At 71.0% G+C, this 56063-nt stretch carries 54 protein-coding genes and 1 pseudogene (2 of these 55 only partly in view); 30 read left to right on the top strand and 25 right to left on the bottom strand.

Translation table 11 applies throughout. From position 1 onward, the window contains the following. The 3 genes from P2L57_RS08535 to P2L57_RS08545 form a co-directional block, all read right to left on the bottom strand. Positions 1–767 carry the start of a bifunctional 3'-5' exonuclease/DNA polymerase gene (locus P2L57_RS08535; protein WP_275810834.1) on the bottom strand. 919 nt of this gene lie to the left of the window's left edge, so only the first 767 of its 1686 coding nucleotides appear in the window; the start codon lies at positions 765–767; its stop codon lies off the left edge, out of view. Positions 768–940: 173 nt separating this feature from the next. After that, entirely contained in the window at positions 941–1219 is a 279-nt protein-coding gene (locus tag P2L57_RS08540; RefSeq protein ID WP_275810836.1) for a DUF4190 domain-containing protein, read from the bottom strand. A gap of 25 nt (positions 1220–1244) precedes the next feature. Next, positions 1245–1409 (bottom strand): hypothetical protein, encoded by a 165-nt coding sequence (locus P2L57_RS08545; RefSeq protein ID WP_275810838.1) that lies wholly within the window; start codon positions 1407–1409, stop codon positions 1245–1247. Positions 1410–1540: 131 nt separating this feature from the next. On the opposite strand from P2L57_RS08545, the gene P2L57_RS08550 reads away from it, so the two are divergent. Both P2L57_RS08550 and P2L57_RS08555 read left to right on the top strand, forming a co-directional pair. After that, positions 1541–2197, top strand: coding sequence for a TetR family transcriptional regulator (locus P2L57_RS08550; protein WP_275810840.1), 657 nt, complete (start codon positions 1541–1543; stop codon positions 2195–2197). Between the two features lie 70 nt (positions 2198–2267). Further along, positions 2268–3269 carry an LLM class flavin-dependent oxidoreductase gene (locus P2L57_RS08555; RefSeq protein ID WP_275811165.1) on the top strand — a complete coding sequence of 334 codons (1002 nt, stop codon included), beginning with the start codon at positions 2268–2270 and terminating at the stop codon, positions 3267–3269. An 81-nt stretch (positions 3270–3350) separates the two neighbouring features. On the opposite strand, the gene P2L57_RS08560 is transcribed toward P2L57_RS08555, so the two are convergent. Next, positions 3351–4286, bottom strand: coding sequence for an MBL fold metallo-hydrolase (locus P2L57_RS08560; RefSeq protein WP_275810842.1), 936 nt, complete (start codon positions 4284–4286; stop codon positions 3351–3353). Positions 4287–4499: 213 nt separating this feature from the next. On the opposite strand from P2L57_RS08560, the gene P2L57_RS08565 reads away from it, so the two are divergent. After that, positions 4500–5426, top strand: a complete 927-nt coding sequence (locus P2L57_RS08565; RefSeq protein ID WP_275810844.1) for an alpha/beta fold hydrolase — start codon at positions 4500–4502, stop codon at positions 5424–5426. Here the strand turns inward: P2L57_RS08565 and P2L57_RS08570 are convergent. Further along, the gene (locus P2L57_RS08570) at positions 5404–5553 is read right to left on the bottom strand and encodes a hypothetical protein (protein ID WP_275811190.1); all 150 of its coding nucleotides are present in this window, start codon (positions 5551–5553) and stop codon (positions 5404–5406) included. The two genes, P2L57_RS08565 and P2L57_RS08570, sit on opposite strands and share 23 nt — an antisense overlap. Positions 5554–5719: 166 nt before the next feature. Between P2L57_RS08570 and P2L57_RS08575 the strand changes: the two genes are divergently transcribed. The 6 genes from P2L57_RS08575 to P2L57_RS08600 all read left to right on the top strand — a co-directional run bounded on the left by P2L57_RS08575 (position 5720) and on the right by P2L57_RS08600 (position 13039). Beyond that, positions 5720–9955 carry an alpha-(1->3)-arabinofuranosyltransferase domain-containing protein gene (locus P2L57_RS08575; RefSeq protein ID WP_275810846.1) on the top strand — a complete coding sequence of 1412 codons (4236 nt, stop codon included), beginning with the start codon at positions 5720–5722 and terminating at the stop codon, positions 9953–9955. Beyond that, complete coding sequence (locus tag P2L57_RS08580) at positions 9952–10836, top strand: DMT family transporter (protein ID WP_275810849.1); 885 nt, start codon at positions 9952–9954, stop codon at positions 10834–10836. Before P2L57_RS08575 ends, P2L57_RS08580 begins: the two co-directional genes overlap by 4 nt. Positions 10837–10914: 78 nt before the next feature. Continuing rightward, on the top strand, positions 10915–11667 hold the full coding sequence (locus P2L57_RS08585; protein WP_275810851.1) for a DUF6879 family protein: 753 nt from the start codon (positions 10915–10917) through the stop codon (positions 11665–11667). Continuing rightward, the gene (locus P2L57_RS08590; protein ID WP_275810855.1) at positions 11664–12509 is read left to right on the top strand and encodes a helix-turn-helix domain-containing protein; all 846 of its coding nucleotides are present in this window, start codon (positions 11664–11666) and stop codon (positions 12507–12509) included. The genes P2L57_RS08585 and P2L57_RS08590 overlap by 4 nt, the downstream gene beginning before the upstream one ends. Before the next feature lie 87 nt (positions 12510–12596). Beyond that, a complete protein-coding gene (locus P2L57_RS08595) occupies positions 12597–12809 on the top strand; it encodes a hypothetical protein (RefSeq protein WP_275810858.1) in 213 nt (70 codons plus the stop codon). Next, complete coding sequence (locus tag P2L57_RS08600) at positions 12806–13039, top strand: DUF7848 domain-containing protein (RefSeq protein ID WP_275810861.1); 234 nt, start codon at positions 12806–12808, stop codon at positions 13037–13039. Before P2L57_RS08595 ends, P2L57_RS08600 begins: the two co-directional genes overlap by 4 nt. A gap of 21 nt (positions 13040–13060) precedes the next feature. Here P2L57_RS08600 and P2L57_RS08605 read toward each other — a convergent pair whose 3' ends face one another. Beyond that, on the bottom strand, positions 13061–14218 hold the full coding sequence (locus P2L57_RS08605; RefSeq protein ID WP_275810864.1) for a glycosyltransferase family 4 protein: 1158 nt from the start codon (positions 14216–14218) through the stop codon (positions 13061–13063). Positions 14219–14401: 183 nt separating this feature from the next. On the opposite strand from P2L57_RS08605, the gene P2L57_RS08610 reads away from it, so the two are divergent. The 5 genes from P2L57_RS08610 (at position 14402) to P2L57_RS40630 (ending at position 19282) form a co-directional block, all read left to right on the top strand. After that, entirely contained in the window at positions 14402–15112 is a 711-nt protein-coding gene (locus P2L57_RS08610) for a TetR/AcrR family transcriptional regulator (protein WP_275810867.1), read from the top strand. Between the two features lie 112 nt (positions 15113–15224). Next, complete coding sequence (gene pgfA, locus P2L57_RS08615) at positions 15225–16208, top strand: cell envelope lipid trafficking protein PgfA (RefSeq protein WP_275810870.1); 984 nt, start codon at positions 15225–15227, stop codon at positions 16206–16208. Continuing rightward, entirely contained in the window at positions 16205–16810 is a 606-nt protein-coding gene (locus tag P2L57_RS08620) for a class I SAM-dependent methyltransferase (protein ID WP_275810873.1), read from the top strand. The genes pgfA and P2L57_RS08620 overlap by 4 nt, the downstream gene beginning before the upstream one ends. Beyond that, the gene (locus tag P2L57_RS08625) at positions 16807–18219 is read left to right on the top strand and encodes a non-ribosomal peptide synthetase family protein (protein WP_275810876.1); all 1413 of its coding nucleotides are present in this window, start codon (positions 16807–16809) and stop codon (positions 18217–18219) included. The genes P2L57_RS08620 and P2L57_RS08625 overlap by 4 nt, the downstream gene beginning before the upstream one ends. Positions 18220–18247: 28 nt before the next feature. Beyond that, positions 18248–19282, top strand: a complete 1035-nt coding sequence (locus P2L57_RS40630) for a methyltransferase domain-containing protein (protein ID WP_372515655.1) — start codon at positions 18248–18250, stop codon at positions 19280–19282. On the opposite strand, the gene P2L57_RS08640 is transcribed toward P2L57_RS40630, so the two are convergent. Then, complete coding sequence (locus P2L57_RS08640) at positions 19257–20546, bottom strand: DUF5005 domain-containing protein (protein ID WP_275810879.1); 1290 nt, start codon at positions 20544–20546, stop codon at positions 19257–19259. The two genes, P2L57_RS40630 and P2L57_RS08640, sit on opposite strands and share 26 nt — an antisense overlap. A 357-nt stretch (positions 20547–20903) precedes the next feature. Here P2L57_RS08640 and P2L57_RS08645 point away from each other — a divergent pair, with 357 nt between their 5' ends. Next, on the top strand, positions 20904–21686 hold the full coding sequence (locus P2L57_RS08645; RefSeq protein WP_275810882.1) for an FkbM family methyltransferase: 783 nt from the start codon (positions 20904–20906) through the stop codon (positions 21684–21686). Between the two features lie 6 nt (positions 21687–21692). Here the strand turns inward: P2L57_RS08645 and P2L57_RS08650 are convergent, their stop codons facing one another. From P2L57_RS08650 to P2L57_RS08660, 3 genes are read right to left on the bottom strand one after another with little or no spacing between them, the layout of a single operon-like run. Next, complete coding sequence (locus tag P2L57_RS08650) at positions 21693–22439, bottom strand: succinate dehydrogenase/fumarate reductase iron-sulfur subunit (RefSeq protein ID WP_275810885.1); 747 nt, start codon at positions 22437–22439, stop codon at positions 21693–21695. Then, positions 22436–24382, bottom strand: a complete 1947-nt coding sequence (locus P2L57_RS08655; RefSeq protein ID WP_275810888.1) for a fumarate reductase/succinate dehydrogenase flavoprotein subunit — start codon at positions 24380–24382, stop codon at positions 22436–22438. Before P2L57_RS08655 ends, P2L57_RS08650 begins: the two co-directional genes overlap by 4 nt. Before the next feature lies 1 nt (position 24383). Continuing rightward, complete coding sequence (locus P2L57_RS08660; protein WP_275810891.1) at positions 24384–25088, bottom strand: succinate dehydrogenase; 705 nt, start codon at positions 25086–25088, stop codon at positions 24384–24386. Positions 25089–25184: 96 nt separating this feature from the next. On the opposite strand from P2L57_RS08660, the gene P2L57_RS08665 reads away from it, so the two are divergent. Together P2L57_RS08665 and P2L57_RS08670 are read left to right on the top strand one after the other, a co-directional pair. After that, a complete protein-coding gene (locus P2L57_RS08665) occupies positions 25185–26123 on the top strand; it encodes a LysR family transcriptional regulator (protein WP_275810894.1) in 939 nt (312 codons plus the stop codon). Positions 26124–26145: 22 nt separating this feature from the next. Next, complete coding sequence (locus P2L57_RS08670) at positions 26146–26757, top strand: GNAT family N-acetyltransferase (protein WP_275810897.1); 612 nt, start codon at positions 26146–26148, stop codon at positions 26755–26757. Positions 26758–26760: 3 nt separating this feature from the next. On the opposite strand, the gene P2L57_RS08675 is transcribed toward P2L57_RS08670, so the two are convergent. After that, a complete protein-coding gene (locus tag P2L57_RS08675) occupies positions 26761–27288 on the bottom strand; it encodes a hypothetical protein (RefSeq protein WP_275810900.1) in 528 nt (175 codons plus the stop codon). 311 nt (positions 27289–27599) lie between these two features. Between P2L57_RS08675 and P2L57_RS08680 the strand changes: the two genes are divergently transcribed. Beyond that, positions 27600–27776 (top strand): hypothetical protein, encoded by a 177-nt coding sequence (locus tag P2L57_RS08680; RefSeq protein ID WP_275810903.1) that lies wholly within the window; start codon positions 27600–27602, stop codon positions 27774–27776. Between the two features lie 110 nt (positions 27777–27886). Here the strand turns inward: P2L57_RS08680 and P2L57_RS08685 are convergent, their stop codons facing one another. The 6 genes from P2L57_RS08685 to P2L57_RS08710 all read right to left on the bottom strand — a co-directional run bounded on the left by P2L57_RS08685 (position 27887) and on the right by P2L57_RS08710 (position 31918). Continuing rightward, the gene (locus P2L57_RS08685) at positions 27887–28111 is read right to left on the bottom strand and encodes a hypothetical protein (RefSeq protein WP_275810906.1); all 225 of its coding nucleotides are present in this window, start codon (positions 28109–28111) and stop codon (positions 27887–27889) included. Continuing rightward, on the bottom strand, positions 28108–28569 hold the full coding sequence (locus P2L57_RS08690; protein ID WP_275810909.1) for a hypothetical protein: 462 nt from the start codon (positions 28567–28569) through the stop codon (positions 28108–28110). The genes P2L57_RS08685 and P2L57_RS08690 overlap by 4 nt, the downstream gene beginning before the upstream one ends. Before the next feature lie 126 nt (positions 28570–28695). Then, complete coding sequence (locus P2L57_RS08695; protein ID WP_275810912.1) at positions 28696–30207, bottom strand: sensor histidine kinase; 1512 nt, start codon at positions 30205–30207, stop codon at positions 28696–28698. After that, positions 30204–30884 carry a response regulator transcription factor gene (locus tag P2L57_RS08700; protein WP_275810915.1) on the bottom strand — a complete coding sequence of 227 codons (681 nt, stop codon included), beginning with the start codon at positions 30882–30884 and terminating at the stop codon, positions 30204–30206. Before P2L57_RS08700 ends, P2L57_RS08695 begins: the two co-directional genes overlap by 4 nt. Before the next feature lie 3 nt (positions 30885–30887). Next, complete coding sequence (locus P2L57_RS08705) at positions 30888–31073, bottom strand: DUF397 domain-containing protein (RefSeq protein ID WP_275810917.1); 186 nt, start codon at positions 31071–31073, stop codon at positions 30888–30890. Positions 31074–31075: 2 nt separating this feature from the next. Beyond that, the gene (locus P2L57_RS08710) at positions 31076–31918 is read right to left on the bottom strand and encodes a helix-turn-helix domain-containing protein (RefSeq protein WP_275810920.1); all 843 of its coding nucleotides are present in this window, start codon (positions 31916–31918) and stop codon (positions 31076–31078) included. Positions 31919–32182: 264 nt separating this feature from the next. On the opposite strand from P2L57_RS08710, the gene P2L57_RS08715 reads away from it, so the two are divergent. Further along, a complete protein-coding gene (locus P2L57_RS08715) occupies positions 32183–32860 on the top strand; it encodes a DUF3159 domain-containing protein (protein ID WP_275810923.1) in 678 nt (225 codons plus the stop codon). A 3-nt stretch (positions 32861–32863) separates the two neighbouring features. On the opposite strand, the gene P2L57_RS08720 is transcribed toward P2L57_RS08715, so the two are convergent. Next, the gene (locus tag P2L57_RS08720) at positions 32864–33880 is read right to left on the bottom strand and encodes an enoyl-CoA hydratase/isomerase family protein (RefSeq protein ID WP_275810926.1); all 1017 of its coding nucleotides are present in this window, start codon (positions 33878–33880) and stop codon (positions 32864–32866) included. Positions 33881–34142: 262 nt separating this feature from the next. On the opposite strand from P2L57_RS08720, the gene P2L57_RS08725 reads away from it, so the two are divergent. Beyond that, complete coding sequence (locus P2L57_RS08725) at positions 34143–35018, top strand: LLM class F420-dependent oxidoreductase (RefSeq protein WP_275811171.1); 876 nt, start codon at positions 34143–34145, stop codon at positions 35016–35018. 70 nt (positions 35019–35088) lie between these two features. Here P2L57_RS08725 and P2L57_RS40635 read toward each other — a convergent pair. The 3 genes and pseudogenes from P2L57_RS40635 to P2L57_RS08745 form a co-directional block, all read right to left on the bottom strand. Next, a pseudogene (locus P2L57_RS40635) lies at positions 35089–35514 on the bottom strand (hypothetical protein); the annotation flags it as partial. 115 nt (positions 35515–35629) lie between these two features. Next, on the bottom strand, positions 35630–36907 hold the full coding sequence (locus tag P2L57_RS08740) for a glycoside hydrolase 5 family protein (RefSeq protein WP_275810929.1): 1278 nt from the start codon (positions 36905–36907) through the stop codon (positions 35630–35632). Positions 36908–36948: 41 nt separating this feature from the next. Beyond that, positions 36949–37779 carry a carbohydrate ABC transporter permease gene (locus tag P2L57_RS08745; RefSeq protein WP_275810932.1) on the bottom strand — a complete coding sequence of 277 codons (831 nt, stop codon included), beginning with the start codon at positions 37777–37779 and terminating at the stop codon, positions 36949–36951. 268 nt (positions 37780–38047) lie between these two features. On the opposite strand from P2L57_RS08745, the gene P2L57_RS08750 reads away from it, so the two are divergent. Both P2L57_RS08750 and P2L57_RS08755 read left to right on the top strand, forming a co-directional pair. After that, entirely contained in the window at positions 38048–39073 is a 1026-nt protein-coding gene (locus P2L57_RS08750) for a LacI family DNA-binding transcriptional regulator (protein ID WP_275810935.1), read from the top strand. Positions 39074–39456: 383 nt separating this feature from the next. After that, positions 39457–39759 (top strand): hypothetical protein, encoded by a 303-nt coding sequence (locus P2L57_RS08755; protein WP_275810938.1) that lies wholly within the window; start codon positions 39457–39459, stop codon positions 39757–39759. Positions 39760–39844: 85 nt separating this feature from the next. Here the strand turns inward: P2L57_RS08755 and P2L57_RS08760 are convergent, their stop codons facing one another. Both P2L57_RS08760 and P2L57_RS08765 read right to left on the bottom strand, forming a co-directional pair. Then, entirely contained in the window at positions 39845–41035 is a 1191-nt protein-coding gene (locus tag P2L57_RS08760; protein ID WP_275810941.1) for a YncE family protein, read from the bottom strand. Continuing rightward, positions 41035–41820 carry a polysaccharide deacetylase family protein gene (locus P2L57_RS08765; RefSeq protein ID WP_275810944.1) on the bottom strand — a complete coding sequence of 262 codons (786 nt, stop codon included), beginning with the start codon at positions 41818–41820 and terminating at the stop codon, positions 41035–41037. Before P2L57_RS08765 ends, P2L57_RS08760 begins: the two co-directional genes overlap by 1 nt. A 788-nt stretch (positions 41821–42608) precedes the next feature. On the opposite strand from P2L57_RS08765, the gene P2L57_RS08770 reads away from it, so the two are divergent. From P2L57_RS08770 to P2L57_RS08780, 3 genes are all read left to right on the top strand, one after another. Further along, positions 42609–44618 (top strand): Xaa-Pro dipeptidyl-peptidase, encoded by a 2010-nt coding sequence (locus P2L57_RS08770; RefSeq protein WP_372515656.1) that lies wholly within the window; start codon positions 42609–42611, stop codon positions 44616–44618. A 403-nt stretch (positions 44619–45021) separates the two neighbouring features. After that, entirely contained in the window at positions 45022–46032 is a 1011-nt protein-coding gene (locus P2L57_RS08775) for an isopenicillin N synthase family dioxygenase (RefSeq protein WP_275810950.1), read from the top strand. Positions 46033–46130: 98 nt separating this feature from the next. After that, on the top strand, positions 46131–46787 hold the full coding sequence (locus P2L57_RS08780; protein ID WP_275810953.1) for an NAD(P)-dependent oxidoreductase: 657 nt from the start codon (positions 46131–46133) through the stop codon (positions 46785–46787). Between the two features lie 10 nt (positions 46788–46797). Here the strand turns inward: P2L57_RS08780 and P2L57_RS08785 are convergent, their stop codons facing one another. Next, complete coding sequence (locus P2L57_RS08785) at positions 46798–47298, bottom strand: VOC family protein (protein WP_275810956.1); 501 nt, start codon at positions 47296–47298, stop codon at positions 46798–46800. A 185-nt stretch (positions 47299–47483) separates the two neighbouring features. Here P2L57_RS08785 and P2L57_RS08790 point away from each other — a divergent pair, with 185 nt between their 5' ends. From P2L57_RS08790 to P2L57_RS08810, 5 genes are all read left to right on the top strand, one after another. Beyond that, positions 47484–49940 (top strand): Tex family protein, encoded by a 2457-nt coding sequence (locus tag P2L57_RS08790; RefSeq protein ID WP_372515657.1) that lies wholly within the window; start codon positions 47484–47486, stop codon positions 49938–49940. A 203-nt stretch (positions 49941–50143) separates the two neighbouring features. Next, positions 50144–51277, top strand: coding sequence for a CaiB/BaiF CoA transferase family protein (locus P2L57_RS08795; protein ID WP_275810959.1), 1134 nt, complete (start codon positions 50144–50146; stop codon positions 51275–51277). A gap of 60 nt (positions 51278–51337) precedes the next feature. Next, entirely contained in the window at positions 51338–52480 is a 1143-nt protein-coding gene (locus tag P2L57_RS08800) for an acyl-CoA dehydrogenase family protein (protein ID WP_275810962.1), read from the top strand. 37 nt (positions 52481–52517) lie between these two features. Then, positions 52518–53732 carry an acetyl-CoA C-acetyltransferase gene (locus P2L57_RS08805; RefSeq protein ID WP_275810965.1) on the top strand — a complete coding sequence of 405 codons (1215 nt, stop codon included), beginning with the start codon at positions 52518–52520 and terminating at the stop codon, positions 53730–53732. Positions 53733–53780: 48 nt separating this feature from the next. Continuing rightward, positions 53781–55952, top strand: a complete 2172-nt coding sequence (locus P2L57_RS08810) for a 3-hydroxyacyl-CoA dehydrogenase NAD-binding domain-containing protein (protein ID WP_275810968.1) — start codon at positions 53781–53783, stop codon at positions 55950–55952. Between the two features lie 58 nt (positions 55953–56010). Here P2L57_RS08810 and P2L57_RS08815 read toward each other — a convergent pair whose 3' ends face one another. Further along, positions 56011–56063, bottom strand: the 3' portion of a protein-coding gene (locus P2L57_RS08815) for a MerR family transcriptional regulator (RefSeq protein ID WP_275810971.1). It continues 652 nt past the right edge of the window; the window shows 53 of its 705 coding nt (coding positions 653–705); its start codon lies off the right edge, out of view — the gene reads right to left on this strand; its stop codon occupies positions 56011–56013.

Below are 56063 nucleotides of genomic sequence, written 5' to 3' on the forward strand. Positions count from 1 at the left end.
TTCAGCACATGGTTGCGGGTGGACGGCAGGCTCACCCCGGCGCGTGCGAAGGCGGACAGCACCTGGGCGGGCGAGTCCGGATTGACCGGGCGGCCGATCGCCTCCTGGAACCGCGCCGTCAACCGGTCGAGCTCCTGCGGCCGCGCCCCGCCCGAAGGACGCGGCCCCAGCAGATCGGTCAGCAGTGCGTCATGGACGGCCGCGCTCCAGGGCAGTCCGTCCCTGGCCATCTCCACCGCGGCCAGCGCCCCCGCCGACTCCGCCGCGCAGAGCAGCCGCATCCGCTCCGGCCGTTCCATCGCCGCGATCCGGCGCCGCTGCTCGGCGTGGACCGCCACCACGGCCGTCAACTGGTCCACATCGGGCGGGAGTTGATGGCGGTCGGCGGCGAACAGTGACGGTTGTCCATCGGCTGCGCCGTCGCGCGCGTCGTCCGGGACCGGCAGTCCGCGCAGTCGTGCCCACGCCGCCCCCAGGGAACGCGGCTGCCCGTGCCCGCCCTCGTATCCGAGCAGCAGCGCCTCGACGAGCTTGAGGTCGTGGCAGCGGCCCAGCCGCACCGGAACGCGGTCCAGAAGCCGCGGGTACAGATCGTCCGTGGCCGCCCACACCCATCGCGGCCGCAGCCGGGCCTCCCGTACGGCCACCGCCTCCGCGAGGTCGTCGACCGGCTCGGCCGCCGAGAGCGGCGTCCCGTCCGCGCCCAGCGCCTGCAGCCGTCCGCCCGCGCCGACCGGATCGGCGGCCACGGCGATCCACTCAGCCACGGCGGCGCGCCTTCGAGTCGGATTCGGCGGGGTCGTAGATGGTCACCGGTCGAGCCTAAACGTTTGTTCGATGCCGCGTCTCGCGCGGGAAAGGCCTGGTGTGTCGAAGTCTCCCAAGCGGTTGCGGTGTTGCCCCGGTGTCCGGCTGGGCCGGGTGTCCGCGGCTCGGCGGCTCAGAAGCCGGGGGTCCAGCTGATGCTCTGGTGGGTGGTGATCAAGGTCGCGAGGATGGCGATGTCGGCGATGCCGAGGAAGAGCCCCAGCAGTGCCCGGGCGCGCCGGCGGGTGCCGCGCACCAGGGCGACCGCGCCCAGGGTGATGGCGAGCGGTCCGAAGACGATGTTGAGGACGAAGGTGCCGAGCAGCCCCAGGATGAAGGAGGCGACGGCCGTGCCGTCAGCGTCCGAACGCCTGGCGGGTGCCGTGGTCCGGGCCGGGGCGACGGTGTCCATGGTGGTGGTTTCCCTTCGGGAGTGGTCAGTGGTTCCGGGCGCGGTTGGCGCGGCTGACGCGTTCGCGTACGTAGAACACGAGCAGCCAGCCGCCGATCGCCGCGGCGGCGGCGATGAACACCGGAGTCGGCGCGTAAGCGGCGGCGCCGAACAGGGTGCCGAGGGCGATGACGATCAGGGCGAGAGCCATGACGGGCCTTCTCCGTTAAGACGTGGGATCCGGTGAACCGAACAGTCAGTGAACAGTTGGGATGACAGTTGTTCACTGACATGATTACTGTACCCTGGCGGAAATGAGCGAACGACTGTTTACTGGATGATGTGAGTCACACTCTTGGGGCCGACCAGGCCCACAAACCTCTGGGCGCCAGGCAGGCCCAGAAACTGCGCACCCGTCAGGCCCTGCTCGACGCGGGACTGCGGCTGCTGGAACACCAGAGCCTGAGCAGCCTCGGACTGCGCGAGCTCACCCGCGAGATCGGTGTCGCACCCGCCGGGTTCTACCGGCACTTCCGCGATATGAGCGACCTGGGGGTCGCGCTCGTCGAGGAGTCCTTCGGCTCGCTGCGCGAGATGGTCCGCGCCATCCGGGGCGAGCGGGCCAAGTCGGAAGAGGTCATAGACGGCACCGTCGAGATGATCGCCCGGTACGTACGCGAACAGCGCCCGCACTTCCGCTTCATCGCGCGTGAGCGGTACGGCGGCGTACGGCAGGTGCGCGAGGCGATCGCCGGTGAACTCGGGCTGTTCGCCGAGGAACTGGCCAGCGACCTCGGCGCGCAGCCCGAGTCCGCGGGCTGGAGCCCGCAGGACGTCCGGATGCTCGCCGACCTCTACGTGGACCACATGGTGATGATCGCCACGGCGTTCCTCGACGCGTCGCCCGAACACCCGGAGTCGGAACGAGAGATCGCGAACATCGCGCGCCGGCAGATGCGGCTGATCCGGCTCGGCCGCTTGCACTGGCTGGACGGCTGAGCCCCCGGCCGGGCGTGGGGAATTCCGGGCGGCCGCGGACGTTGTGCTGTAGGTGACCTTGAAGAAGCCCATGGTCCGGCTGTCGGTGCTGGACCGCTCCCGGACCCGGCGGGGCCAGCACCCGTCCCAGGCGCTGCGCGACACCGTGGCGTTCGCGCGGCAGGCCGAGGCCCTGGGCTACCACCGCTTCTGGGTCTCCGAGCACCACGGCGTGCCCGGTGTCGCGGGGTCCGCGCCCACCGTGCTCGCCGCGGCGGTGGCGGCCGCCACCAGCCGGATCAGGGTGGGCACCGGCGGGGTCATGCTGCCCAACCACCAACCGATGGTCGTGGCCGAGCAGTTCGGGGTGCTCGCCTCGCTCTTCCCGGGCCGGATCGACATGGGCCTGGGCCGCTCGGTGGCGTTCACCGACGGGGTGCGACGGGCGCTGGGCCGGGACAAGGACGCGGCCGACCACTTCGCCGAGCAGTTGGCCGAGCTGCTCGGCTACTTCAGCGGTGAAAGCCCGGCACACCCGCAGGCGCACGCGCGCCCCGCGGAGGGACTGACCGTCCCCGCCTTCGTGCTGGCCATCGGAGCGGGGGCACGGGTGGCCGCCGAAGCCGGACTGCCGCTGGTGATCGCCGCCGCGCGCGGTGAGCAGCGGATGCTGGAGGCCATTGACGACTACCGGACCCGCTTCCGCCCGTCCGCGTGGGCGCCACGGCCGTATGTCATCGTCTCCGGGACGGTCGCGGTCGCCGAGACCGCCGACGCGGCTCGGGAGCTGCTGGTCCCCGAGGCATGGTCGAGCGCGTACGCCCGTACGCATGGCGAGTTCCCGCCGCTGGCGCCCGCCGAGGAGATCAGGGCGCTGGACATGACGAGCCGTGAACGGGCCGAGTTCGAGCGGGCGATGGACGGGCACATCTCCGGTACGGAGGAGGAAGTGGCAGTCGGCCTCGGTGCGTTGGTCGGACGCACCGAGGCCGACGAGTTCCTGGTGACGACGAGCAGCTACGACCGGGAGCAGATGCTCGACTCCTACCGGAGGCTGGCGGTGACAGGTCTCCTCCGCCGCGACGGCGAGTAGCCACGACGAAGCGGACCGGCCGGTCGAAGGGCTGCCGCAGCCCACCGGCACTGCTGGGCACCCCCTGCCGGACCGGTGTCATCACGCCAAACAGGCCAGCGGCTGACCGCCGTTGAAGGAGATCATCTCCCGCAGAATCGATGGCAGCGGCAACTCCACACCGCGCGGCTCGCCGCGCAACTCCGCATACGCCCGGTGCAGGTTGGCCACCAGTCGCTCGGGCTCCAGGAGCTCGGCGAACGCGCCGAGTTCGGCCTCCCGCGCCACCTCGAACGGCTCCCGCCCGGCGGCGAACCCCTCGACGGCCAGCTCGCGCACCCACCGCAGGTACTCCGCGTTGGCGTCGATGACCTCGGGACCGGAAACGGGACCGTGGCCGCTGACCACCACCTCCGCGTCCAGCTCCCGCAGCGCCCTCAGTACTTCCAGGGTCCCGTCCAGCGACCCCGCCAGGCAGAACGGCGTGCCCTGGGAGAACGTCAGATCACCGGTGAACAGCACCCGCTGCTCCGGAAGCCAGGCCACCACGTCCCCGGTGGTGTGCGCCGGGCCCAGATGGATCAACTCGACCCGCAGTTCGTCGACGTGGAGGGTCAGGCGGTCGGTGAACGTCACCTGCGGCGGCACCAGCCGTATGTCGCCCCAGTGCACGTCCGGCCATATCGACGGCAGGTTCAGCCCCTCACGCAGCATCGTCTCCCGGGTCCGCTCATGCGCGACGACGGTCAGGCCGGGGCCGAACACCGCGGCGCCGCCGTGGTGGTCGCCATGGTGGTGGGTGACCACCATGGTGCCGACCTGCGAGGGGGTGTGCTCGCCGATCGCCGAGCGCAGTCGGCGCGCGCTCGACTCGGTGGCCGTACAGTCGATCAGAGTGACCGCGTCCCGGCCGACCAGCACCCCGGCGTTGCTGACGCACCAGCCGCCGCGCGGCCGTACGTAAGCCAGGACGCCGTCGGCCAGCTCGACCAGCGCCTCCTTGTCCTGATGGCCCGCGCGCATCGCGTCGTGCTGCAAGGTTCCGCCTCCGGTGACTCGGTGAACCGGGACGACCGGACGGCACGCCCCAGCTGAGTCTACGAGGCGGTCCGAAGGGGGCGGCGGGAACCGTCCGGTTGCGAGGCGCCGCACCGTACAGAGGTCGGCGCCGCCGTCGTAGTTGACGGTCCGTCAGTAAGCTGCCACGCTTCCAGCGCTCCGACACCACCGTCCCCCCACGGGAGGCGCCCCGTGTCCCCAGTACGCTCCCCGGCCCTGCCGCTGCCACCGCCGAGCCGCCCGCCGGGCAGGTTCATCAGGGTGCGGGGGCGAGCGGTACACGTGGTGCTTTCCGGACCGCCGAACGCACCGGTGGTCCTGCTCAGTTCAGGGCTCGGCGGCTCATGGCTCGGCTGGCAGCCGGTACTGCCGCTGCTGCGCGGCCACTGCCGGCTGGTCAGCGTCGACCGGCCGGGCCTCGGCCGCAGCGCGCCCGCCCCCGAGCCGCCGACGCTCGCCGGTCGGACCCGGTGGACGGCGGAAGTACTGGACGCGCTGGGGGTCGGCGGTCCGGTGACCGTCGTGGGCCACTCGCTCGGCGGTCTGTACGCGGAGGCGTTCGCCCGCGTCCTCCCCGGCCGCACCTCGGCGGTGGTGCTGGTCGAGGCGGCCGCCGAGGCGGAGGTTGGTCCGCCGCTGCGCTGGCCGGGAGCCCGGGCGCGGATGGCGCACACCGCGGGGGAGGCGTTCCGCTGGGCCGGGCTCAGCCAGATCGTGGCGCCAGGGCTGCGGCGCCTCGGTGTACGGACGCAGTCGCTGCGCGGCCGCGACCAGGCCGATGTCGGCGACGCCTATCGCGGCGCCTACGGTGCGGGGCACTGCCTGACGGCGGCGCTGGTCGAGCGGGTGCTGTTCCGTGATCTCGTGGCCGAACTCGACGCGCTGCGCCACCGGTTCGCCTTTCCGCCGGTGCCGCTGCGGGTGGTCTCGGGTCCGTGCGGCGACCCGCGCCCGCACCGTGCGCTGGCCGCGATCAGCCCGTGCGGCACCCACACCGCGGTGGACGGCACCCGTCATCTGGTGCCGGTCGACCGCCCGGACGCCATCGCCGACGCGGTACGCGCGGTGCTCGCACCGGCGAGTCCGGGCGAACCCGTCAGCTTGACTCCCCGTACGTGATCAGCGGGACGTTGTGCTGCTTCGGCGGCGGGTCATTGGCGTGGACCACTCCGAAGGCGGCGGCGACCGCCAGTCCGGCGCCCGCGAGGGCCACGGCCAGTACCAGCCACACGGCGCGCATTCCCATCGCTGCCCCCTCCGACGGAACTGCGCACAGATTATTGACGATGTGTCAACAGAGCAATAGCGTGACGCGCCAGTCACGTGTGCCAGGGCCTGCCCGGCGAGGTCCGCCGGTCGGGCCGTAGGCCCTGCCCGGCCAGCAGCCGGGCCCGCGCCGGAAGGGGCCGGACGTGAACGTCGCCTCCGCCGAAACCCGTGTACCACCGTCGCCCGCCCGCCAGGGCCCAGCACGGCCCAGCTGGCGGCGCTGGCTCGCCGGCCGAGGTGGTGAACACCTGGGCGGCTACTGGGCGTTGGGCCTGTGGGCGGTCGCGTTCATCGGGATGCTGCTGCAGGCACCGGGGCGGGTGGTCTTCGACACCAAACTCGACATCGACCTCACCCCCGGCGCCTTCCTCGGCGGCCTGGCACACCTGTGGGACCCGCGGCAGGGATTCGGCGGCCTCCAGGACCAGGCCGTCGGCTACGCCTTCCCCATGGGGCCGTTCTACGCGACCTCCGAGGCCCTCGGCCTGCCGCCGTGGATCACCGAGCGACTGTGGATGTCGCTGATCGTCGCCGCCGCGTTCTGGGGTACGGTCCGGCTCACCGAGCGGCTGCGCGTCGGTACGGCCGGGACCAGGCTCGTCGCCGCGCTCGCCTACGCGTTGTGGCCGACCCTGACCGCACTGCTGGGCTCGACCTCCGCCGCCGTGCTGCCGCTCGCCCTGCTGCCCTGGGTACTGGTGCCGCTGGTCACCGGGGCCCGCACCGGCGGCTCGCCGCTGCTGTGCGCGGCCCGCTCGGCGTTCGCGGTGCTGTGCATGGGCGGGGTGAACGCGGTGTCGGTGCTGGCCGTACTGCCCGCCCCGCTGCTCTACCTGCTGACCAGGGCGCCCGGTGTGCGGCGCCGGACGCTGCTCGGCTGGTGGCTGGCGGGCGTGCTGCTGGTGACGGCGTGGTGGTGGCTGCCGCTGTTGCTGCTCGGAGGTTACGGCTTCGACTTCCTGCCGTACATCGAGACCCCGCACACCACCGCGAGCACGATGGCCGCGACCGAGGCGCTGCGCGGCACCGGCAACTGGCTCGACTACCTCAACTTCGGTTCCCCCGCCCTGCCTTCCGGCTGGGTGCTGGCGACCACCGGCTGGGCGGTCGCGGGCACCGCGTTCACCACGGCGCTGGGACTGGCCGGGCTGGCCCGGCGCGCGGTGCTCGCCCCCGAGGTGCGCTGGCTGCGGCTGACCGTCGCCGTCGGCGCGGCGGCCGCGATGGCGGTCTATCCCGGGCGGCTCGGCGGCCCGCTGCACGCGGCGCTGCAGTCCTTCCTCACCGGCCCGGGCGAGGCGTTCCACAGCGTCTACAAGTTCCAGCCGCTGATCGCGCTACCGCTGGTCGTCGGCATCGCCCATCTGCTGGCCGGTCCGCTGCCGCGCGTTGCGGCGTTGCGCGGTGCGCTCGCCGTACTGCTGGCCGCCGGTCTGCTGGGCGCGGCCCTCCCGTACCTCACCGGACGGCAACTGCAAAGCGGTTCGTTCAAGGCGGTGCCCGACTACTGGCGGCAGACCGCCACCTTCCTCGCCGGGCACGGCGGCGACGGGCGGGCACTGCTGGAACCCGCCGCGTCACACGGCGACTACACCTGGGGCACGACCACCGACGACGCCCTGCAGCCGTACGCCGCCTCCAACTGGGTGGAACGCACACTCATCCCCATGGGCGGCGCCGGATCCCAGCGCTATCTCGACGCGGCGGAGCAGACGATGGCCTCCGGCACCCAAGTGCCCGGCCTGGCCGCCTACTTGGCGCGCGGCGGGATCCGCTACGTCCTGGTACGGCACGACCTCGACCCGAACCAGTTCGAGTTCATCTCTCCCGCGCTCTACCACCGCACCCTGCAACTGTCCGGCTTCCACCAGGTCGCCGGTTTCGGCCCGGTGACGCCCGCGAGCCCCATCCGCAGCGGTACGCCGCTGCAGATCCAGGCCATCGACCAGGGCTATCGGGCGGTGGAGGTCTACGAGGCCGATGACCAGGCCCGGCAACCCGAGGACCCCGTCGCGGTAGTGCCCGCGGACGGTGCCCTACGGCTCAGCGGCGGTCCGGAATCGCTGCTGCAGACCTCGGGGGACGGGCTGCTCGACGGCCGTGCCGTCACCCTCACCGGTGACGGCACCAGCCCGGACGGCGGCCCGCTCGTGGTCACCGACGGACTGCGCCGCACCGACACCTCGTTCGGGCTGATCCGTGACAACGTCTCGTACACCTACACCCCGCACGGCACCAATCCGCCCGGCCGTACCGACGGCAGCGCGGGCACGCCGCCACGGCAACTGCGGCTGCCCTTCGCCGAGTCCGGGCATCAGACCACCGCCCAGCTGGCCGGTGCCGCCTCGGTGACCGCGTCCACGTACGGCTCCTGGCTGCTGCAGTCACCCCAGTACGACCCGGTGAACGCCTTCGACGGCGATCCGAGCACCGCATGGGTGGAGGGCAACGCCGCGACGCCGGTCGGCCAGTGGCTGAGCATCGACTTCGGCCGCTCCATCGACATGTCGACGGGCGTGGGCATACGTCTGCTCGCCGACAGCCCGTTCCGGCCTGTCGCCACCCGGCTCACCGTGACCACCGACCGCGGCTCGGCCACCGACGCGGTGCGGCCCGACGGCCGCGAGCAGCGACTTCGCGTGCCCGAGGGGCAGACCCGCACGCTGAAGATCACCATCGCGGCGGCCAACGGCGCGGTACCCGGCGGATTCGGCGCGGGCATCAGCGAGGTGTCGATACCCGGCGTGCAGATCACCCGCTACCTCAAGGTGCCGCACGACGCACCGACCAACGGCCCCGGCGGCGTGGTGTACTCCTTCCACCGGCAGACCACGGCGTCCGGATTCATCGGTTCCGGCAACCCCGAGCCGGTGCTGGCCCGCGCCTTCACTCTAGACATGGGCGAACCCTTCACCGCGACGCTGAGCGCGCGGCCGACCCCCGGCCCGCAACTGGACCAACTGCTGGACCAGTTGACGCCCAGTCGCGGCATGCGGGTCAGCGCCAGCCCGTCGCTGGGCGACCTTCCGCAGTTCCGCGCCGCGAACCTGGTCGACGGCTCGTACCTCAACGGCTGGATCGCCGCGCCGGGCACCACTCCCGTCGTCCATCTGAGTTGGCACGGCAAGCGCGGCCTCAAGGAGCTCTATCTGCAGGCCGCCGACGGGATTTCGGCACCGCCGCAGTCGGTACGGATCAGCAGTCCGGACGGGGCACGGCAGGCGCGGGTCGGAGCGGACGGCCATGTCGTCTTCCCGGAACTGCGCACCGACCGGGTGGACCTGACGTTCCCCGAAGTGAAGCGGATCACCGTCTACGACCAGATCACCGGCACCCGACTCGCCCTGCCGCTCGGCCTCGCCGAGATCCACTTCCCAGCGCTCGCCGATCTGCGGCACACGGCGCCGGACCCCAACACGGCCTTCACACTGCCGTGCGGTCGCGGCCCGGCGCTCACGGTCGACGGCCGTTCGTACGCCACGTCTGCGTCCGGCACCCTCGGCGATCTGCTGAACGGCCTACCGGTGAAGGTGTCGTTGTGCACGCCGGACGGGCAGCTGCCGCTGGCCTCGGGTACGCACCGTCTCTACGCGCCCGGCAGCGGTGTGCCGTTGGCCGTCACGGATGTGCGGCTGACCGGAGCGACGGCGGCGGCCGCACTGAGCACACCGGTGAGCCCAGCGGGGCGCCGGCTCAGCCGCCGCATCTGGGGCGACGAGGACCGATCGCTCACCGTCGGCCAGGGGCCGGCCAGTTACCTGGTGATCCACGAGAACCGCGCCCCCGGCTGGAGCGCGACCCTCGACGGGAAGCTCCTGGACGCGGTCACCCTCGACGGCTGGCAGCAGGCGTTCGTCCTGCCCGCGGGCGCGGGCGGCACGGTACGCATCCACTACGGACCCGCGGGGGCGTACCGGATCTCGCTGGGCGTGGGCGCGGTGCTCGCGCTGGTCGTGGTCGCGGCGGCCTGCGGGGCGTTCGGCCGACGCAGGGGTGCGGACCTTGCGGCTGCGGGTGAGCGACCCCAAGTCGGTTTCATCATCGGACCGTTGGTGGCCGTGGTGGCGCTGGGGCTGGTCGGCGGCCCGATGGCGCTCGCGGCGGTGGCGCTCGCGCTCCTGGCGTGGTGGTGGCCGACCGTCGCCCCGGTGGTGGCGGTGGCCGCGATGACGGCGGCGGGGGTGGTCGCGGCGGTCGCCGCGCAGAACGGTCTGTCGCCGGGACGCGGCGCGTTCGGCCCGTGGGCCCAGGCGCTCGCCCTGATCGCCCTGGCGGCGGCCCTCGCGCCACCGGGTGCGCGGCGCGAGGCCGAGGTTCCGCCAGCCGAGCCGCCCGAGGCCGAGGTTCCGCCCGCCGAGCCGCCCGAGGCCCTCGCGTGATCACCGGGCTGGCCGTCACCCTGCTCTCCGCCGTCTTCTACAACATCGGCCTGCTGGTCGAGAAGTCGGCACTGTCCGCGCTTCCGGCGCTCCGGGTGCGCCAACCCCTCGCGCTGCTGCGGACGCTGTTCGGCAGGCCCATGTGGCTCGCCGGGTTCGGGCTCATGCTGCTCGGGCTGGTCTGCCAGGTCGTGGGGATGGCGCTGCTGCCGATCACCGTCGCACAGCCCATGCTCGCGGTCGGCCCGGCGATCGTGGTGGCGGGTTCGGCGCTCGTGCTCAAGGAACCGCTCAGCCGGGCCGACTGGACCGCACTGGCGGTCATCGGCTGCTCTCTCGTCATGCTGGGCCTCAGCTACGACCCCGGCGCGGAACGGGTCGGCCACGGCGACCACCCGGGCGCGGTGCTGGCGGTGGCGCTGCTCTCGGGTGCGCTCTCCATCGCGATCTTCACCGCCGCGGGTCGCACCGGACGAGCGGTCGCCTACGGCGCCGCCGTCGGCCTGCTCAACGGCGTGGGTGGGCTACTGGGCAAGGCCTGCGCAGCGGTGGTCGCACGGGACGGCCAACACGCGCTCAGCGTTTTGCTGTTGACCCCGTACCCCTATCTGGTGTGCGTCTTCTCGATCGCCATGCTGTTCGCGTTGCAGATCGGCCTGCAACGCTCGCGTGCCGCGATCCTCGTCCCGGCCCAGGTCGTCGTGGGCAACGCCCATGTGATGATCACCGGCACACTGATCTTCGGCGAACACCTGCCCGCGAACCCGGTCCGCCTGGCCCTGCGGTTGACGGCACTGGCGGTGTCGTTGACGGTGTTGGCGGTACGGAACGGGGTGCCGGAGGGAAGACGGCGTCACCCTCAGGTGGCGACGGGAGAATAATCGCGAATCACGCCGGACAGCGGATCCGCTCGCGCCCCATCCTGGGGCTGACCTTTCCGACAACGAAGGGAAGCGCCCATGGCTCGGCGACTGCGGTTCATCGGGACGAACTCCGGCGATAACGGGTGCCCGACGCTGTACGAGGACATGCACACAGGGGAAGTGCTCGTCCAAGGGAGGAAGGTAACCAACCCCGAGGACATCACTCAGCTGCGCAACGTCGAAGAAGACGAGGGCCTCGTCGTGGTGCCGCGTCAACTGCTGTTGGACTTCGCCCCGAAGGAGGCAGAGCGGGCTCGGGAAATCATCCCGTGGGAACAGTTCGACAGCATGTTCAACACGTTCGAGCATACGGCGTGGCGTCTGGAGACCCGACGCCGCTACAAGTCGGACGAGCAATCGGAAACCTACCGCCGCTTCGTCCGGGGCGAAGATCCCGACTGGGACATGAACCACCCATGGCTTGTCGCCCGCCGCGAAGGCGCGGCGCAGGGCAAGCGGTTCGAGCGAGTCCGGATCGTGGACAACCCACCCACTGTGGGGCAGCGATACCTGCTCAACAACGCCCGCCGGAACATCCAGGCCGGAGAAGACATCCGGAACATGTGGCGGCAAGACGCGGAGAAACTGAGGCTTCCGGAGGAAGACTTCTGGCTCTTCGACTCCCGCGTAATGGCGGTTCTGCTCTTCGACGACGATGACGACTGCGACAAGGTGGAGCTGATCACGGATCCCCGCAGGGTCCTGCTCGCCTGTCAGGCACGTGACGCCGCTTGGCATCACGCAACGCCGAACAGGGAGTTCATCGCTCAGGTACCGTCCGATGTGTGAGCACTGACTTTCAGCACGCTCGAACGGCTCTCGGCGCGCGGCTGCGCGAGCTGCGCGTCGAGAGCGGCCTGACCGGACGCGAGTTGGCTGATGCTTTGGGCTGGCCGCAGTCCAAGGTCAGCAAGTTGGAGACCGGCAGACAGACCGCGACGGTTGACGATCTCCGTGCATGGGCTGAGGGGACTGGTTACCCGGAAGCCGCTGACGGGCTGGCCGCGCGGCTACGCGGACTGGAGTCGCGCACCCGCTCGTGGCGGCGGCAACTCGCGGCCGGACACCGGCCCGTGCAGGACGCCATCAACGCAGAGCATGAGCGCTCAACGGCGCTGCGCGGCTGGGTACCCATGCTGATCCCCGGAATTCTCCAAACCGCCGACTACGCACGCCGGGTGTTCTCGGCCTTCGCGGATCTGCACCAATGTCCCCGCGACTTGGACGCCGCGGTGCAAGGCCGCCTCAAGCGGCAGGAGGCGCTTTACCGGAGGGGCAAGCACTACCACATCCTCATGTGGGAGCCCGCTCTCCGGATGCAGCTGTGCCCGCCCGCTGTGCTCGTCGCCCAACTCGACCGCCTCAGCGGCGTGATCGGCCTGGACACCGTCTCCCTCGGCGTCGTCCCCTGCGATGCCCACCTGAAAATTCCGCCAGGAAACGACTTCTGGATCCACGACGAACGCCTGGTCGTAGTCGAAGACTGGCACGCCGAACTATGGCTGGACGACGCCCAGAACATCGCCCTCTACCTCAAGATCTGGGAAACCCTGAACAGCTCAGCCGTCTACGGAGCGGATGCCCAGCAGCTCATCACCCGCGCGCGGAGAGCCCTGGACGAATCGCCCTGAGAATCACGTGGAAGCCACCCGAACCGCACGCGAATAACCGAGAATCACGCCCCACAAGCCCAATCCCCTTTCCCTACCGTGCTGTTCATGACGGAACAGAACCAGCAACCCACCGAGGACACCTGCGCCGAATGCGGCCGTCTGGCCACCGAGCGGGCGAAGGCTGAAGCGGAACGCGACCGGAGTCGGCAGGCGGACGTGGCGGTGTTGACCCGTAGGCACATGGCGGCATGCCACGCGGGCGAATGGCTGCAATCCCGCCTCGCCGAGGTGAACGCGCGCAGCCGGGCCGCGCGGTGACCGTCAAGGCGGTGCTGCGCTACGCGCTGCACAAGATCACGCGGCACCCGGGCACCGATGTGACCTTCGAAGCGGAGTGCCTGCGCTGTGACTGGACGGCGGAGCCTGGCGACGACTCCGCACCGGTCGACATCGCCTGCATGAGCCATACGGGCCTCACCGGACACGACGGTTTCCGGCGCATCTGCACCTCGTTCGCCATCGTGGTTCGTGCCGACAACGCGGGCTGACCGTCGCAGGCGCGGGGCGCCTCACCCGCCGCCAAGCGGCTCCCGATGCAGCGCCTCCGCCACCACCCCCGTGAACCGGTCGACCGTCTCCGTCCACTCCAGGTCCAGTGCTCTGCGGCGGGCCGCGTGGCCCATGGCGTTGCGGCGGCGCGGGTCCAGGGCCAGGCTGGCCCAGGCCGACGCGAAGGCGCTCTCGGTCGCGGTCAGCAGGCCCGTGTGGCCGTGGGCCACCGAATCGCGTAGGCCGGGGACGTCGAAGCCCACCGCGGGGGTGCGGCGGATGGCCGCCTCGGTGATGACCAGTCCCCAGCCCTCGACGCGCGCGGGATGCAGCAACAGCCAGGCGTCGCACAGGAGTTGGTGCTTGCGGGACTCCGTCACACGTCCGGTGAACCGTACGCCCGGTCCGGCCAGCCGCTCCAGGCGGGCCCGCTCGGGGCCGTCGCCCGCGATGACCAGGGTGCCGCCGGTGACCGGGCGGACCCGCTCCCACAGTCGGATCAGCACGTCGATGCGTTTGTAGTCGGCGAGTCTGCCGAGAGCCAGGAAGAGCGGATCCGGTGCCTCCGGGGTGATCGCCGAAGCGTCCTCGACGCCGTTGGTGATGACCCGGATGCGGTCGGGGGCGACCCCGAGTTCGGTCAGTGCCAGTGCCGTTGAGGGGGAGACGGCGACGAAGAGGTTGCCGCGGTGGGCGCGCGGCATCAGCACCGCCTCGGCGTAGCGGCCCGCGGCGGCGATCGGCTGGGGGTAGCGGATGGGCCACAGCTCGCTGTGCACATGGTTGACCAGGCATACCGAAGGGGTGCCGCGCAGCCACAGCGGAGCGAGGTAGGGCAGCCCGTTGCAGACCTCGACCAGTAGATCGCAGCCGCGCAGACGGCGGCGGACGGCGACGGGTGCGCTGAGGAACTGGCTGTAGGCGCCGCCGTTTCTGATCACCTGGTACGGCCGGTCAGACCCCACCGGGCCGCCGCACAGCAGGGAGGCTCGGTGCCCCCGGTCGACCAGACCGCGAGCCAGCCGGTCGACGAGCAGCTCGGAGCCGCCCGCATGCGGGCTGGCCAGGTCGCGTCCGGCGAGGAAGGCGATGTGCAGCCGGTTGGGGATGGGGCGGGGGTCTCCGGCGGGTGGCACGGCGTACGGTGCCGGACGGGCGTGGGTGGGTCCGGTGGCCATGAGCGGCGGCCTTTCGTCGTGGGGGACGAGAGGTGCGGGCTGGCAGGGCGTGCGGGGGTCTCACCGTAGGCAGCTATTGACGGAACGTCAACAATTCGCGCTCTCCGCCTCGTTGACGGTCACGCCCTCGCTAGAATTGATCAACGCCGGGCATCCGGCGGTCGCACGGAGGGGGTCAGCGCCATGAAGTCCGCCAAAGGTGACAGCGACGGCCCGGCATCCGGGCGGCGGTCCCGGCAGCGCCTCGCCCCCGAAGACCGCAGGCGGGCACTCATCGAGACCGCGCTCGACCTGTTCGCGTCCCGGCCCTACGACGCGGTGTCGGCGGACGATCTGGCCCGCGCCGCCGGAGTCTCCAGGCCGCTGCTCTACCACTACTTCGGCAACAAGTACGGCCTGTTCCTGGCCGCCCTCCAGCAGTGCGCCGACCGCCTGGAGCGCGCCGTGCGCACCGCCGCCCGCGCCGCGCCCCAGGACTGGCTCGGTGCGGGGATCGCGGCGTATCTGCACCACATCCACGGGGACGCGCTCGGCTACACCGCGCTGCTCGGCCACGGTTCCGGCACCGCCACCCGCGAGGAGGAGGCCATCCTGGACGGGGTGCGGGAGCGGATCCTGGAGTTGATCGTCGGGGGCATGGCGCTGCCGGAGGCGCCCGCCCTGCTGCGCTCGGTGCTGCGCGGCTGGATCGGCCTGGTGGAGATGGTCTGCCGGGACTGGTTGCGCAGTGCGGACCGCCCCGCACCGGATGAACTGGCGGAGCTGCTACGGGAGTTGTTCGGCGCGGTTGTGCTGACCGCGGCCCGGCACGATCCGCGGCTGGCCGACGTGCTCAGCCGGGCACGCGGACTGGCGGGTGCCGGAGTCCAGGCTCCGGCGCCCGCCGCGCTGTGACCCGTGGACACCGCCCGGTCCGGTCCTGCGGAAGTTATTGACACTTTGTCAACGTCTCCCTAACGTTCCGTCAGCGCGAACCCGGTTCTCCGGTGCCGTCCAGGGAGACGCCATGCATGGTCGCCGTACCGCCGCGTTCCTCGCCCTGGGTCTCGGGGCCTTCCTCATCGTCCTCGGCCCGCTGCTGCGCTGGTACGTCCTGCCCAGTGTGCAACTCGCGGCGTACGACCAGGACTTCACCGACGTCAGCACCGGCACCGGCTACTACCTCGACCAGTCCACCGGTCGGCTGGCCTGGGGGCAGATCACGGTGGCCCGGCACACACTGGGCGACGCGGGAGCCGGACGGACGGTCGGCAAGGCGGTGTGGGACATCTCCACCCGGGTGGACACCCCGCGGACCAGCAAACTCGCGGACGCCCGGCAGGCGTTCAGCCTCAGTGTGCACCGCTGGGTCTTCGACCGGCACACCAACCGGTCGAACTCCTGCTGCGGCGGCGACACCGGGGCCGGTGCCGACGGCTACCTGAAGTACCCGTTCAACGCCGGACACCGGTCGTACCTGGTGTGGGACGGCACCGCGGGCAGAGCCTACCGCGCGGACTTCACCGGTATCCGCACGCTCTACGGCAGGAGCTTCAACCAGTACACGATGCGGGTACCGGCCACCCGGATCGGCACCATGCGGGTGCCGCCGTCGGTGGTGGGGCTGAAGCCCGGCGCGGATCCGGTGACCGCGGAGGAGTGGTACAGCAACCCGGAGGCGGTCAACCTCATCGACCCGCTCACCGGCGCGCCCGCCGGAGGATCCAGCCACCAGATCATCACCCTGCGACTGCCGGGCTCCACCAGGACCGCCGCGACCGCGCTCGATGTGGAGCTGCGCTCCACGCCCGGGACCGAGAAGGCACTGGTGGACGCGTACAAGGCCAAGCACGACGGCTTGGCGTTGCTGACCGGTCCGGTGCCGTACGTGCTGCTCGGTGTCGGCGCGGTCGGCGTGGCGGTCGGCGGCGTGCTGCTACGTCGGCCCAGGACCGTCGAGCGGGCGCCGGTGACCACCGGAGCGTTGCCGGTGGGGGGTGCGGCCCGGTGAGCGAGGCCACCGCCACCATGGCGCAGTTGCTGCGTGCGCTCGCCGTCATCGGTCGGGACCGCAGCGGATTCCACCGACTGCGGGCCCGCTACTGCGTCCAGCAGGTCGCCGCCGCATGCGAGTTGGGCGGCCGCACCGTGGTCGACGTGGGCGGCGGTGACGGCTGGTGTGCCGAGGAGTTCCGGGCAGCCGGGGCGAGTTGCGTGGTCGTCGATCCGTGTCCGGTGCCCTCGCGCACCGGTCCGGCCACGGTCGTCGGGGACGGCTACTGGCTGCCGCTGCTGGAAGGGTCGGCCGATGTCTGCTACTGCTCCGACGTTCTCGGGCACGTACCGGACCCGGTGGGTCTCCTGGACGAGCTGATCAGGGTGGTACGGCCGCACGGCACGGTCCATCTGGCGTTCACCAACTGGTGCTCGCCGCGCGGGCGGGCCCCCGCACCGGTACGGGTCGGCAGACTGCTGCGGCATGTCCGCAGCAGGCCGGACGTGGTGCTGGTGGAGGCCCGGCCGCGCTACGTCCCGCGCGGCCTCAAGGGCTTGTTGCGCGTTCCGCTGCTGCGCGGAGTCGCCGTGCAGGTGACCCTACGGAGGACCGGATGAACGGCTCGCAGGGGCGCCTGCGGCGCGGGGTCGGGGATCCTTTCGGGGGCTTCGCCCCCGAGTCCCCCTGCGGGGCGCGTACGGATCCCGGGGGGTTCGCTTCCCAGGCTCGGTCCGTCCGGCTGCCCTTCACCGCTGTCGACGAGACCGCCGATCTGCTGGAGCGGCGGGGTGAACCCAATGTGATCCTGCTGGAGTTGGCGGTCGGCGGTCGGCTGGACGAGGCCCGGCTGCGCACCGCCGTACGGGACGCGCTCGGTGCGCATCCGATGGCCAGGGCGCGCAAGGCCGCCGACGGCCTCTGGCACTGTCGCAGCAGTTGGGAGATCCCGGCGGCGCCCGATCTCGATCCGCTGACGGTGGCCGCACCCGGCGCGCTCCGCGCTGACGAGCGCCGACAGGCGATGGACACCGCGGTACCGCTCGGCGTGTCACCGCTACTGCGGATACGGCTGCTGCCGGGCGGCGGTGACGGGGACCGGCTGCTGGTCGTCACCCACCATGCGCTGTTCGACGCCATCTCCTGCCTCGGCCTGGTCACCTCGGTCATCCGCCGGTACAACGGCGCCCCCGATCCCGTTGCCGAAGTGGATCCCGCGCTGGCACGCACCCTCCCGCCGCCCGCACCGGCACCGGTCAGGGCGCAGCGCGCCCGGCCCGCCCGTCCGGTCCGCGTCGCCCGGGTGGGGACCGCAGGCGCGGAAGGGTACGGATGCGTGCTGCACGCCCTCGGCGCCTCGGCCACCGAGGCGCTGGCCACCGGTGCCCGCCGCCAGGGCGCGACCGTCAACGATCTGCTGATCACCGGGCTGGCGCTGGCACTTGCCCGATGGAACCGCGAACACGGTGGTCAGGTCACCCCGTTGCGCATCACCATGCCGATCAACGCCCGCCCCGCGGACAGCCGCTTCGAGGTCATCAGCAACCTCTCCCGGCTGACCTCCATCGACATCGCCGACGGCCGCGACCCGGCAGCACTGCTCGTCAGCGTCGCCCAGCAGACCCGGCTGGCCAAGCGGACCCAGGCCCCGGCAGGCGGCCCGGCCGCCCTCCTGCTGGGCGCGCCCCGACTGCCCTACGCGGTACGCAGGTCGCTGGTGCCCGTCGTACGGACCGTCGCCCGGCGGTACGCCGACACCACCATGCTCAGCAACCTGGGGCGACTGCCCGCGCTGCCGTCCTTCGACGGTGCGGGGCCGATCACCCATCTGTGGATGGCCGCACCGGCGCCCATGCCGCGCGGACTGTCGGTCTCGGCGCTGACCGTGGAAGACCGGCTGCACCTCGCCGTACGGCACCGGCGCGGCGTGCTGGACACCGCCGCGGCCACCGCCTTCACCGGGCGGCTCGTCGCCGCCTTCGCCGAGCTGGCCGAACTACCGGCCGCGCCAGAGCAGTTGCCCATCTGACCCGGAGCAGTCCAGAAGGAGACGTTTCGTGACCGACCCCGCACCGTCCCGACTGCGCCTCCTCTACGAGGACCCGACTGTTCCGATCGCCTCCGGCGCCGAGCGGGCCCGCCGCCAACTGCGCATGATCGAACCGACATTGGACCAGGCCCGCGAACCGCTGCGCATCCTCGACATCGGCTGCGGTGACGGCGAGGCCACCGCGGTGCTGGCCGCCCGCGCCCGCGGCCATACCGTCATCGGCGCCGACTGGTCCCGGCAGGCCCTGGACCGGGCCCGGCGGCACGGGTTGACCGTGGTGCGCGCCGGACTTGAGGAGCCGGGCCTGCCGTTTCCCGACGGCTCCCTGGACGTGGCCGTACTCAGTGAGGTCATCGAGCACCTGGTGGACACCGACGCGGCGTTGGAGGAGATCATCCGGGTGCTGCGCCCCGGTGGGTCGCTGTTGCTGTCCACCCCCAATCTCGCCGCGTGGTTCAATCGCGCACTGCTGCTCGGCGGCGTCCAGCCGGTTTTCACCGAGGTCAGCCTGCGCGGTATCTACGGCCGTCCCGGACGTGAAGTCGTCGGTCACCTACGGGTGTTCACGGCCAGGGCGTTGATGGGACTGCTTGACGCGCACGGTCTGGAGATCGTCTCGACCCGTGGCGCCTGCTACCACGACACCCCGGCACCGCTGCGGCCCCTCGACCGCTTCTTCAGGCTCTTTCCGTCGCTCGCCGCCGATCTGCTGGTGCACGCCCGCACCCCGCTCGGCTCGCACCCCGCGAAGCCGTCGGTACGGCCGCCCCTGCCCGATCCGGAGGACAGCATGCCGATCCGCAAGGAACTCCGCGAACTACTCGCCTGCCCGATCGACAAGGGGCCGCTGCTGTACGACGAGAGGTCCGACGCGCTGTACAACCCGAGACTGCGCCGCCGCTATCCGATCGTCGACGGGATCCCCTATCTTCTGGCCGACCAGGCCGAGACCGTCGGACCTGCGGAGCACCACCGCCTGGTCGGCCGGGCGGCCGGGCCAGCCGCCCCGGACGGCCTCAATGACGTGCCGGCCCGCTACTAGGCGGCGCGAGACGCAGACGTACGAACCGCGGCCGGTACAGGGCGACATCGCGGTTCACATTGGTGTCCACGGGCGCTGCCGGGGAGCCCAGCCAGTTCACGTCGTAGCCGACCAGCAGCCCGTCGCCGGTGGTGAACTCCGGGTGTGCCTGTGGGTTGTAGATCGCGGCGTTGCCCTGCGCCTCGCCGTCCTGCGGCAGCGGTGGGTCGAAGCCCGGGTCGGGACCGTGCCAGGGGCCCTGCGGCGAGCACGCCCAGTACGAGGTGAGCGCGGTCAGGCCGCTGGCCGCGGGGCCGCCCGCGTCCATGGTGAGCAGCACCCACGTACCGCCCAGGCGTACCACCGAGTACCCGGTGCCCACGCCCCGGCGTCCGCCGTTGCCGAGCACCGGCCTGGCGTGGGAGAGCAGCGGCTGCCAGCCGCCGCCGTCCCAGTACCGCCAGGCGGCGGCGTCCGCCAGCCGCCCCGACGGTATCCGGGCGAGATAGGCGCGCGAGGACGCCGCGCCGCGGCCCGGCCCGTCGTCGCTGCCGAAGACGTACGTCCAACTGCCTTGGCGTACCGCCGTGGTACCGAACAGCAACCGCTGTCCGGGCGCCGGGACGCTCCACTGGTCGGAGACCTTGGCGATGCCGGTGAGACGCAGGTCGGGCAGCGACAGTGTGGCCACCTCGGTGGCCAGCGGCACCCCGTAGAGCCACGGCGCGGGGGCGACGGCCCGATCCCACAGCAGCACCCGTACGACCTGCTCGGTGGCGCCCGGGGAACGCGGCTCCACGACCGCTTGCATGGGCCAACGCCAGATCTGCGGGTCGGCGTTGAGGTCGGGGAAGTACGAGCCGGGTTCCGCGAACGTACTGCCGAGCAGCGTCTGCCGCAGCCGACCGGTGCGGTCCATGACCAGCACCGCGTTGTGCACCCACGCGGGCATTCGCCCGCCCGAGGTGTCCCGCCACCAGTACGGCTGGCCCAGCGGGTTGGGCGGCGGGTGGACCCGGTCCAGGAAGGGATCGTCGGCCAGCCACAACGTGCGCCCGTCCGGCAGCCGGACCGAATGCGTGCCGTCCCCACCGGTCCACCCCACGGCGCGGGCGCCGTCGTCGCCGAACCGGCTGAACTCACCGGTCGTGGCGGTGTCCTCGCCCCAGGAGGAAATCCGCACCGCCGAGCAGCCGGCGACCTGCCGGGCTCCTCCGGAACATCCAGCGAGACCCAGGACCCCGACGAGAGACATCGCCACGATGGCGTTCCGCCATCGTGGCATGGCATGGTTCCGCGTCACGGCCGAGTTATTGACGTCCCGTCAACAGCCGAAACCCCAGAAGGCGAGAGGGAACGGAATCCGGGGGCTGTGCCCCCCGGACCCTCGTGGGGGCTGCGCCCTCGGATCCCCATCCGGGGGCCACGTTCGCAGCTGTGTGGGCTGTGTCCTACGGGCCGCGTCGGGCTGCGCCCCCGGACCCGGCGGGTTCTCAGCGTCCCTGGGTTGCGCCCCGCCCCCGCCTGCCGGAGCCTGCGCCCGGCACCCCCACCGAAGTTCGCCCCCCGCGGCGGACCGGGGACGCGCCCCCCGAACCCCCACCCCGGGGCGCGGCCCCCGGGGGACCGTTGAGGAGTGGTCATGACCCTGGCTGCCGTGCTGGCTCCGCGTCTGCCGTGTTGGGTGGTGGCGCGGGGGCTTGATGTGCTGTATCCGCGGCAGGAGCCGGAGTTGGCTCGGCTGGATGAGATCTGTCCGCCATGCGGCACGGCGCTGGACATCGGGGCCTGGTACGGGCCGTGGTCGCGGCGGCTGGCCCGGCGGGCGGATCGGGTGGTCGCGCTGGAGCCGGTGGCCGAGGTGTGCCGGGCGCTGCGCGAGACCGTGCCGGAGCGTGTGGACGTGATCAACGCGGCCGCCTCCGACCGCAGCGGCGACGCGGCGATCTGGCTGGCGGACCAGGACGGGCGCGAGGCGCGCGGGCTGACCTCGTTGGAACCCCGGCCGTCGGTGCACCGGCGTACCCGCCGGGTGCGCCTGGTCACCGTGGACGCGCTCGGTCTGTCCGACATCCGCTTCGTCAAGATCGACGTCGAGGGCCATGAGGTCGCCGTGCTGCGCGGTGCACGCAACACGCTCCGCCGCGACCGGCCCAATCTGTTCATCGAGACGGAAGCCCGGCTCCAGCCGGTTGAGCGCATCACCGGACTGCTGCGCGGCTGGGGCTATCGGGGCTGGGTGCTGCCGGGGCGCGACTGGGTGCCGCTCGACGCGTTCGACCTGTCGGCTCACCAGCGGGCGTGCGCCCATGTCGTGGCGCGCGGGCTGTTGCGGCGCAGCCTGCGACCCTACCCGCGCTACGTCAACTCCGTCCTGTTCACACCGGAGGAGGCCGCCTTTCCGTCCCGTGGGCCGTCCCTGTAGCCGCGCTCAGCGCGGTGCCCTGCGTGCCGCCCGCAGGAACTCCCGGTTCATCGTGGCGATCGACTGCAGCGGGATGCCCTTCGGGCAGGCCACCGCGCACTCGCCGGTGTTGGTGCAGCCGCCGAAGCCCTCGGCGTCCATGGTGCCGACCATGTCCAGCACCCGGCTCTCCCGCTCCGGAGCGCCCTGCGGCAGCACGTTCAGATGCACCACCTTCGCCGAAGTGAACAGCATCGCCGAGCCGTTGGGACAGGCCGCCACACACGCCCCGCAACCGATGCACTCGGCGTGCTCGAATGCGGTGTCGGCGACCGGCTTCGGCACCGGCGTGGCATGCGCCTCCGGGGCGCTGCCGGTCGGTGCGGTGACATAGCCGCCGGAGCCGATGATGCGGTCGAACGCGGACCGGTCGACGACCAGGTCCTTCACCACCGGGAAGGCCGCCGCGCGCCACGGCTCGATGTCGATGGTGTCGCCGTCCGAGAAGTGCCGCATGTGCAGCTGGCAGGTGGTGGTGCGCTCGGGGCCGTGCGCCTGGCCGTTGATGACCATCCCGCACGCGCCGCAGATGCCCTCGCGGCAGTCGTGGTCGAAGGCGACCGGTTCGTCGCCGTCCAGGATCAGCCGCTCGTTGAGCGTGTCGAGCATCTCCAGGAACGACATGTCCTCGCTGATGCCGTCGACCTCGTAGGCGGTCATGGTGCCGGGCTGTTCGGGGCCGCGCTGGCGCCAGATCCGCAGGGTGAGCCTCATGCGTAACTCCGCTGGGTGGGGTGGACGTACTCGAAGACCAGCTGCTCCTTGTGCAGCACGGGTGCGGCACCGGTGCCGCGGAACTCCCAGGCCGCCACGTACGAGAAGCGGTCGTCGTCACGGGCCGCCTCGCCGTCCGGCGTCTGGCTCTCCTCACGGAAGTGGCCGCCGCAGGACTCCTCGCGGTGCAGGGCGTCCAGGCACATCAGCTCGGCCAGCTCGAAGTAGTCGGCGATCCGGTTGGCCTTCTCCAGGGACTGGTTGAGCTCCTCGCCGCCGCCCGGCACCTTCACCCGGCGCCAGAACTCGTCCCGCAGTTCGGGAATGCGCTCCAGCGCCTTGCGCAGTCCGGTGGCGTTGCGTGCCATCCCGCAGTCGTCCCAAAGGAGTTCGCCGAGTTCGCGGTGGAAGGAGTCGGGGGTACGGTCGCCGTCGATGGACAGCAGCTTCTCCAGCCGCGCCGTGACACCTTCCACCGCCTCGGTCACCGACGGGTGTTGGGGATCCACCGTGTCGTGCGGATGGCGCGCCAGGTAGTCGTTGATGGTGGACGGCAGCACGAAATAGCCGTCGGCGAGCCCCTGCATCAGCGCGCTGGCGCCCAGCCGGTTGGCGCCGTGGTCGGAGAAGTTGGCCTCGCCGATGGCGAACAGGCCGGGAACGGTGGTCTGCAGGTCGTAGTCGACCCACAGCCCGCCCATGGTGTAGTGGATCGCCGGATAGATGCGCATCGGTACCTCGTACGGATCCTCCGCCGTGATGCGTTCGTACATCTCGAACAGGTTGCCGTACTTCTCGGCGACCTTGTCCCGGCCCATGCGCGCTATCGCGTCGGCGAAGTCCAGGTAGACGCCCTGCCCGCCCGGACCCACGCCGCGCCCCTCGTCGCACACGTTCTTCGCGGCCCGCGAGGCGATGTCGCGCGGCACGAGGTTGCCGAAGGAGGGGTAGATCCGTTCCAGGTAGTAGTCGCGCTCGTCCTCCGGAATCCGGCCCGGCGCCCGGGTGTCCCCCTTCGCCTTGGGCACCCAGATGCGCCCGTCGTTGCGCAGCGACTCGCTCATCAGCGTCAGTTTCGACTGGTGGTCGCCGGAGCGCGGAATGCACGTGGGGTGGATCTGGGTGAAGCACGGATTGGCGAAGTGCGCGCCGCGCCGGTGCGCTCGCCAAATGGCCGTGGCATTGGAGTTCTTGGCGTTGGTCGACAGATAGAAGACGTTTCCGTAGCCGCCCGACGCGAGCACCACCGCGTCCGCGAAGTGGGTGGAGATCTCACCGGTGACCAGATCGCGGGCGACGATGCCGCGCGCCCGCCCGTCGACCACGACGAGATCCAGCATCTCGGTACGGGCGTGCATCTCCACGTTCCCCGCGGCGATCTGCCGGGAGAGCGCCTGGTACGCGCCGAGCAGCAGCTGCTGGCCGGTCTGGCCGCGGGCGTAGAACGTACGCGAGACCTGCACACCGCCGAAGGAGCGGGTGTCCAGCAGTCCGCCGTACTCCCGGGCGAACGGCACGCCCTGCGCCACGCACTGGTCGATGATCTCCACCGAGACCTGCGCGAGGCGCCGGACGTTGGACTCGCGGGCGCGGAAGTCACCGCCCTTGACGGTGTCGTAGAAGAGGCGGTGGATGGAGTCGCCGTCGTTGCGGTAGTTCTTGGCCGCGTTGACACCGCCCTGGGCGGCGATCGAGTGGGCGCGGCGCGGCGAGTCCTGGTAGCAGAACTGCACGACGTGGTAGCCCTGTTCGGCCAGGGTGGCGCCCGCGGAGCCGCCCGCGAGGCCGGTGCCGACCACGATGACGGTGTGCTTGCGCCGGTTGGCCGGGTTGACCAGCTTCGCGGTGAAGCGGCGGCGGTCCCAGCGCTCCTCGATCGGCCCGGCGGGGGCCTTGGTGTCGGCGATCGGTTCGCCGGTCTGGTACGCGGTGTACGAGGTCATGTCAGCTCACCACTCCGGTCATCACCGAGACGGGCACCGCGACGAATCCCGCGGTCAGAACGAGGGCCAGCGCGTTGGCGGTGAACTTGAGCGCCGCGTCGCGGCGCGCGCTGTTGGCGCCGAGGGTCTGCGCCGCGCTCCACAAGCCGTGCCGGATGTGCAGCCCGAGGGCCAGCATCGCGACGATGTAGATGGCGTCGGCGTACCAGTTGCGGAAGTCCGCCACCACGTTCTGGTACGGATGGCCCGCCTCGCCGCGCGGGTTCACCGTCAGGGTGGTGAGGTCCAGCAGATGCCAGACGATGAACAGAGCCAGGATGATTCCGCCCCACCGCATGGTGCGGGTCGCGTAGCCGGCCCGTGGCCGCCGGTGCGCGTAGGCGGTGGGGCGGGCGCCGAGGTCACGGCGACTGAGCTGGTACGCGGCCACGCCGTGGAAGACCACCGCGGCGACCAGGACCACGCGCACGATCCACAGGAACCAGCTGTAGTGCAGCGCGGGCTCGCCGATCGTGCGCAGCCAGTACGCATAGCCGTTGAACTCCGTCGACCCGAAGAAGATCTTCAGGTTTCCCAGCATGTGCGCGACGAGGTAGAGCAGCATGATCACGCCGGTGACGGCCATCACGGTCTTCTTGCCGACGGTCGACCGCCACAGGGTTGCCAAGGTGGACGGCCGTCGGCCCGTCCGCGTCGCCAGTGCCATGACACCGACGGTAGGGAGTACCCCCTGCATCGGTCCAAGACATGGTCCGGCTGGAATCGATAGACCTTGCCTATCATGCGTCGTATCGTGGTATCCGTGCAGCTGCATCAACTCCAGTACTTCGCGGCCGTCGCGCAGACCCGCCACTTCACCCAGGCCGCCGCCCGGGTCCATGTCGCCCAGCCCTCGCTCTCCCAGCAGATCCGGGCGCTGGAACGGGAGTTGGGCGCCGAGCTCTTCCACCGCGCCCGCGGCCACATCACGCTCACCGACGCGGGCGAGGCGTTGCTGCCGCTGGCCCAGCGGATCCTCGCGGACGCCGAGACGGCGCGCCGCGAGGTGCAGGAGGTCGCACAGCTGCGCCGGGGCCGGGTCCGGCTGGGGGCCACACCCAGCCTGTGCGCCAGCCTGGTGCCGGACGTGCTGCGCGACTTCCACGACCGCTACCCGGGGGTGGACCTGGTGGTCCACGAGGACGGTTCTCAGGACCTGGTCCGGGTGCTGGCGGCCGGTGAACTCGACCTCGCCCTGATCATCACCCCGCTGCCCGGCCAGGCCCCGGCGCTGGCCGCGACCGAGTTGCTGCGCGAGGAACTGGTCGTGGTCTCCTCGCCGTCCTCACCCGCGCCCACCCGGGGCAGGCGGATCCGCATCGAGGACCTGCGCGATCAGCCGCTGGTGATGTTCCGACGAGGCTACGACCTGCGGGAGTTCACCACCTCGGCCTGCCGCGCTGCCGGCTTCGATCCGGTCTTCACCGTCGAGGGCGGTGAGATGGACGCCGTACTGGGCTTCGTACGCGCCGGACTGGGCCTCGCCGTGATCCCGGCGATGGTCGCCGCCCGGTCGGGGCTGCGGGTCACCGCGTTCGCCCCGCCCGGCCTGCAACGCACCATTGCGGTCGCGCACCGCAAGGACGTCGAACCACCGCGCGCCGCGCGGGAGTTGCGCAGCGTTCTGGGCGAGCATCTGCGCTCGGCGGCGCGGGAGCAGACGCTTCCGCCCAGCACCCGGCTGCTGGGCGGCAACCCGTGAGCACGTCTGGCACGATGCGTCGATGACCTCGATCAGCGAGCAGAGCAGGCCGCAGCCCATCGCCGATGTCGTCCCCGCCGGACGGATGAGCGGCAGTGAGCAACCGGTACTGCACATACCCGACAGCGGGTTCACACTGCGCGCATGGCGCTCCGCGGACGCTCCCGCGCTGGCCGCCGCCTGGCAGGATCCGGCGATCCGGCAGTGGAACCGGCCGCCCACCGGCGGTGTCGAACAGGCACGGGAGCGGATCGCCCGGTACGCGCGGCGCTGGCGTACCGAGGAAGCGGCGAGCTGGGCCATCGCCCGTACCGAGGACGACTCGATCCTGGGCTCGGTGGCTCTGGGCGACATGGACCTGCGGCACGGCATCGCCGAGTACATCTACTGGGTGCTGCCCGCCGCCCGCGGCGCCGGTGCCGCCCTGCGCGTCACCAGCCGGGTCGCCGAGTGGGCCTTCCACGACCTCGGGTTGCACCGTCTCGAACTCACCCACGGCGTGGCGAACACCGCCTCGTGCCGCGTCGCGGAGAAGGCCGGATTCCGGCTGGAGGGAACCAAGCGCAGCGCCGCCCTGCACGCCGACGGCTGGCATGACATGCATCTGCACGCCCGCGTCCAGGGCGACGTGTAGCGGTCAGGACGATCCGCTTCCGCGGCGGCGGCGCACCAGGACGAGCGCGCCGCTGGCCGCCAGGGCCAGCAGCGCGGCGCCGCCCGCGACCTGCGGGGCGTCCCATCCGCCGACACCGCCACCGGAACCGGCCCGCACGCCCTTCGTGGGCTTGGGACCTGTGCCGGCCCGGGCGCTGGCGGCAGGCTGCGCCGCGTCGGGTTGTGGTGCCCGCACGGTCATGGTGCTGGAGATGGTCAGCCCGCCGTAGCCGCACCGGATCGTCACCGGGTACCTGCCGGGCTTGGCGGTCGGGGGCGTGGTGAGGCCCGCCACCATGCGGTCGGCGCCCGCGGACAGGGCGACCTCGCCGAAGAGCGGCGACGACGCCGTGGCGCCCTTGGACATCTCGCACTTCCTGTCGTCGCTCATGTGCACCGTCTGCCCGGGGCTCGCAGGGTTGGGGCTCACACTGGCCAGGGCGGCGGGCGCGGTGAGCCCGACGGCGGCAACGGCGGTCAGCGCTACGGCGGCGGTTCGACCAGAGGACATGGGACTCTCCTGCGCCGGGCGGCGCGGTCTCCATGACCGCATTGGACGGACCCGGCCCATCAGGATGCAAACCCGTCTCCGCCTTGCGTGCGACGCGAGCCGATCGTCCCTGATCACCCGGATGCGGTACTTCCGTGGCTGGTCCGCGGGGCGTTCTCGCACGTCGCACGGTGTGTCCCGACGTGGTCGCGGAAGGCTGGAGGACTTGGTGGCCATGGCCCACACAGGTGAGGCCGCTGCCCGAAATGCGGCATTGGCTGGGCCATGGCAGGCTGAACTGACCCACCCCCTCATCACGCGGAGTGATTCTGATGGGTATGAAGGACGAGCTCAACCAGAAGGCCCAGCAGGCCAAGCGGAAGATCGAGCAGGAGGCCAAGCGGGCCCAGCAGGCCAAGGGCAAGTCCCGCGAACGCGCCCAGCAGGACAAGGAGCAGCGCCAGGGTTCCTTCGACGACATCCAGGACGAGCTCGACGACCGTCAGTAGGGCCGTCTGCCATGCGCGTCGGCCTGCACCACCGATGCGGTGGCGCAGGCCGACGTTCCAATCCGCCGCCCTGACAGCAGGGACCGTGTTGTCGCGATCCGCCCGAAGGGCTAGTTGCTCTGTGCGTCGTGGTCCGCCGCGTCGGCCGCGCTCTGTGCGCTGTCGACCTTCTGCTGCAGCTGCTTGAGCTGGTCGGTGGAGGACGACGACGTCGACGTGGCCGACGGCGTACCGCTCGCGGAGCCGCCCGCGGAGTGCGCGCACCCGGCCGTGGCCAGCACGGGCACGGCGATCGCCGCCGTCACCAGTACGGAAACACGTCGGCGGCGGCTCATGCGTTGTTCGAGGTCTTCGTCGGCTTGCCGTTGTCGTTGGCCTTGCACCAGGACGCGACGTCCTTCAGGTCGCTCTGCCGCTGCTTGAGGTTGACCAGCAGGGCCTGGCGCGCGCTGAGCCGGTCGCCGAGGAACTTGGCGATGGTCGCGTGGTTCTCCTTCTTGGCGTTGTCGATGCGCTGCTCCAGGAACGCGATCGAGCCCCGCGTGCCGGCTCCCGCCTCCAGCCGCTTGATCTCCCGGGCGATACGGCGGTCCAGCTTCGGCACCCGTCGGCACAGCGCCCGCGCGCCGTCCGTCTTCGGACCCTTCGGGTGGGCCTGTGGGGCGGCGCTGGCGGAGGCGGACGGGGCCGGGCTGGAGCCGTCCGCGTAGGCGGGTACGGCCATGGCCGCGAGTGAGCCGGTGAGGACGAGTCCCGCGACGGTCGCGGTCACCGTCGCCTTTCGACGCTGCATGATGACTCTCTCCACTTCATGGTGACGGTTCGGATGCGGCCCGCCGCCGCTGGGAGACGGCTGGCGGGCCGCTTGGGGTCGACCGTAGAAGCGGTTCTTGTGGTTTCTTTGTGGGGCGGGTGCCGGTCAGACCGCGGGACGTACCGAGCCGCTCAACCAGTCGCGGTGCGACGGCAGTTCGGGCAGCGCCGCCCCGGAGAGCGGCAGCCGCACCTCGAACCTGCTGCCGGGCTCGCCGCCCGGCCGGTCCGTGATGCGTACGGTGCCGCGGTGCAGATCGACCTGCTGGGCGACGAGCGTCAGCCCGAGTCCGGTGCCGGGGCTCTCCGGTCCGCGGGCGAAGCGTTGGAAGACCCGCCGCCGCGCCTCCTCGGGTACGCCCGGTCCGGCGTCGTCCACCGTCAGTACGGCCTCGTCGTCCTCGCGGCGCAGTGCCACCCGGATATCGGGATCACTGTCCGGCCGACGGCCGTGCACCACCGCGTTGTTCAGCAGGTTGTCGGCGATCATCCGCAGGCCCGGCTCCCAGCCGCGCATCCGCAGCGCGCCGTCGGTCCGTACCGTGATCCGCGCCTCGGGGTGTCGGCGCGCCGCGTCGGCCCCCGCTGCGTCGACCAATTCGCCGAGCTCCACCGGTGTGAACGCGTCCACCTCCACCAGATCGCCCTGCGCCAGGGCACGCAGTGTCACCAACAGCCCCTGCAACCGGGCGTGTTCATCGCGGAGATCCGCCAGCACCTCGGCACGTTCGTCCGGGGCGAGGTCCGGATGGGCGGACAGGATCTCCAGATTGGTCTGCATGCTCATCAGCGGCGTACGCAACTCGTGTGAGGCCGCCGCCGAGAACGACCGGGCGGTCGCCAGCGCCTCACCGGTGCGGGCCGCCTGCTCGTCGTAGCGGGTCAGGATCGTCTGGAGGGTACGGGCCAGCTCATCGACCTCCGTGACATATGACGGCCGGTGCTCAAGACGGGCCTCGCTGACCCGTGGATCGAGTCCGCTGGCCTGCCGCCGCAGCCTGCGCAGCGAGCGGGTCGCCCGCTGCGCGATCAGCAGCGCGACCAGCGCCGAGACCGGCGCCGCGATCAGCGCGGTGAGCAGGATCCGGCCGCGTACCGCGTCCACACCGTTCTGTGCCACCGACGCGGGGGAGAACACCCACAGTGCGTCCCCCGGCTGCCCGCCGGTGACCGGCAGTTGGAACGCGCGCCACGCCCGGCCGTTGTCCCGTACGGTGACCGGGTTCGGCGTCCGCGCGGGCAACGCGACGCTGTCATCCGGCTGCGGACCGCCCTCCGCGATCGGCGTGCCGTCCGGCCCGCCGACCACCCGCACTCCCACGTCCAACGCGTTCGCGAACAGCCGGTGTTCGCCCTTGCGCTCCTGCTGGTAGCGCCCGGCGCGGTCGACCCGGATCAGGTTGCGGGCCATCGGCAGCACGATGGCCGCCCGGTCCCTCAGATGTGAATCCTGCGCGGAGTGCACATCGATGGTCACCAGCCGCAGCAGCAGCGCCGCCGACGCCAGCACCAGCAGCGGTACGGTCACGCCCACCGCGATGGCGATCCGGGTGGACAGCCCCATTCCCGCGCGTCGCCCACCACCACCCGCAAAGGAGGAGCTTCGCTCCGCTGTCATGACGCGTCCCGCCGTAGTACGAACCCGACCCCGCGCACGGTGTGGATCAACCGGGGGCGTCCTTGTGCCTCCAGCTTCCGCCGCAGGTAACTGACGAAGGTGTCGACGGCATCGGTACGGACGTCGAAGTCGTATCCCCAGACCCGGTCCAGCAGTTGGTCCCGGCTGAGGACCACACCCGCGTTGCGCGCCAGCACTTCGAGGAGTTCGAACTCCCGCCGGGTGAGGCGGACCGGCGCGCCCTCGTACCGCACCTCGCGCGCGGCGGGATCGAGCACCAGATCCCCGACCCGGACGGTGTCGGTGGGCGACGGCGGGCGGCGGCGCAGCAGGGCCTGCAGCCGAAGCAGCAGCTCCTGGAGTGCGAACGGCTTGACCAGGTAGTCGTCGGCCCCGGCCTGCAGCCCGGCCACCCGGTCCTTGACCTCGTCCAGCGCGGACAGCATCAGGACGGGCGTGTCGTCTCCCATGGCGCGCAGTTGACGGCACACCTCGGTGCCGCCGATGCCCGGCATGGAGACATCCAGCACGATGACGTCGGCCGGGGCCGCCTGCAACTGTGCGAGGGCGGCCTCCCCGCTTTCCGCGAGGGTGACCGCGTACCCGCTCAGGCGCAGCCCGCGTCCGAGCGAGCGGAGGATCGCGGCGTCGTCATCGACGACCAGTACCCGGCCCACAGGTCAGCCTCCGGCCTTTATGCGGCGTATGAACGCGGACAGGTGGGTGCGGTTGGTGGTGACGATCGCGTCGGGTGCGTCACTTTCTCGCAGGTGTATTCGACCGGCGTAAATGCGCACCTCCACACAGTTGTTGCCCTCCGATCCGCCGGAGAACGAGGATCTTTGCCAGATTACTGAGGTGGACACGGCTAAAGTTCCCCTTCGATGCGGCGGATGAGGTCACGAGAGGCGCCCGGCATGAGGGCCGAGCTCTCGATCCTATCCAGCAGTTCGCGGAACTTCGTCAGCCGGGATTCCGCGTCCAGGAAATTGGAGCTGTCCATGGTGTCTATCTGTACCGTGTCCAGCTGTGAAACGCGGCCACCCGCGTAGAGCATGGAGTATCCGGCACCGGCGAAGCCCTCGACGTCGAACGGGATGATCCGCACGCTGACGTTGTCCCGCTCCGACAGCTCCAAGATGTGTGCGAGCTGTGCACGAGCCTCTACCGCCCCGCCCACCCTGAGCCGCAACGCGGCCTCGTGGATAACGGCGTTGAAGGTGCCCGTCGTTAGGACCGTTTTGCGACGCGCGCGGAATTCGACCCATGTGTCGAGCCGGTGTGCTGGCAGATTCGGGTTCACGTACGAGAAAGCGGCCCGCATGTGGCCCTCGGTCTGCAGGAGGCCAGGGATATGGATGACCTCCAGTGCGCGTAGGTAAGCCGCGTGGTGTTCCATCTCGGCGAGGTCGAGCGATACCGGGGAGAGCGTGCCCCGAAACTCCTCCCACCACCCCTTGCCGCGCTCATTGGCCATATCGACCAGCGCGTCGACGTACGGCAGGTTGTCGCATGCGTAGTGGCCGGCCAGCCGCCGGATCCGTTCCTCGCTGATGCCGCTGCGCCCGGACTCGACATGGCTCATCTGGATCGGATTGGAATTCAGGTAGGCGGCGGCGTCCCGCGCCGTGATCCCGGCGCGCTCGCGCATCTTGCGTAGCTCGGCACCCAGTCGTACCTGGCGCGCCGTGGGGTTGCTCCTGGGTGGCATGCGGCCCTTTCCTCGCGACTACCGAGCGACGCGAGCCACACGGCACGCGCTGCGGTGTTGGTGGCACCCTCAACGGCTCAAGTGCTCCGCACAGGACTGCCCCCTACTCTCTGTGCGGAGTCCGTAACGCAGAGGTGTCACCGCTGATAACTGCCGGACCCTGCCGGTGAGTTACGCCCGGCCGCGCAGGTCACACCATGGGGTTGTCCCGCTGACCTGGTGCGACGAGATGCGGGCGGTGGCGATGCGGCGGAGGATGAGTTCGTGAGCGCGGCACTGCGGCACCCGGGCGGGGTCCGGCTGCTGCCCGGACTGACCCGGTCGATGGCCAGGTCTGGGCGCTCCGAGCGGCCGGAGGCGGAGCGTGGCGTGCTGGCGCGGGGCAGCGTCTTCTTCGCCTTCGCCCCCTGGATCGTCTTCGACGTGGTCGCCGGGCCCAGCACCTGGAAGCTCGCGGCGGTGGCGGCGCTCATCTGCGCTGTCGTCCTGAACGTCCCGGACCTGATGCGGGGTGCCCCCAAGATCCTGGACGTGGTGGGAATCGTCTTCTTCCTGGTGATATCGGTGCTGGGATTGACCTTGCAGCGACATGACCTGATCTGGCTGGAGACCTATGCGCAGACGCTGGCCAGTGGAGCGATCGCGGTGGTGGCGCTGGGTTCGCTGGCCTTCGTACCGTTCACCGAGCAGTACGCCAGGGTGTCCGCGCCCCCGGAGGTCTGGGAATCCCCCGCCTTCAGACGCACCAACCGGCTGTTGACGGCGATGTGGGGGCTGGTCTTCGCGGTCATCGCGATCCTCGGGCTGGTCGCGCTGCACGTGCGCACCGGAACCGACTGGCTCAACTGGATCGTCCCGGTCGCCCTGCTGGCGGTCGCCGTACGGATCACGCGCTGGTACCCGCAATACGTTCGGCGCAAGACGCGTCCCCCTGGTGACTGACCGCTACTCCTCGAACCAGCCGCGTACGGTGTCCAGTTCGCTCAGATCCCAGGACGGCTTGCGGTCCTTGTCGACCAGTGCCGCTCGCACGCCCTCGGCGAAGTCTTGCGTGCCCGCCATCCGGCAGGCCGTACGCAGCTCCAGATCAAGGCAGTCCGCCAAGGACGCGTCCGGGTCCGCACCGCGCCGCAGCAGTTCGAACGTCACATGAAGACTGGACGGCGACGCATGCCGCAGTTCCGTCAGCGTCTCCTCCGCCCAGTCGCCGCCCTCGGCGGTCAGCCGCTCGAAGAGCTCGGTCAGGCTGTCGGCCGCGAAGCAGCGGTCGATGACCTCGCGGTCGCCGGCGAGTTCGGACGCGGGCGGCTCGGCGGCACGGTGTGCGAGCACCTCGGCGATCCCCTCGCCGCCCGCGGCGGTCAACTCCCGCTCCAGTGCGGCGAGATCGCTGGAGTGCACATAGTGCGTGGCCAGACCGCACTCGACCGCCGCCGCACCGGAGATCCGGCGCCCGGTCAGCCCGAGGTACCAGCCGATCCGGCCGCGCAACCGGGGCAGGAAGTAGCCGGCGCCGATGTCCGGGAAGAACCCGATCGCGGTCTCCGGCATCGCCAGCCCGGCCCGTTCCGTCACCACCCGCGCCGAGCCGTGCACCGAGATCCCCAGACCGCCGCCCAGCGCGTAACCGTCGATCAGTGCGACGTACGGCTTCGGGTAGGCGGCGACAGCGGCGTTGAGCCCGTACTCGGCGGAGAAGTACTCGTACACCGCCGCCTGGTCACCGCGCAGTCCGGCCTCGCGCACCGCCCTTATGTCGCCGCCCGAGCAGAACGCCTTGGGCGAGGTGCTGCGCACCACCACCGCGCGTACCGCGTCATCCTCGCGCCACATGTCGAGCGCGGCCCTCATCTGTTGGACCATGCGCAGGTCGAGCGCGTTGAGCGCGCTGGGCCGGTCCAGGATCAGCGTCCCGGTACCGCCGCTGACGGCCGTCTTCACGGTCTCCACGGGGACGTGCATGGTGCGGCCGCTCCTGTTCTTCACGGGGCCGGGCGGACGCGGATCACTGTACGGCTCGCCCGGCCCCGCTCCGTATCCGGTCTGCCGTCCGACCGGCCGTGCGCGGCGCCCCAACCGCTGAACGGGGTAACCGCGGCAGCCGCGGACTGGCGGTCCTCTGCGGCGTGGAGGGGATTTACGTCTAGCGTTTCCGTCAGCCGCCAATCGGACATTGCGCAAGTAAAGCGACGTAACGGGAGCGAGTATGCGGATCGGTTTGACAGTGACATCGTTCAGCTGGCCCGGCGGACCCGGGGCCATCGGCCCGACCGTCGCGCGCATCGCGCGCGACGCCGACGAGGCGGGACTGGCGAGCCTGTGGGTCATGGACCACTTCTGGCAGATCCCGATGAACGGGTCCGAGGACGAGCCGATGCTGGAGTCGTACACAACGCTGGCGTTCGCCGCCGCGCACACCCGGCGCATCCGGCTCGGCACGCTGGTCACCGCAGTGGTCTACCGGTACCCCGGGGTGCTGCTGAAGACCGTGACCACGCTTGACGTGCTGTCCGGGGGCCGTGCCTGGCTGGGCGTCGGTGCGGGGTGGAACGACGCGGAGGCGGCCGGGCTCGGCATTCCGTTCCCGCCGGTCGCGGAGCGGTTCGAGCGGCTGGAGGAGACGCTGCGGATCGTACGGCAGGCGTGGTCGGGCGAAACCCGGCCGATCCACGGGCGGCACTACACCCTTGAGCGGCCGCTCAACTCGCCCGCCCCGCTGACCAGCCCGCGTCCGCCGATCCTGGTGGGCGGCTCGGGCGAACGCAAGACGCTGCGGCTGGTGGCGAAGTACGCGGACGCCTGCAACCTCTTCGACACCCCGGAGATCACCCGCAAACTGGACGTCCTGCGCGAGCACTGCGAGCGCGAGGGACGGCCCTACGGCGAGATCGAGAAGACCGTGGCCGCCGTTCTGCCGCTCACCGGCCCCGGCGGCTCGGTCGACCAGGCCGCCGACCGCTGCGAGGAGTTGGCGACCCACGGCATCGAACACGTCATCCTCAACCTGCCCGGCGTCCACGACCCGCACGTGATGGAACGCGTGGCGGAACTCGTCGCCCGGGTGGGCAAGGTGATCCCGGCCGGGCGGTCGCTGGCCTAGGCGGGGGTGCGGCGCCGAACCCACCGCACCCCCACGTCACTCCTCGCCGCGCGCCAAGCGCAGTGTCATGAACCGGGTTCGCCGCCGCCTCCACATGCAGCGTGACCTGCTCCCCGACCGCCACCGGCGAACCGATCCGCACCCACTGGTTGCGCGGATTGAGGCCCTTCACCGGCGAGCCGTCCGGCCGGTAGACCAACCCCTCGCACTGGAAGCCCGGCATGTTCTCGTCGAAGCCCAGGTCCAGCAGCGCCTCCACGGTTCGCCCCGCCCACTCCTGCGGTACGGTCCCGTGGACCGTCAGCCAACTGGTGCCCCACGGCACGCGGTCGTGTTGGGCGGTGGGGGAGCGAACCGCCCGGCGAGCGGTACCGACGCGGTGTTGAACGGCAGATCGGGGTCGTACCGCGGATCCCACGCCTTGAGGCTGCGCCAGACCACCCCGGGCGGGGGCGTGCCGGAGGGCAGTGAGTCGGGGAACCAGTACGAGGCGCAGGGCTGGAGCGTGGCGTCGGCGGTGACCGCGGCGGCCGTGCCCGTCGGCAGGGCGAGCGCCGCCGTCGCCGCGGCCCCGGCCAGCAGGACCGTGCGGCGGGGTATCGGATGCCGGTTCATCGGTGTGCCCCCTTGGGGTGTGCGGTGTGGACGGTGTCCGGTGCGGTGACGACCTCGGTGATGCCGCGGGACGCCAAGTGGCCAGCGTCCTGTGCCAGTTCGGCCAGTACGGTGGTGGGGCGCGCGCCCTGAGCGGCCAGCCGCATCCATGCCTCGAAGAACTCCCCGCCCGGCGCGCACCCGGCCCGGGCGGGCTCGCCGTGCGCCTCGCCCACGTCGATCATCAGGGCGGTGGTGCGCGGCGGCGGCCGGTGCTCACGGCCGCGCCACTCCCGTACGATCCGGGCGATCGCCTGCCCCGCGGGCTTGACCTCGCGGTCGTTGGTGAGCAGACCCAGGCCGTACTCCAGCTCGGGGAAGTCGGCCAGCGCCCGGTCGACGTCGTGCGAGCACCACCAGGTCACGCCCCACACGTCCGGGCAGTCCAGCGCGCCCGCGACGGTGGCCTCGGTGAAGGCGGCGGCCTGCTCCGGCGGGATGTGCGGTGCGGGGGCGCCGACTTCCTGGAGCCAGACCGGACGGTCCGGGCGGTCGGCCCAGGCCTTGGAGAGCTCGATGAGGTAGGCGGCGTGCTGTTCGGTGGCGGTGCCGGTGGCGCCGTGCCGCTGTGCGGTCCCGTTGAAGACCCAGGAATGCACGGCGGTCATCGCGCCGAGCTGAGCCGAGTGCGCCGGGGTGAACGGATGGCCGTCGTGGTACCAGGCGGCGTCGTAGCTGGCGTGCAGATGACAGCGGCCGGGGGCGCCCTGCTCGCAGGCGGCGAGCATCCGCCGCAGCCAGTCGGCCGCCTGCCGGTGCGTCACCGGGTCGGGGTCCGGGTGCGGTGCGGCGGAGAACTGGTTGATCTCGTTGCCGACGGTCATCCCCAGGAAGTTGGGCCGGTCCGCGAGGGCCTCGGCCAGCGCGCGCAGATACCCGGCCTGACCCTCGGCCACCGACGGGTCGGTGAACAGATTGCGACGGTGCCAGGTCGTGGTCCACGACGGGATGAAGTCGAAGCTGGACAAGTGTCCTTGCAGCCCGTCGACATTGACGTCGAGTCCGCGCTCGGCCGCCGCGTCGACCAGCCGCACCAGCTGTTCCACGGCGCGCGGCCTGATCAGTGTGCGGTTGGGCTGGAAGACCGGCCACAGCGGGAAGACCCGGATGTGGTCGAGGCCGAGGGCCGCGATCGAGTCGAGGTCGGCGCGGACCTCGTCGAGGTCGAAGTCCAGCCAGTGGTGGAACCAGCCGTGCGTGGGCGTGTAGTTGACGCCGAAGCGCAGTGCGGTCATGCGGGGGGTTCCTCTTCGGTTCGTGTTGGTGGCGGTGGGTGTCAGCCCTTGACTGCTCCCTCGCCGACACCGCGGATGAAGTACCGCTGGAGGCAGGCGAACAACACGATCAGCGGTGCGACGGCGATGATCGTCCCGGCCGCGACCAGCCGCTGGTTGTTGGAGAACGTGCCGTGCAGATAGTTCAGGCCGACCGTGAGCGTGAACTTCGAGGAGTCGGAGAGCACGATCAGCGGCCAGAGGAAGTCATCCCACGACCCCATGAAGGAGAAGATCGCGACCACCGCCAGTGTGCCCTTGACCGAGGGCAGCGCGACGCGGGTGAACCGCTGCCAGACGTTCGCGCCGTCGATGATCGCGGCCTCCTCGGTCTCGTACGGCAGATGACCGAAGGTGTTCCGCATCAGCAGCACGTTCATCGCGCCGACACAGCCCGGCAGCACCACCGCGATCAGTGTGTTGTTCAGGTTGAACTGGCGCATCAGGGTGAACTGCGCGATGACGATGCTCTCCAGGGGCACCAGCAGCGCCAGGACGAAGGCGAGCGCGGCGGTCCCGCGGCCCCGGAAACGCAGCCGGGACAGCGCGTAGCCGGCGAGCGAGGCGCCGACCAGATTGGTCACCACGTTGGTCACGGCGACCGTGAGCGAGTTCAGCGCGTAGTCCCACACCGGGATGATGTCCGCAACGCCCGCGTAGTTGCCCAGCGTTGGATGCCGTGGCAGCAGACGTGGCGGAAACGTGTAGATGTCCTCGGTCCTGCCCTTGAGCGAGGTGGACAGCTGCCACAGGAACGGGCCGACGGTGATCACCAGCACCGCGAGCAGCAGTACGTAGCGCAGGGCGCGCCCCCAGATCCCGGATGGCCTCACCGCTCCTCCTCCCCGCGGCCGGCGCGGAGCACCAGCAGCATCAGCGCGAGCGTGATGACGAAGACGACGAATGGCGGTCACGAAGGTGCACCCGGCGAGCGGGCAGAGTCAATACTTCCGTCATGAACTAATGCGCTTTAGTATTTTCTCGCTCAAGCGCTTTAGTACCGTCCGGCCGACCGCACACCGACGAAGGTCCGCCGGACCGGACGCAGTTCGCAACGAGATCGAGAGGCCCGCCATGCGTCGACCTGCCCGACGACCCACGATGAAGGACATCGCACGCCGGGCGGGTGTCTCCGAGAGCGCGGTGTCGTTCGCGCTCAACGACCGGCCGGGTGTCTCACCGGCCACCCGGGACCGGGTACGGCGGGTCGCGGAGCAACTGGGCTGGCAGCCGAGCGCGGCGGCGCGCGCGCTGTCCGGTGAGGGCTCCGCCACCGTCGGTCTGGTACTGGCCCGGCCCGCGCGGACCCTCGGGGTGGAGTCGTTCTTCCTGCGGCTGGTCTCCAGCGTTCAGGAGGTCCTCGCCGAGCGCCGACTCGGCCTGTTGTTCCAGGTGGTTGAGGACGTGGCCGCCGAATGCGAGGTCTACCGCCGCTGGTGGGCCGAGCACCGGGTGGACGGTCTGCTCGTGGTCGACCCGCGCCACGACGACCCCCGGCCGGAACTACTGGACTCCCTCGGCCTGCCCGCGGTCATCATCGGCGGCCTGGAAACCGGGCCGACGGACACCGCGGTCGACTACGCCGCCATATCCCAACTGCGCACCGACGACGCCGGAGCCATGGCGTCCATCGTCGACCACCTGCACCAACTCGGCCACCGCCGCATCGTGCACATCGCGGGGCTGCCCGAACTCGCCCACACACAGCGGCGAACGCGCTCGCTGCGCACGGCGGCGGCAGCTCGCGGACTGACCGAGGTGAGCTCGGTCAGCACCGACTACTCCGACACCGAGGGCGCCGCGGCCACCCGCGCGGTACTGGCGTGGGGGCGTCCGCCCACCGCGATCGTCTACGACAATGACGTGATGGCGGTCGCCGGTCTGGCGGTCGCCGCCGAACGGGGACTGGCGGTGCCGGGTGATCTCGCCATCGTGGCCTGGGACGACTCGGTACTGTGCCGCAGCACGCACCCGGGCCTGACCGCCCTGGTCCGGGACACCAGCGCGTTCGGCCGCCAGGCCGCGGGAGCACTGCTCGCCCTGCTCGACGGCGGAGCGGCGGTACATGTCCTCGACGAACGCCCGCAATTGGCCCCCCGCGGCAGCACACTCGCCGAACCGCGCTAGCGCGCGTTCGGCGGCCTATTGGGCCGGGGTGCGTTCCGTTTCGCCGCCGGTCCGCGCCGTTGCGGTACGGCACGGCTCGCGGCTGTGCGGGGCCGGCACCGCCCAGGTTCGGGGCCGATGTCGTCGCTCACGGAAACCGCCTCCCGCCGATTCTCCCCTGCTTTCGCGCCCCGACGGCCGGACGAAAGTCCTCCGTGCGGCGGGTCGTAAGCCCCTGGCTCGCGTCGACTGACCCACATGACCGGAATTCCCCAATAAATGGCAAAATTCCGGAACCAACTACATACCCTTTGCTACCTGGATCGTTGGGCAGTGCCCCGAGCCTGATGTGTCGCATGTTCGCTGTCGGGGCTCGTTCTCAACGTTCTTGGAGGCAACACACCATGAAGTCCCTTACGTCGTCGTCGGCCGTTCGCGGCGCCTGGGTGCTGGTCGGTAGCGCTGCGGCCCTGCTGTTCGCGGCGGGCGGCGCCTCCGCTGCCTCGTCGGCGGGCAGCGCCGAGCACCACCACGGAAAGCACATCGCCAAGGGGCATGAGGCCCGGATCAGCCGCCACCACGACGGCCGTCACATCCGCCACGTTCGCCGTATGCACCTCCGCCGCCACACCACCCACCACACCGGTGTGATGCGGATGCGCCACGACAGGATTGCCGCCCACCGCGACACGCACATCAAGCGATGACACCCGGTCGGATACGGGCTGAGCCGAGCCGCGCGGCGCCTCACCTGGCACCGCGCGGCTTCGTGTGTCAACGCGTGGAAGCCGCTCAGCGGAAGATGCCGGTGTGGCCCAGCGAGTACCGGCCGGGCTGCGGATACACGCACAGGCCGTGTGGGCCGTGGCCGACCCGGATCCGGTCGATGAGCTTCCCGGTGCGGGTGTCGATCTTGTACACCTCGGAGTTGTAACGCCCGGACAACCACAGGGTGTTGCCGTCCGTCGAGACACCGCCCATGTCGGGACTGCCGCCGCCCGGCAGCCACCACTTCTGCACCAACTTGCCGGTGCTGAACTCCAGTACCGATATGGAACCCTCGCCGCGGTTGGAGACGTACAGGTACTTCGAGTCACGGCTGACGTAGGTGCCGTGGGCACCCTTGCCGGTCTTCAGCAGCGTGGGCTCGGCGAAGCTGTCGCCGTTGAGCACCCACACCCCGTCCGCGGTCATGTCCGCGATGTAGAAGGTCTTTCCGTCCGGCGAGATCTTCACGTCCTGCGGCATCGAGCCCTCGTAGGCCAGCCGCTGCTGGCCCACCACTTTCATCGCGGCGGTGTCGACCTTCAGGAGTTCGCCGGAGAACTCGCACGAGACGACGAAGTACCGGCCGTCCGGCGAGAAGTCGGCGTGGTTCACTCCGCCGCAGGAGACGGGTACGGCCTTGTCGACGGCCATGGTGTGCGCGTCCCGGAAGACCAGTTGCCGGTCCTGGGAAGCCATCACCACCGCGTGCTTGCCGTCCGGTGTGAAGTAGAGGTTGTACGGGTCGTGTACGTCGACCGGCTTGCCCACGTTGCCGGTCGCCGGATCGATCGGGGTGAGGGAGTTGCTCAGATCGTTGTTGACCCAGAGCGTCTTGAGGTCCCAGGAGGGGACGACGTGCTGCGGCTGGATGCCCACCGGGATCGTCCGGATCACCTTGTCGGTGGCCGGATCGATGATCGACACCGTGTTGGATATCGTGTTCGGTACGTAGATCAGGTTCGGGAAGTTACGCACGGCAGGGGAAAGTGCCCCCGGCCGGTCGGCCGCGTAGAGATCGTGTGGGTCAAGTGGCGGCGGCATGCCCGGCAGTCCGGCGTAGACGACGCCCATGGTGCCCGCACCGGTCGAAGTCGAACTCCGGGCGCGCGACGGGGTGCTGTGCCGTGTGGCGGAAGACGAGCAGCCAACGGCGACGAGCACGCACACGACCGCCAGCAGCGCCGTGTGGAACGGGGTACGGGGTATGGCACGCATCAGGTCAGCAACTCCGAGGTGGTCACCGCGCGCAGACCGCGCTGCTTGAGTCCGTCGAGGAGTGCGGGCAGCGCTTCGACCGTGCCCGCGTGCCCGAAGTGCAGGCTCACCACCGACCCGTGCCGCGCCTGGTCCAGAACGGTACGGCGTACCGCGTCGGCGCCGGGGTCGGTGTAGTCAAGGGAGTCCACGTCGTAGGACAGGACATGGCGGTATCCGGCTGCGCCGGCCAACCGCTGGACGAGCGGCGTCGCGTACTGGGTCTGCGACGGCCGGAACCAGCGGCCGATGTCACCGGTCAGCTTGCGTAGCCGGTCGGCGCATTGGGTGATCTCGGCCGACGCCTGGTCCGCGGGCATGGCCGAGATGCCACGATGGTTCTGGGTGTGGTTGCCCAGTTCATGGCCGCCGTCCAGTACTCGACGGGCCATCTGCGGGTAGGAGTCGAGCCAACTGCCGACCGCCAGTACGGTGACCCGGGCTCCTGCCCGCTCGGCCTCGCCCAACAGCGTTTCGGCCAGCTTCGGTTCGCCCTGGCCGTGGAAGGTGAGCGCCACCATCCCACGATCGCGGGGGCCGTGGGTGATCTGCCCCGGCAGTCCCGCGGGCAGCGGCGCTGGGCCGCCGCCCGAGACGGCCGGAGAACGCGAGACGGAGGCGCCGGAGGGCGCCGCCGACCGGGGGGATGACGAATTCGGCCCACTGCCCGCACATCCGGCGGTCAATGCACCGGCGGCCGCGGTCTGCATCGCGGCTCGCAGAACACTGCGGCGATCGATGGACATCACTGGAACCCTAGAGGCTCAACGGTGCGGAATGGGTGGATATTGGGGATACCCACCCATTGTGTGCACGCCCCTTCCCTGAGTGTTCACCCAATACCGCCTTCCGCGTGACACCCCGGCTGCGCCTGAGCTCGACCCGGGCGACGGTCATCGGGCCGCGCCCCGTTCGGGGCTGCCGCTTCCCGCAGGGGGCCTGCGCGCCGTCGCGGCGGCAAGCTGTGCCCGTTGCCCGAGCCGCGGATCTCGCTGGCTGATCGCGTGAGGTTGCGCCCGCTTCGGTGCGGCGGATCCCTGTCGCGGGTCTGCGTGCGTTCGCGGCGGCGCTCTCTCTCCACGCCGAGCGTCGCGGTCCGCCGGGGACTCGCGGTGGCTCGTGCCCCGCTGCGGCACCGCCGGTCCCCGGCGGGCCTGCGCGTCGCCGCGGCGGCAAGTTGTGTCCGCCGTCCGGGCCGCGGGTCTCGACGGCTGGTCGCGGTGGGCTCGTGCCCGCTGCGGCACCGCCGGTCCCCGCCGCGGGCCTGCGCGCCGTCGCGGCCGCACTCCCCTCCGCCGCCGTGGCGCGTAACCGCGACGGTGGTGACCGGCGGTCACGCGATCGCGCGGCCCCTCGAATTCCGTCGGCCTTCCGGGCAGGGGCCGTGTCGCGGGGGCTTTGGGGGCGCAGCCCCCGAAACCTCATAGCCACCGGGCCAGCAGCGGGCCCCGGGGACTCGGGGGGCGTACCCCCGGGGATTGGTGACCCCAAGCGGGAGGCGTCACCGCACAAGTTTTCGCAAAGACGGCCTGTCATGCCAATGACAGGCGGTACCGTCCGGCCCGTGCTGTCACTCGCGCGGAGATCCCGCATCCAGTCCATAACGGTCGTGGCGGTCATCGTCACCGCCCTGGTGGCCGTGTTCACCGCACCGGCCATGGCGCGCGGCGGCCATTCGCCCGGTGGCCGTCCCCGATCGGGCCCGACGCAGCCCGTCTACTCGTACGCCAACGCCGTACGGGAATCCGTCTGGGTCGACACCGGCCTCGACGGCGAAGGCAACGGCAAGCGGGACCGGGTGGCCGCCGACATCATCCGGCCCCGCGAACCCGCCACGGCCGGACGGAAGGTCCCGGTCATCATGGACGCCAGCCCGTACTACTCCTGCTGCGGGCGCGGCAACGAGAGCCAGGTCAAGACCTACGACAAGAACGGGAAGCCGGTCCAGTTCCCGCTCTACTACGACAACTACTTCGTACCGCGCGGCTATGCCGTCGTCCTGGTCGACCTGGCGGGCACCAACCGCTCCGACGGCTGTGTGGACGTCGGCGGCCAGTCCGACGTCACCTCCGCCAAGGCCGTCATCGACTGGCTGAACGGCCGCGCCAAGGGCTACAGCTCACGCACCGGAAACCAAACCGTACGGGCGAGTTGGGCCGACGGGTCCGTCGGCATGATCGGCAAGAGCTGGGACGGCACCATCGCCAACGGGGTGGCCGCCACCGGAGTCGACGGCCTGAAGACCGTGGTGCCGATCAGCGCCATCAGCTCCTGGTACGACTACTACTTCGCGCAGGGCGCGGCCCTCTACGACGGCGGCCCCGACGTCCTGGCCGGTGACGTCGAGAGCTCCTCGGCACAGGCGAACTGCACCGCCGAACAGCAGCGACTGCGTGACGGTGCCCCACGCGACGGCGACTGGACGACCGCCTGGCAGCAGCGCGACTACGTGCCCAGTGCCGCCAAGGTGAAGGCCAGCGTCTTCCTGGTGCACGGCATGGAGGACCTCAACGTCCGCACCAAGCACTTCGGCCAGTGGTGGGACGCGCTCGCCGCGCATGGCGTGCAGCGCAAGATCTGGCTCTCCCAGACCGGGCACGTCGACCCGTTCGACTACCGGCGATCCGCCTGGGTGGACACCCTGCACCAGTGGTTCGACCACTATCTGATGGGCGTCGACAACGGCATCGACCGAGCCCCCATGGCCGACATCGAGCGTACCCCGGACCACTGGACCACCGACTCCGTCTGGCCCGCCCCCGGCACCTCGGCCACCAGGGTCCAGCTGGATCCGGGCAGCACCGCCGGTCTGGGCACCCTCGGACCGCTGCCGCCCGCGGCCGGCAGCACCGAGACGTACACCGACGACCCGTCGCAGAGCGAGACCGACTGGTCGGCGCAGGTCGACCAGGCCACCAAGGACAAGGTCTCGTTCACCACCGGTGCGCTCAAGCACGACCTGCGGCTGTCCGGCAGCGGTACGGTGACGCTCACCGCGACCCCCTCCACCAGCAGTGCGCATCTGTCCGCCGTCCTGGTCGACCTCGGCCCGGCCACCATCCGGAACTACAACGGCAGCGGCGAGGGCATCACCACCCTCCAGACCAAGTCCTGCTGGGGCGAGAGCACTTCGGGCGACAGCGCCTGCTTCCACGACACCGCGGCGGACACAGGACACGTCGACTACACGGTGTTCAGCCGCGGCTGGGCCGACCTCGGCCACTACTCCCCGTCGCTGCACGGCGTTCCGCTCACCCCGGGCAAGCCCTACACGATCACGCTGCGGCTGGCCGCCAGTGACCATGTCGTCCCGGCCGGGCACCGGCTGGCGTTGATCGTCGCCGGTACGGACAACGGGCTGATCGTCGCGCCGGACACCACTCCGGCCATCAGCGTCGACCTCGCCCACTCCCGCGCAGACCTCCCGCTGGTCGGCGGATACCCGGCGCTGATCCGGGCGGTCGGCCCCGGCGCGGTGACACATCCGGCGGGCCGGACGCTGTCCGGGGTGCGGGGGGCTCCTCGGGCGGCGCGACTGCCGTAGTGCCCTGTCCACTCCGCGGGGGGTGCCGGCGTTCGGCACCGCCGGGCTCCCCGCGGGGGATCGCTCGTCGTTGCGGCGGAGAGTCGTTGCCGCCGCAACACATTGTTTCCGCCGCGGCGGCGGGCAGCCGCGACGACGGAGACCGGCGGTGCCGAACCCGCCGCAACCCGTGCCCCCAGGGATCCGCGAGGTATGCTGGCGCGCATGCTCGCGCTCGTACGCCGTCGCCACGTGGACTTCGTCCGCGTTACGAGCATGTCCTGTCGCCGCAGCGGCTGATCCCACCCTTCCTCTTCACCTTCAGCCCTTCTCCGGCTCCGCGATCCCGCCGTACCCCGGCCCGCTCGCGGCGTACCCGGCCACCGCCGGGGCGTGCCCGGACCTCACACTGCGGACACCACCCATGACGCATCAGCTTCCGGTCATCGACCTTTCCGCCGCCTCCCGCGGTCCCGCCGAGCGCGCCAGGCTGCACACCGAACTGCACTCGGCCGCCCATGACGTCGGCTTCTTCCAACTCGTCGGCCATGGCGTCACGCCCGCCGAGACCGCCGCACTGACCTCCGTGGTGCGGGCGTTCTTCGCCCTCCCGGACAGCGAGCGGTTCGCCATCTCCAACCTCAACTCGCCGCACTTCCGCGGCTATACGCGCATCGGTGACGAGCGCACCGGCGGCAGCCCCGACTGGCGCGACCAACTCGACATCGGCGCCGAGCGGAGCGCGCGCATACCCGGCCCGGACGAGCCCGCGTACTGGTGGCTGGAGGGTCCGAACCAGTGGCCCACCGCCCTGCCCGAGCTGCGCACCACCGCGCTGGGCTGGATCGATCGGCTGAGCACGGTCGCGGGCAGGCTGCTGAGGGAACTCCTCGCCGCCATCGGCGCCCCAGAGGACTTCTACGACGAGGCCTTCGCCGGTCACCCCCATCTGCATCTGAAGGTGGTGCGCTACCCGGGACGCGCCCCCGACGGCGCCGACCAGGGCGTCGGCGCGCACAAGGACTACGGGTTCCTCACCCTGCTGCTGCAGGACGACATCGGCGGTCTGCAGGTAGAGCGCGAGGACGGCGCGTTCCATGACGTGCCGCCGCTGTCCGGCGCGTTCGTGGTGAACCTCGGCGAACTGCTGGAGGTCGCCACCAACGGCTACCTGAAGGCCACCAACCACCGAGTGGTCAGCCCGGCCGCCGCCCGGGAGCGGTTCTCCGTGCCGTTCTTCTACAATCCGCGGCTGGACGCCCGCATCGAGCCGCTGCCGTTCCCGCACGCCGACCGCGCACCGGGAGCGACCCAGGACCCGGCCAATCCGCTGTTCGCCGAGTACGGCCGCAACGAGCTCAAGGGCTGGTTGCGCGCGCACCCCGGTGTCGCCCGCCGCCACCACGCCGCTCTGGTCGCCCCCGCGACGGCGTAACCCCGGCTCGCGCGGACGCCGGAACTGGGAGACCTTGGGTACTGGATCGAATACGGACAGTGCCCGCGGCGCGGCGGGACGGCGGAGGAGAAAGCGATATGTCGATCATCGCCCTGTTCGGAGCCACCGGCACCATCGGCGGCCGGATACTGCGCGAGGCGCTCAGCCGCGGGCACGAGATAACCGCCGTCGTCCGCGACCCCGGCAAGCTCGCGCTGGAACATCCCCGACTCGCGGTCACCAAGGGTGATGTGCTGGACCCGACGACGGTGGCCGCGGCGGCCAAGGGCAAGGACGCGGTGGTGAGTGCGGTCGGCGGTGGCAGCGGCAACGGTCCGGGCCATATCGCCACCATCAGGCCCGCCGCCGAGTCGCTGGTCGGCGGACTGCGCACGCTCGGCACACAGGCGCCGCGGCTGATCGCGGTCGGCGGCGCCGGTTCACTGCGCAGGCCGGACGGCACGCTGGTCTGGGACGAGCCCGGGATACCCGCGTTCCTGCTGCAGATCATGCACGCGCACGGCGAGGCGCTGGACTTCTACCGCACCGTGCGCGATGTGCCGTGGACGAACATCAGTCCCGCCGGGCAGATCGAACCCGGCGAGCGCACCGGCTCCTACCGCACCGCCCTCGATGACCTGGTGGTCGACGACAACGGCGACAGCCGTATCTCCGCGGAGGACTTCGCGGTCGCCGTTGTCGACGAGATCGAGAATCCCGAGCACATCGGCGAGCGGTTCGCCGTCGGCTACTGAGCGCCCCGCATCAGGTGGCGGAGCCCGCCGCGGCGCCGGTCCTCAGATCCGGACCCCAGCGGTCAAGGGCCGCCCGCAGGTCAAGCGGACGCAGCCGGTCGGGCTCCTCGGCGCCCGGCCAGTCCTCGCGCGGCACCCGCCACATGATCTCGAACTCGTTGCCGTCCGGGTCCTTGGCGTACAGCGACTTGGAGACCAGGTGGTCCGTCGCGCCGACCAGCGAGCCGCGCTCGGTCAACTTGGCCGCGATCTCGGCGAGTTCGCCGAGCGTGCCGACCTCCCAGGCCAGGTGGTACAGGCCGACATGGCCCTGCTCGGGACCGGGCGCGTTCGCGCCGATGGCGAACAGGCCGAGGTCGTGGTCGTTGAGGGTGTCCTGGGCGCTGAGGAAGGCGGCGCGGCCGGGGATCTCGGTGTCGACCTTGAATCCGAAGACATCGGTGTAGAACTCCACGGCCCGGGTGGTGTCGCGGACGTAGAGCACCGCGTGGTTGAGGCGTCGTACGGGCATGGTGTGCTCCTGGAGGTGCGGGACCGGGCGGGGTGCCGGACCGGTCATCTCCACCGTACGACACGGAAGCTTGAATGTTCAAGAAAATCTTGGGCGGCGCGACGGAGCCCCTGCGCGACAAGGCCGGTACCGCCCCGGCACAATGCACAGCAAAGCTCAGCGAGGCAGAGGAAGCGGAACGGATAGTGACGACAACGTCTATCGGGTCCACCGGCGAGAACGCCACCGGCTCCACCGAGTCCATCGGACGCACGATCGCCGAGGAGCTGGGGGTACGCGAAGGGCAGGTCAAGGCGGCCGTCGACCTGCTGGACGGCGGGGCGACCGTGCCGTTCATCGCGCGCTACCGCAAGGAGGCGACCGGCGCCCTCGATGACGCGCAGCTGCGCACCCTGGAGGAGCGGCTGCGCTACCTGCGGGAGTTGGAGGAGCGCCGCGCCGCCATCCTGGAATCGATCGAGGCACAGGGCAAGCTGGACCACGCGCTCAAGGCGCAGATCCTGGCCGCCGACTCCAAGGCGCGGCTGGAGGACATCTATCTGCCCTACAAGCCCAAGCGGCGCACCAAGGCGCAGATCGCCCGCGAGGCAGGTCTTGAACCGCTGGCCGATCGGCTGCTCGCCGACCCGACCCTCGAACCGCGGGCCACCGCCGCGGAGTTCGTCAACGAGACGGTCGCCGATGCGGCCGCGGCGCTGGACGGCGCCCGCTCGATCCTGGCGGAGCGGTTCGGCGAGGACGCCGACCTGATCGGCGACCTGCGCGAGCGCATGTGGTCGCGGGGGCGGGTCAGCTCCCGTGTCCGGGAGGGCAAAGGCGACAGCAAAGAGGGGCCGGGCGCCAAGTTCGCCGACTACTTCGACTTCGCCGAGCCCTTCGAGAAGCTGCCATCGCACCGCATCCTGGCGATGTTCCGCGGTGAGAAGGAGGAGGTCCTCGACCTCACCCTGGAGCCGGAGGAGCCGCAGGACGGCCCGTCGACCTTCGAGCGGGCCATCGCAGCCCGGTTCGAGATCGCGGACCGCGGCCGCCCGGCCGACGCCTGGCTGCTGGAGACGGTCCGCTGGGCCTGGCGCACCCGCGTCCTGGTCCATCTCGGGATCGACCTGCGTACCCGGCTGCGCACCGCCGCGGAGGACGAGGCGGTCCGGGTCTTCGCCGCCAACCTGCGGGATCTGCTGCTCGCCGCCCCCGCCGGGGCGCGGGCCACGATGGGTCTCGACCCCGGTTTCCGTACCGGTGTGAAGGTCGCCGTCACCGACCCGACCGGCAAGGTCGTCGCCACGGAAACGATCTACCCGCATGTGCCGCAGCGCCGCTGGGACGAGTCGCTGACCACCCTTGCCAAGCTCTGCGCCGCCCACAAGGTCGACCTGGTCGCCATCGGCAACGGCACCGCCTCCCGGGAGACCGACAAGCTCGCCGCCGAACTGATCAAGGCGCACCCGGAGTTGAAGCTCACCAAGGTCGTGGTCTCCGAGGCGGGGGCCTCGGTCTACTCCGCCTCCGCCTACGCCTCCCAGGAACTGCCCGAGCTGGACGTGTCGTTGCGCGGGGCGGTCTCCATCGCCCGGCGGCTGCAGGACCCGCTCGCCGAACTCGTCAAGATCGACCCCAAGTCGATCGGCGTCGGCCAGTACCAGCACGACCTCGCGGAGACGAAGCTGTCCCGCTCGCTGGACGCGGTGGTCGAGGACTGCGTCAACGGTGTCGGAGTCGACCTCAACACCGCCTCCGCGCCGCTGCTGCGCCGGGTGTCCGGCATCACGGCGACCCTCGCCGACAACATCGTCCAACACCGCGACGACAACGGCCCGTTCCGTACCCGCAAGGCGCTCAAAGACGTGGCCAGGCTCGGCCCGAAGGCGTTCGAGCAGTGTGCGGGCTTCCTGCGGATCACCGACGGCGACGACCCGTTGGACGCCTCCGCGGTGCACCCGGAGGCGTACCCGGTGGTGCGCCGCATCGCCTCGGCGGCGGGCGGCGACATCAAGGCGCTGATCGGCGACAGCGGGAAGCTGCGGGAACTGCGGCCGCGGGACTTCGCGGACGAGACCTTCGGTGTGCCGACCGTCACCGACATCCTCGGCGAACTGGAGAAGCCGGGCCGTGACCCGCGCCCGGCGTTCAAGACCGCCACGTACAAGGAGGGCGTCGAGGAGATCAAGGACCTCACGCCGGGGATGCTGCTCGAAGGCGTGGTCACCAACGTCGCCGCCTTCGGTGCCTTCGTCGACATCGGCGTCCACCAGGACGGCCTGGTGCACGTGTCCGCGATGTCCAAGACGTTCGTCAAGGATCCGCGTGATGTCGTCAAGCCCGGCGACGTGGTGCGGGTGAAGGTCCTCGACGTGGACATCCCGCGCAAGCGCATCGGGCTGACGCTGCGGCTGGACGACGAGGCGGGCGCGCCGCGCGGTGAGCGCGAGCCGCGCGAGCCGCGCGAGCAGCGCGGCGGCGGGGGCAAGGGCGGCACCGGCGGTGCGGGCAAGGGCGGTGCGAAGCGGGCGGCGCCGCCCCGGCAGAACCGCGGCCAGAACAGGGGGGACTCGGGTGGTGGCGGTGGCGGCGCGCTCGCCGACGCCCTGCGCCGGGCCGGTCTGGTGAGCGGCGACGGCGGCCCGGGCCGCGGCCGCCGATAGCCGACGACAGGGGCCGGGATGCCAAGGCATCCCGGCCCCTTTTTGGTTGTGGGTTCGGGGGTGAGGCCGCCCCGAAGGCCTGCCGACCCCAGCGGGAGGCGGCCGGTACGAAACCCTTGCGCGCGGTGCCGCAGGTTCCTAACATCGCTGATGTTACATCAGTACTGTCAAAGTGATGGCTGTCGCGGCAGGGGAGCCGGTCCATGGACGAGCCGAGGAATCCCGGTCCGCTGGCCGGAGTCCGGGTTGTGGAGTTGGCCGGAATCGGCCCCGGCCCGTTCGCCGCGATGCTGCTCGCGGACCTCGGCGCCGATGTCGTCCGCGTCGACCGGCCCGGCGGCGCGGCCCTGGGCGTCGACCCCGCACACGACATCACCAACCGCAACAAGCGCTCCGTGGTCGTGGACCTGAAGTCGCCGGCAGGACCCGGTCTCGTCCTCGGCCTGGCGCAGCGCGCCGACATCCTCATCGAGGGCTACCGGCCCGGTGTCGCCGAGCGGTTGGGCGTGGGACCCGAGGAGTGCCTTTCCCGTAACCCCCGCCTGGTCTACGGGCGGATGACCGGCTGGGGCCAGCAGGGACCGCTCGCCAACAGCGCCGGACACGACATCGGCTACATCGCCACCGCCGGGACCCTCGGCATGATCGGCCCCGCCGACGGCCCGCCCGCCGTTCCGGCGAACCTGCTCGGCGACTACGCGGGCGGCTCCCTCTACCTGGTGGTGGGCGTACTCGCCGCCCTGCAGCACGCCCGGTCGTCCGGCACCGGGCAGGTGGTGGACGCCGCCATCGTGGACGGCACCGCGCACCTGGGCGCGATGATCTGGGGGATGCTCGGCGCGGGCGCCTGGCAGGACCGGCGCGGGGCCAATCTGCTGGACGGCGGCTGCCCGTTCTACGGTGTCTACCAGACCTCGGACGGCGGCTACATGGCGGTCGGTGCGTTGGAACGGTCGTTCTATGCGGAGTTCATCTCGCTGCTGGAACTCGACGAGGACGCGCCGGACCGCGACGACCTGTCCCGCTGGGACGAGTTGCGGAACCGTATCGCCGCCCGCTTCAAGACCCGTACCCGGCAGCAGTGGACCGAGGTCTTCGAGGGCCGGGACGCCTGTGTGTCCCCCGTACTCTCGCTGCGCGAGGCGGCGCGGCACCCGCATCTGACGGCTCGTGGCACCTTCACCGAGGACGTCGACGGGCTTACGCAGCCCGCTCCGGCGCCGCGGTTCTCCGCCACCCCCGGCTCGCTGCGCCGCCCGCCCGCACTGCCCGGCGCGCATACCGCTGACGTGGCCCGCGACTGGGACCTGCCCGCGCTCGACACCGGGCGCACATGACCGTGATGGCACGCACCGGGCAGCCCCGTTTCCGCGAGCGAACACAAGAAGGGGAGCAGAATGCAGCGAGAGTTGTTCACCGCGGAGCACCAGGCGTTCCGCGAGACGGTGCGGGCCTTCCTGGCCAAGGAGGTCGTACCGCACCACGCGCGCTGGGAACAGGACGGCGTGGTCGACCGCGGCGCCTGGCTGGCCGCCGGACGACAGGGGCTGCTCGGCCTCGCCGTACCCGAGGAGTACGGGGGCGGCGGCACCGATGACTTCCGCTACGCCGTCGTGCTCGCCGAGGAGTTCACCCGAGCCGGGGCCTGCGGGCTCGCCATCGGCCTGCACAACGACATCGTCGGCCCGTATTTCACCTCGCTCGGCACCGACGAGCAGAAGCGCCGCTGGCTGCCCGGGTTCTGCGGCGGCGAGACGATCAGCGCCATCGCCATGACGGAACCCGGCGCGGGCTCCGATCTGCAGGCGATCCGCACCACCGCCACCGACCAGGGCGACCACTGGCTGCTGAACGGCGCCAAGACCTTCATCTCCAACGGCATCCTGGCCGACCTGGTCATCGTGGTCGCCAGGACGACCCCGCAGGGCGGCGCCAAGGGACTGAGCCTGCTGGTCGTGGAGCGCGGAATGCCGGGCTTCGAGCGCGGCCGCAACCTCGACAAGATCGGCCAGAAGGCCCAGGACACCGCCGAGTTGTTCTTCTCGGACGTACAGGTCCCCAAGGAGAACCTGCTCGGCACCGAGAACGGCGCGTTCGTCCACCTGATGACCAACCTGGCCCAGGAGCGCCTGGCCATCGCGGTCGCCGCCATCGCGGCCGCCGAGCACCTCCTGGAGCTGACCAGCAGCTACGTCAAGGAGCGTGCGGCGTTCGGCCGCCCGCTCGCCAAACTCCAGCACGTGCGCTTCGAGATCGCCGAGATGGCCACCGAATGCGCGGTCACCCGCACCTTCATCGACCGCTGCGTCACCGAACACAACCGCGGCGGACTCGACGCGGTCCACGCCTCGATGGCCAAGTGGTGGGCCACCGAACTGCAGAAGCGGGTCGCCGACCGCTGTCTGCAACTGCACGGCGGCTACGGCTACATGTCGGAGTTCCCGGTCGCCAAGGCCTTCATCGACGGCCGTATCCAGACGATCTACGGCGGCACCACCGAGATCATGAAGGAGATCATCGGCCGCGCACTGCTGTCCTGACCTTCTTCTGACGTTCCATCACCCATGGAGAGAAACGTTGAGTACCGAAGCGTACGTGTACGACGCGATCCGCACCCCGCGCGGACGTGGCAAGGCCAATGGGGCGCTGCACGGCACCAAGCCGGTCGACCTGGTGGTCGGGCTGATTGACGAACTGCGCCGCCGCTTCCCCGATCTGGACCCGGCCGCCATCGACGACATCGTGCTCGGTGTCGTCACCCCGATCGGTGACCAGGGCTCCGACATCGCCAAGATCGCGGCGATTGCCGCCGGTCTGCCGGACACCGTGGCGGGCCTTCAGGAGAACCGCTTCTGCGCCTCCGGTCTCGAAGCCGTCAACCTGGCCGCCGCAAAGGTGCGTTCCGGCTGGGAGGACCTGGTCCTGGCGGGCGGCGTCGAGTCGATGTCGCGGGTGCCGATGGGATCCGACGGCGGCGCCTGGGCCATGGACCCGATGACCAGCTTCGAGACCAACTTCGTCCCGCAGGGCATCGGCGCCGACCTCATCGCCACCATCGGGGGCTTCACCCGCGGCGATGTGGACGCCTTCGCGGCCGAGTCGCAGGCCCGCGCCGCCGAGGCCTGGAAGTCCGGGCACTTCGAGCGGTCCGTGGTCCCGGTACGCGACCGCAACGGCCTGGTGGTCCTCGACCGCGACGAGCACATCCGCCCGGGCACCACGGTGGACACCCTGGCGTCCCTCAAGCCCTCCTTCGCCGTCATCGGCGAGGCCGGCGGCTTCGACGCGGTGGCCCTGCAGAAGTACCACTGGGTCGAGAAGATCGACCACGTCCACCACGCGGGCAACTCCTCCGGCATCGTGGACGGCGCCGCGCTGGTCGCCATCGGCAACCGCGAGGTCGGCGAGCGCTACGGGCTCGCACCCCGCGCCCGCATCATCTCGGCCGCGGTCTGCGGGGCGGACCCCACCATCATGCTCACCGGCCCGGCCCCGGCCGCGCGCAAGGCACTCGCCAAGGCGGGCCTGAGCATCGGCGACATCGACCTGGTCGAGATCAACGAGGCCTTCGCCGCGGTGGTGTTGCGCTTCGCCAGGGACATGGGGCTGAGCCTGGACCGGATCAACGTCAACGGTGGTGCGATCGCCATGGGCCACCCCCTCGGCGCCACCGGCGCGATGATCCTGGGCACGCTCATCGACGAGTTGGAGCGGCGCGACCAGCGGTACGGGCTGGCCACCCTCTGCGTGGGCGGCGGCATGGGCATCGCCACCGTGATCGAACGCCTCTAGCACCGCGCGCGACCCGGCCCGCACCGCAACCCCCATGGAGACCTTGAGATGACCGAGCGCACCACCATCCGCTGGGAGCAGGACGCCGACGGCGTCGTCACCCTCGTCCTGGACGACCCCGCCCAGTCCGCCAACACCATGAACGCCGCCTTCGGCGACTCGCTGGAAGCCGTCGTGGAACGCCTGGAGAGCGAACGCGAGCAGTTCCGCGGCGTCATCGTCACCTCCGCCAAGAAGACCTTCTTCGCCGGCGGCGACCTGCGCGACCTGATCCGCGCCACCCCCGACCGGGCCGCCGAGGTCTTCGCGGCGGGCATGCGGATCAAGCGGCTGCTGCGCCGCCTGGAGACGCTCGGCAAGCCGGTGGTCGCGGCGATCAACGGCGCTGCGCTCGGCGGCGGTTACGAGATCGCGCTGGCCTGCCACCGCAGGGTCGCCCTTGACGCGCCCGGCTCGAAGATCGGGCTACCCGAGGTCACCCTCGGCCTGCTGCCCGGCGGTGGTGGCGTCGTGCGCACGGTGCGGCTGCTGGGCATCGCCGACGCACTGCTGAAGGTGCTGGTGCAGGGCACCCAGTACAGCCCGCGGCGCGCCCTGGAGGCCGGGCTGATCCACGAGGTCGCCGAGAGCCCCGAGGACATGCTGGCCCGCGCCCGTGCGTTCATCGACGCGAACCCCGAGGCCCGGCAGCCCTGGGACGCCGACCGCTACAAGATTCCCGGCGGAACGCCCGCCAACCCGAAGTTCGCCGCCAACCTCCCCGCGTTCCCGGCCAATCTGAAGAAGCAGCTCAACGGCGCTCCCTACCCCGCGCCGCGCAACATCCTGGCCGCCGCAGTCGAGGGCGCCCAGGTGAACTTCGAGACCGCACAGGTCATCGAGGCGCGCTACTTCACCGAGTTGGCCTGCGGCCGGATCGCCAAGAACATGATCCAGGCCTTCTTCTTCGACATGCAGGCCGTCAACTCGGGCGCGTCCCGCCCGGACGGCATCGCGCCGCGTACGGTCCGCAAGGCCGTCGTGCTCGGTGCCGGGATGATGGGCGCGGGCATCGCCTACGCCTGCGCGCGGGCCGGAATCGACGTGGTGCTCAAGGACGTCTCAACGGAGGCCGCCGAACGCGGAAGGGCCTACTCCGTGGGGCTGTTGGACAAGGCGGTGGGCAAGGGCCGGATCACGGCTCAGGAGCGCGAGGAGGTGCTCGCCCGGATCACGCCGACCGCCGACGCCGCGGACGCCGCGGGCTGCGACGCGGTGATCGAGGCGGTCTTCGAGGACCCGGCGGTCAAGCACAAGGTGTTCCAGGAGATCCAGCAGGTCGTCGCGCCCGACGCACTGCTGTGCTCCAACACCTCCACGCTGCCGATCACCGTGCTCGCCGAGGGCGTTCAGCGTCCGCGGGACTTCATCGGACTGCACTTCTTCTCACCGGTCGACAAGATGCCGCTGGTCGAGATCATCAAGGGCGAGCGGACCGGCGACGAGGCGCTGGCCCGCGCCTTCGACCTGGTCCGGCAGATCCGCAAGACCCCGATCGTGGTCAACGACTCGCGCGGGTTCTTCACCTCACGGGTCATCGGGCAGTTCATCAACGAGGGCGTGGCGATGGTCGGCGAGGGCGTCGACCCCTCGTCGGTGGAGCAGGCTGCGGCGCAGGCCGGATACCCGGCCAAGGTTCTGTCGCTGATGGACGAGTTGACGCTGACGTTGCCGCGCAAGATCCGCAACGAGTCCCGGCAGGCGGTCGAGGAGGCGGGCGGCACCTGGCAGCCGCACCCCGCCGAGGCGGTCATCGACCGGATGGTGGACGAGTTCGGCCGCCCGGGGCGCAGTGGCGGAGCGGGCTTCTACGAGTACCCGGACGGCCGGCGAGCCGGCCTGTGGCCGGGGCTGCGTGAGCACTTCGGCAAACCGGGGTCCGAGATCCCGTTCGACGACATCAGGGAACGGATGCTGTTCTCCGAGGCGTTGGACTCGGTGCGCTGCCTTGAGGAGAGCGTGCTCACCTCGGTCGCCGACGCCAACATCGGTTCCATCCTGGGCATCGGGTTCCCCGCCTGGACCGGCGGCGTGCTGCAGTACATCAACGGGTACGAGGGCGGGCTGCCAGGGTTCGTGGCCCGCGCCCGGGAGTTGCAGACGGCGTACGGGGAGCGGTTCGCACCGCCGAAGCTGCTGCTGGACAAGGCCGAACGCGGCGAGGTCTTCACAGACGCGTAGCGTCTGTTCGGCGGATTCCCGGTTTGGGTGGCGGTGGGTTCGGCACCGCCACCCGAAATCAGTCACCGGAGCGGTGCGCGTACAACGCGCGCAACTCCTCGCGCAAGGACC

It is taken from the genome of Streptantibioticus ferralitis (assembly GCF_029223525.1).
Lineage (GTDB): Bacteria > Actinomycetota > Actinomycetes > Streptomycetales > Streptomycetaceae > Streptantibioticus_A > Streptantibioticus_A ferralitis.

What these genes read in the sequence shown, in the direction of transcription:
- P2L57_RS08540 (WP_275810836.1), bottom strand. Translation starts at nt 1,219, where the DNA reads ATGGACACCGTCGCCCCGGCCCGGACCACGGCACCCGCCAGGCGTTCG.
- P2L57_RS08545 (WP_275810838.1), bottom strand. Translation starts at nt 1,409, where the DNA reads ATGGCTCTCGCCCTGATCGTCATCGCCCTCGGCACCCTGTTCGGCGCC.
- P2L57_RS08555 (WP_275811165.1), top strand. Translation starts at nt 2,268, where the DNA reads ATGGTCCGGCTGTCGGTGCTGGACCGCTCCCGGACCCGGCGGGGCCAG.
- P2L57_RS08570 (WP_275811190.1), bottom strand. Translation starts at nt 5,553, where the DNA reads ATGGGAATGCGCGCCGTGTGGCTGGTACTGGCCGTGGCCCTCGCGGGC.
- P2L57_RS08585 (WP_275810851.1), top strand. Translation starts at nt 10,915, where the DNA reads ATGGCTCGGCGACTGCGGTTCATCGGGACGAACTCCGGCGATAACGGG.
- P2L57_RS08595 (WP_275810858.1), top strand. Translation starts at nt 12,597, where the DNA reads ATGACGGAACAGAACCAGCAACCCACCGAGGACACCTGCGCCGAATGC.
- P2L57_RS08605 (WP_275810864.1), bottom strand. Translation starts at nt 14,218, where the DNA reads ATGGCCACCGGACCCACCCACGCCCGTCCGGCACCGTACGCCGTGCCA.
- P2L57_RS08610 (WP_275810867.1), top strand. Translation starts at nt 14,402, where the DNA reads ATGAAGTCCGCCAAAGGTGACAGCGACGGCCCGGCATCCGGGCGGCGG.
- pgfA (WP_275810870.1), top strand. Translation starts at nt 15,225, where the DNA reads ATGCATGGTCGCCGTACCGCCGCGTTCCTCGCCCTGGGTCTCGGGGCC.
- P2L57_RS08625 (WP_275810876.1), top strand. Translation starts at nt 16,807, where the DNA reads ATGAACGGCTCGCAGGGGCGCCTGCGGCGCGGGGTCGGGGATCCTTTC.
- P2L57_RS08640 (WP_275810879.1), bottom strand. Translation starts at nt 20,546, where the DNA reads ATGCCACGATGGCGGAACGCCATCGTGGCGATGTCTCTCGTCGGGGTC.
- P2L57_RS08645 (WP_275810882.1), top strand. Translation starts at nt 20,904, where the DNA reads ATGACCCTGGCTGCCGTGCTGGCTCCGCGTCTGCCGTGTTGGGTGGTG.
- P2L57_RS08650 (WP_275810885.1), bottom strand. Translation starts at nt 22,439, where the DNA reads ATGAGGCTCACCCTGCGGATCTGGCGCCAGCGCGGCCCCGAACAGCCC.
- P2L57_RS08655 (WP_275810888.1), bottom strand. Translation starts at nt 24,382, where the DNA reads ATGACCTCGTACACCGCGTACCAGACCGGCGAACCGATCGCCGACACC.
- P2L57_RS08660 (WP_275810891.1), bottom strand. Translation starts at nt 25,088, where the DNA reads ATGGCACTGGCGACGCGGACGGGCCGACGGCCGTCCACCTTGGCAACC.
- P2L57_RS08670 (WP_275810897.1), top strand. Translation starts at nt 26,146, where the DNA reads ATGACCTCGATCAGCGAGCAGAGCAGGCCGCAGCCCATCGCCGATGTC.
- P2L57_RS08675 (WP_275810900.1), bottom strand. Translation starts at nt 27,288, where the DNA reads ATGTCCTCTGGTCGAACCGCCGCCGTAGCGCTGACCGCCGTTGCCGCC.
- P2L57_RS08680 (WP_275810903.1), top strand. Translation starts at nt 27,600, where the DNA reads ATGGGTATGAAGGACGAGCTCAACCAGAAGGCCCAGCAGGCCAAGCGG.
- P2L57_RS08685 (WP_275810906.1), bottom strand. Translation starts at nt 28,111, where the DNA reads ATGAGCCGCCGCCGACGTGTTTCCGTACTGGTGACGGCGGCGATCGCC.
- P2L57_RS08690 (WP_275810909.1), bottom strand. Translation starts at nt 28,569, where the DNA reads ATGCAGCGTCGAAAGGCGACGGTGACCGCGACCGTCGCGGGACTCGTC.
- P2L57_RS08695 (WP_275810912.1), bottom strand. Translation starts at nt 30,207, where the DNA reads ATGACAGCGGAGCGAAGCTCCTCCTTTGCGGGTGGTGGTGGGCGACGC.
- P2L57_RS08710 (WP_275810920.1), bottom strand. Translation starts at nt 31,918, where the DNA reads ATGCCACCCAGGAGCAACCCCACGGCGCGCCAGGTACGACTGGGTGCC.
- P2L57_RS08720 (WP_275810926.1), bottom strand. Translation starts at nt 33,880, where the DNA reads ATGCACGTCCCCGTGGAGACCGTGAAGACGGCCGTCAGCGGCGGTACC.
- P2L57_RS08740 (WP_275810929.1), bottom strand. Translation starts at nt 36,907, where the DNA reads ATGACCGCACTGCGCTTCGGCGTCAACTACACGCCCACGCACGGCTGG.
- P2L57_RS08750 (WP_275810935.1), top strand. Translation starts at nt 38,048, where the DNA reads ATGAAGGACATCGCACGCCGGGCGGGTGTCTCCGAGAGCGCGGTGTCG.
- P2L57_RS08755 (WP_275810938.1), top strand. Translation starts at nt 39,457, where the DNA reads ATGAAGTCCCTTACGTCGTCGTCGGCCGTTCGCGGCGCCTGGGTGCTG.
- P2L57_RS08760 (WP_275810941.1), bottom strand. Translation starts at nt 41,035, where the DNA reads ATGCGTGCCATACCCCGTACCCCGTTCCACACGGCGCTGCTGGCGGTC.
- P2L57_RS08765 (WP_275810944.1), bottom strand. Translation starts at nt 41,820, where the DNA reads ATGTCCATCGATCGCCGCAGTGTTCTGCGAGCCGCGATGCAGACCGCG.
- P2L57_RS08770 (WP_372515656.1), top strand. Translation starts at nt 42,609, where the DNA reads ATGCCAATGACAGGCGGTACCGTCCGGCCCGTGCTGTCACTCGCGCGG.
- P2L57_RS08775 (WP_275810950.1), top strand. Translation starts at nt 45,022, where the DNA reads ATGACGCATCAGCTTCCGGTCATCGACCTTTCCGCCGCCTCCCGCGGT.
- P2L57_RS08780 (WP_275810953.1), top strand. Translation starts at nt 46,131, where the DNA reads ATGTCGATCATCGCCCTGTTCGGAGCCACCGGCACCATCGGCGGCCGG.
- P2L57_RS08785 (WP_275810956.1), bottom strand. Translation starts at nt 47,298, where the DNA reads ATGCCCGTACGACGCCTCAACCACGCGGTGCTCTACGTCCGCGACACC.
- P2L57_RS08795 (WP_275810959.1), top strand. Translation starts at nt 50,144, where the DNA reads ATGGACGAGCCGAGGAATCCCGGTCCGCTGGCCGGAGTCCGGGTTGTG.
- P2L57_RS08800 (WP_275810962.1), top strand. Translation starts at nt 51,338, where the DNA reads ATGCAGCGAGAGTTGTTCACCGCGGAGCACCAGGCGTTCCGCGAGACG.
- P2L57_RS08810 (WP_275810968.1), top strand. Translation starts at nt 53,781, where the DNA reads ATGACCGAGCGCACCACCATCCGCTGGGAGCAGGACGCCGACGGCGTC.